The 57,671-nt window shown below is 43.8% G+C and carries 50 protein-coding genes and 1 pseudogene (2 of these 51 cut by a window edge); 22 read left to right on the top strand and 29 right to left on the bottom strand.

The genetic code is table 11. The features are described from left to right. Together M9196_RS03855 and M9196_RS03850 are read right to left on the bottom strand one after the other, a co-directional pair. Positions 1-1,500, bottom strand: the 5' portion of a protein-coding gene (locus M9196_RS03855) for a PAS domain-containing hybrid sensor histidine kinase/response regulator (RefSeq protein ID WP_250616205.1). 1,347 nt of this gene lie to the left of the window's left edge; 1,500 of the gene's 2,847 nt are visible here — the first part of the coding sequence; it begins with the start codon at positions 1,498-1,500; its stop codon lies off the left edge, out of view. Beyond that, positions 1,493-2,647 (bottom strand): cytochrome-c peroxidase, encoded by a 1,155-nt coding sequence (locus M9196_RS03850; protein ID WP_250616204.1) that lies wholly within the window; start codon positions 2,645-2,647, stop codon positions 1,493-1,495. Before M9196_RS03850 ends, M9196_RS03855 begins: the two co-directional genes overlap by 8 nt. Positions 2,648-2,824: 177 nt before the next feature. Between M9196_RS03850 and M9196_RS03845 the strand changes: the two genes are divergently transcribed. Both M9196_RS03845 and M9196_RS03840 read left to right on the top strand, forming a co-directional pair. Further along, on the top strand, positions 2,825-3,916 hold the full coding sequence (locus M9196_RS03845; RefSeq protein WP_250616203.1) for an efflux RND transporter periplasmic adaptor subunit: 1,092 nt from the start codon (positions 2,825-2,827) through the stop codon (positions 3,914-3,916). A gap of 28 nt (positions 3,917-3,944) precedes the next feature. After that, positions 3,945-6,989, top strand: coding sequence for an efflux RND transporter permease subunit (locus M9196_RS03840; protein ID WP_250616202.1), 3,045 nt, complete (start codon positions 3,945-3,947; stop codon positions 6,987-6,989). A 57-nt stretch (positions 6,990-7,046) separates the two neighbouring features. Here M9196_RS03840 and M9196_RS03835 read toward each other — a convergent pair whose 3' ends face one another. Then, positions 7,047-7,790, bottom strand: coding sequence for a dienelactone hydrolase family protein (locus M9196_RS03835; protein ID WP_250616201.1), 744 nt, complete (start codon positions 7,788-7,790; stop codon positions 7,047-7,049). A gap of 229 nt (positions 7,791-8,019) precedes the next feature. On the opposite strand from M9196_RS03835, the gene M9196_RS03830 reads away from it, so the two are divergent. Continuing rightward, positions 8,020-9,129, top strand: coding sequence for a BamA/TamA family outer membrane protein (locus M9196_RS03830; RefSeq protein ID WP_250616200.1), 1,110 nt, complete (start codon positions 8,020-8,022; stop codon positions 9,127-9,129). Positions 9,130-9,231: 102 nt separating this feature from the next. Here the strand turns inward: M9196_RS03830 and dcuC are convergent, their stop codons facing one another. Then, entirely contained in the window at positions 9,232-10,599 is a 1,368-nt protein-coding gene (gene dcuC / locus M9196_RS03825; RefSeq protein ID WP_250616199.1) for an anaerobic C4-dicarboxylate transporter DcuC, read from the bottom strand. Positions 10,600-10,934: 335 nt separating this feature from the next. Between dcuC and M9196_RS03820 the strand changes: the two genes are divergently transcribed. Beyond that, positions 10,935-11,834, top strand: coding sequence for a LysR family transcriptional regulator (locus M9196_RS03820; protein ID WP_250616198.1), 900 nt, complete (start codon positions 10,935-10,937; stop codon positions 11,832-11,834). Positions 11,835-11,963: 129 nt separating this feature from the next. Then, positions 11,964-12,743 (top strand): autoinducer binding domain-containing protein, encoded by a 780-nt coding sequence (locus tag M9196_RS03815; protein WP_250616197.1) that lies wholly within the window; start codon positions 11,964-11,966, stop codon positions 12,741-12,743. Here the strand turns inward: M9196_RS03815 and M9196_RS03810 are convergent. Continuing rightward, the gene (locus M9196_RS03810; protein ID WP_250616196.1) at positions 12,684-13,292 is read right to left on the bottom strand and encodes an acyl-homoserine-lactone synthase; all 609 of its coding nucleotides are present in this window, start codon (positions 13,290-13,292) and stop codon (positions 12,684-12,686) included. The genes M9196_RS03815 and M9196_RS03810 overlap by 60 nt on opposite strands. A gap of 402 nt (positions 13,293-13,694) precedes the next feature. On the opposite strand from M9196_RS03810, the gene M9196_RS03805 reads away from it, so the two are divergent. Together M9196_RS03805 and M9196_RS03800 are read left to right on the top strand one after the other, a co-directional pair. After that, complete coding sequence (locus M9196_RS03805; RefSeq protein ID WP_250616195.1) at positions 13,695-15,068, top strand: diguanylate cyclase; 1,374 nt, start codon at positions 13,695-13,697, stop codon at positions 15,066-15,068. Positions 15,069-15,264: 196 nt separating this feature from the next. Further along, entirely contained in the window at positions 15,265-16,158 is an 894-nt protein-coding gene (locus M9196_RS03800; RefSeq protein ID WP_250616194.1) for a LysR family transcriptional regulator, read from the top strand. A gap of 235 nt (positions 16,159-16,393) precedes the next feature. On the opposite strand, the gene M9196_RS03795 is transcribed toward M9196_RS03800, so the two are convergent. After that, complete coding sequence (locus M9196_RS03795) at positions 16,394-17,020, bottom strand: response regulator transcription factor (protein WP_250616193.1); 627 nt, start codon at positions 17,018-17,020, stop codon at positions 16,394-16,396. Between the two features lie 475 nt (positions 17,021-17,495). Between M9196_RS03795 and M9196_RS23470 the strand changes: the two genes are divergently transcribed. Continuing rightward, a complete protein-coding gene (locus tag M9196_RS23470) occupies positions 17,496-17,630 on the top strand; it encodes a hypothetical protein (RefSeq protein ID WP_284677074.1) in 135 nt (44 codons plus the stop codon). A gap of 179 nt (positions 17,631-17,809) precedes the next feature. Here the strand turns inward: M9196_RS23470 and M9196_RS03790 are convergent, their stop codons facing one another. The 5 genes from M9196_RS03790 to M9196_RS03770 form a co-directional block, all read right to left on the bottom strand. Next, complete coding sequence (locus M9196_RS03790; RefSeq protein WP_250616192.1) at positions 17,810-18,427, bottom strand: glutaredoxin domain-containing protein; 618 nt, start codon at positions 18,425-18,427, stop codon at positions 17,810-17,812. 110 nt (positions 18,428-18,537) lie between these two features. After that, entirely contained in the window at positions 18,538-19,416 is an 879-nt protein-coding gene (locus M9196_RS03785) for a DMT family transporter (protein WP_250616191.1), read from the bottom strand. 257 nt (positions 19,417-19,673) lie between these two features. Further along, positions 19,674-20,708 carry a porin gene (locus tag M9196_RS03780; RefSeq protein ID WP_250616190.1) on the bottom strand — a complete coding sequence of 345 codons (1,035 nt, stop codon included), beginning with the start codon at positions 20,706-20,708 and terminating at the stop codon, positions 19,674-19,676. Positions 20,709-20,998: 290 nt separating this feature from the next. Then, positions 20,999-22,036 (bottom strand): porin, encoded by a 1,038-nt coding sequence (locus M9196_RS03775; protein WP_250616189.1) that lies wholly within the window; start codon positions 22,034-22,036, stop codon positions 20,999-21,001. Positions 22,037-22,264: 228 nt separating this feature from the next. Further along, positions 22,265-23,332, bottom strand: coding sequence for a porin (locus tag M9196_RS03770; protein WP_250616188.1), 1,068 nt, complete (start codon positions 23,330-23,332; stop codon positions 22,265-22,267). Between the two features lie 710 nt (positions 23,333-24,042). Between M9196_RS03770 and M9196_RS03765 the strand changes: the two genes are divergently transcribed. Continuing rightward, positions 24,043-25,116 (top strand): porin, encoded by a 1,074-nt coding sequence (locus tag M9196_RS03765; protein ID WP_250616187.1) that lies wholly within the window; start codon positions 24,043-24,045, stop codon positions 25,114-25,116. Between the two features lie 412 nt (positions 25,117-25,528). Further along, positions 25,529-26,581 (top strand): porin, encoded by a 1,053-nt coding sequence (locus M9196_RS03760; RefSeq protein WP_250616186.1) that lies wholly within the window; start codon positions 25,529-25,531, stop codon positions 26,579-26,581. Between the two features lie 183 nt (positions 26,582-26,764). On the opposite strand, the gene M9196_RS03755 is transcribed toward M9196_RS03760, so the two are convergent. From M9196_RS03755 to M9196_RS03730, 6 genes are read right to left on the bottom strand one after another with little or no spacing between them, the layout of a single operon-like run. Further along, positions 26,765-28,423: a BatD family protein gene (locus M9196_RS03755; protein WP_250616185.1), complete on the bottom strand. Its 1,659-nt coding sequence runs from the start codon at positions 28,421-28,423 to the stop codon at positions 26,765-26,767. Next, positions 28,423-30,378 carry a VWA domain-containing protein gene (locus tag M9196_RS03750; RefSeq protein WP_250616184.1) on the bottom strand — a complete coding sequence of 652 codons (1,956 nt, stop codon included), beginning with the start codon at positions 30,376-30,378 and terminating at the stop codon, positions 28,423-28,425. Before M9196_RS03750 ends, M9196_RS03755 begins: the two co-directional genes overlap by 1 nt. Next, the gene (locus M9196_RS03745) at positions 30,371-31,336 is read right to left on the bottom strand and encodes a vWA domain-containing protein (RefSeq protein ID WP_250616183.1); all 966 of its coding nucleotides are present in this window, start codon (positions 31,334-31,336) and stop codon (positions 30,371-30,373) included. Before M9196_RS03745 ends, M9196_RS03750 begins: the two co-directional genes overlap by 8 nt. Before the next feature lie 2 nt (positions 31,337-31,338). After that, on the bottom strand, positions 31,339-31,941 hold the full coding sequence (locus M9196_RS03740; protein ID WP_250616182.1) for a DUF4381 domain-containing protein: 603 nt from the start codon (positions 31,939-31,941) through the stop codon (positions 31,339-31,341). After that, positions 31,938-32,948 carry a DUF58 domain-containing protein gene (locus M9196_RS03735; protein ID WP_250616181.1) on the bottom strand — a complete coding sequence of 337 codons (1,011 nt, stop codon included), beginning with the start codon at positions 32,946-32,948 and terminating at the stop codon, positions 31,938-31,940. Before M9196_RS03735 ends, M9196_RS03740 begins: the two co-directional genes overlap by 4 nt. A gap of 24 nt (positions 32,949-32,972) precedes the next feature. Then, on the bottom strand, positions 32,973-33,929 hold the full coding sequence (locus M9196_RS03730) for an AAA family ATPase (protein WP_250616180.1): 957 nt from the start codon (positions 33,927-33,929) through the stop codon (positions 32,973-32,975). Between the two features lie 705 nt (positions 33,930-34,634). Between M9196_RS03730 and M9196_RS03725 the strand changes: the two genes are divergently transcribed. The 3 genes from M9196_RS03725 to M9196_RS03715 all read left to right on the top strand — a co-directional run bounded on the left by M9196_RS03725 (position 34,635) and on the right by M9196_RS03715 (position 36,579). Continuing rightward, positions 34,635-34,835: a restriction endonuclease subunit S gene (locus M9196_RS03725; protein ID WP_250616179.1), complete on the top strand. Its 201-nt coding sequence runs from the start codon at positions 34,635-34,637 to the stop codon at positions 34,833-34,835. Positions 34,836-35,134: 299 nt separating this feature from the next. Next, on the top strand, positions 35,135-35,812 hold the full coding sequence (locus M9196_RS03720) for a LuxR C-terminal-related transcriptional regulator (RefSeq protein ID WP_250616178.1): 678 nt from the start codon (positions 35,135-35,137) through the stop codon (positions 35,810-35,812). Between the two features lie 182 nt (positions 35,813-35,994). Continuing rightward, entirely contained in the window at positions 35,995-36,579 is a 585-nt protein-coding gene (locus tag M9196_RS03715; RefSeq protein ID WP_250616177.1) for a DsbA family protein, read from the top strand. 428 nt (positions 36,580-37,007) lie between these two features. Here M9196_RS03715 and M9196_RS03710 read toward each other — a convergent pair whose 3' ends face one another. The 3 genes from M9196_RS03710 to M9196_RS03700 are packed head-to-tail and all read right to left on the bottom strand — an operon-like array spanning position 37,008 to position 38,768. After that, positions 37,008-37,844 carry a CsgG/HfaB family protein gene (locus tag M9196_RS03710; protein ID WP_250616176.1) on the bottom strand — a complete coding sequence of 279 codons (837 nt, stop codon included), beginning with the start codon at positions 37,842-37,844 and terminating at the stop codon, positions 37,008-37,010. Positions 37,845-37,861: 17 nt separating this feature from the next. After that, positions 37,862-38,272: a curli assembly protein CsgF gene (locus M9196_RS03705; protein ID WP_250616175.1), complete on the bottom strand. Its 411-nt coding sequence runs from the start codon at positions 38,270-38,272 to the stop codon at positions 37,862-37,864. Between the two features lie 10 nt (positions 38,273-38,282). Continuing rightward, positions 38,283-38,768 (bottom strand): curli production assembly/transport protein CsgE, encoded by a 486-nt coding sequence (locus M9196_RS03700; RefSeq protein WP_250616174.1) that lies wholly within the window; start codon positions 38,766-38,768, stop codon positions 38,283-38,285. A gap of 393 nt (positions 38,769-39,161) precedes the next feature. Here M9196_RS03700 and M9196_RS03695 point away from each other — a divergent pair, with 393 nt between their 5' ends. From M9196_RS03695 to M9196_RS03685, 3 genes are all read left to right on the top strand, one after another. Further along, a complete protein-coding gene (locus M9196_RS03695; protein WP_250616173.1) occupies positions 39,162-39,728 on the top strand; it encodes a curlin subunit CsgB in 567 nt (188 codons plus the stop codon). A gap of 89 nt (positions 39,729-39,817) precedes the next feature. Continuing rightward, positions 39,818-40,678, top strand: a complete 861-nt coding sequence (locus M9196_RS03690; RefSeq protein ID WP_250616172.1) for a hypothetical protein — start codon at positions 39,818-39,820, stop codon at positions 40,676-40,678. 18 nt (positions 40,679-40,696) lie between these two features. After that, positions 40,697-41,011: a hypothetical protein gene (locus tag M9196_RS03685; RefSeq protein WP_250616171.1), complete on the top strand. Its 315-nt coding sequence runs from the start codon at positions 40,697-40,699 to the stop codon at positions 41,009-41,011. A gap of 52 nt (positions 41,012-41,063) precedes the next feature. On the opposite strand, the gene malK is transcribed toward M9196_RS03685, so the two are convergent. Further along, positions 41,064-42,173, bottom strand: a complete 1,110-nt coding sequence (gene malK / locus M9196_RS03680; RefSeq protein ID WP_250616170.1) for a maltose/maltodextrin ABC transporter ATP-binding protein MalK — start codon at positions 42,171-42,173, stop codon at positions 41,064-41,066. Positions 42,174-42,884: 711 nt separating this feature from the next. Here malK and malE (M9196_RS03675) point away from each other — a divergent pair. The 4 genes from malE (M9196_RS03675) (at position 42,885) to M9196_RS03660 (ending at position 48,068) form a co-directional block, all read left to right on the top strand. Then, complete coding sequence (malE, locus tag M9196_RS03675) at positions 42,885-44,066, top strand: maltose/maltodextrin ABC transporter substrate-binding protein MalE (RefSeq protein WP_250616169.1); 1,182 nt, start codon at positions 42,885-42,887, stop codon at positions 44,064-44,066. Positions 44,067-44,181: 115 nt separating this feature from the next. Further along, positions 44,182-45,753, top strand: coding sequence for a maltose ABC transporter permease MalF (malF, locus tag M9196_RS03670; protein WP_250616168.1), 1,572 nt, complete (start codon positions 44,182-44,184; stop codon positions 45,751-45,753). An 11-nt stretch (positions 45,754-45,764) separates the two neighbouring features. Further along, entirely contained in the window at positions 45,765-46,655 is an 891-nt protein-coding gene (malG, locus tag M9196_RS03665; RefSeq protein ID WP_250616167.1) for a maltose ABC transporter permease MalG, read from the top strand. A gap of 486 nt (positions 46,656-47,141) precedes the next feature. Then, positions 47,142-48,068, top strand: coding sequence for a cation transporter (locus tag M9196_RS03660; RefSeq protein ID WP_250616166.1), 927 nt, complete (start codon positions 47,142-47,144; stop codon positions 48,066-48,068). Here M9196_RS03660 and M9196_RS03655 read toward each other — a convergent pair. Continuing rightward, complete coding sequence (locus tag M9196_RS03655) at positions 48,046-48,309, bottom strand: hypothetical protein (RefSeq protein ID WP_250616165.1); 264 nt, start codon at positions 48,307-48,309, stop codon at positions 48,046-48,048. The two genes, M9196_RS03660 and M9196_RS03655, sit on opposite strands and share 23 nt — an antisense overlap. A gap of 89 nt (positions 48,310-48,398) precedes the next feature. Beyond that, positions 48,399-49,313 (bottom strand): LysR family transcriptional regulator, encoded by a 915-nt coding sequence (locus tag M9196_RS03650; protein ID WP_250616164.1) that lies wholly within the window; start codon positions 49,311-49,313, stop codon positions 48,399-48,401. A 131-nt stretch (positions 49,314-49,444) separates the two neighbouring features. Between M9196_RS03650 and M9196_RS03645 the strand changes: the two genes are divergently transcribed. Beyond that, the gene (locus M9196_RS03645; protein WP_250616163.1) at positions 49,445-51,088 is read left to right on the top strand and encodes a glycoside hydrolase family 13 protein; all 1,644 of its coding nucleotides are present in this window, start codon (positions 49,445-49,447) and stop codon (positions 51,086-51,088) included. Positions 51,089-51,871: 783 nt separating this feature from the next. On the opposite strand, the pseudogene malE (M9196_RS23670) reads toward M9196_RS03645, so the two are convergent. The 4 genes and pseudogenes from malE (M9196_RS23670) to M9196_RS03630 all read right to left on the bottom strand — a co-directional run. Next, positions 51,872-51,994: pseudogene (malE, locus tag M9196_RS23670) on the bottom strand (maltose/maltodextrin ABC transporter substrate-binding protein MalE); the annotation flags it as partial. Positions 51,995-52,040: 46 nt separating this feature from the next. Then, positions 52,041-53,816 (bottom strand): alpha-amylase family glycosyl hydrolase, encoded by a 1,776-nt coding sequence (locus M9196_RS03640; RefSeq protein ID WP_250616162.1) that lies wholly within the window; start codon positions 53,814-53,816, stop codon positions 52,041-52,043. Between the two features lie 144 nt (positions 53,817-53,960). Further along, positions 53,961-54,446, bottom strand: coding sequence for an acyl-CoA thioesterase (locus M9196_RS03635; RefSeq protein ID WP_250616161.1), 486 nt, complete (start codon positions 54,444-54,446; stop codon positions 53,961-53,963). A gap of 249 nt (positions 54,447-54,695) precedes the next feature. After that, a complete protein-coding gene (locus tag M9196_RS03630) occupies positions 54,696-55,604 on the bottom strand; it encodes a DMT family transporter (RefSeq protein WP_250616160.1) in 909 nt (302 codons plus the stop codon). A gap of 99 nt (positions 55,605-55,703) precedes the next feature. Between M9196_RS03630 and M9196_RS03625 the strand changes: the two genes are divergently transcribed. Continuing rightward, the gene (locus tag M9196_RS03625) at positions 55,704-56,492 is read left to right on the top strand and encodes an AraC family transcriptional regulator (RefSeq protein WP_250616159.1); all 789 of its coding nucleotides are present in this window, start codon (positions 55,704-55,706) and stop codon (positions 56,490-56,492) included. 37 nt (positions 56,493-56,529) lie between these two features. Here M9196_RS03625 and M9196_RS03620 read toward each other — a convergent pair whose 3' ends face one another. Then, the gene (locus M9196_RS03620; RefSeq protein ID WP_250616158.1) at positions 56,530-57,255 is read right to left on the bottom strand and encodes a LytR/AlgR family response regulator transcription factor; all 726 of its coding nucleotides are present in this window, start codon (positions 57,253-57,255) and stop codon (positions 56,530-56,532) included. Between the two features lie 10 nt (positions 57,256-57,265). Next, positions 57,266-57,671 carry the final stretch of a sensor histidine kinase gene (locus tag M9196_RS03615; RefSeq protein ID WP_250616157.1) on the bottom strand. Its footprint extends 668 nt past the window's final position, so the window shows 406 of its 1,074 coding nt (coding positions 669-1,074); its start codon lies off the right edge, out of view — the gene reads right to left on this strand; its stop codon occupies positions 57,266-57,268.

Here is a 57,671-nt window from a genome sequence, read left to right as displayed (position 1 = left end):
TGGGTCACAGATGTCTTCGATTGAAAAGTCGAGAACTTCCAATTCAAGCTTACCTTCTTCAATCTTAGATATATCAAGAATGTCGTTAAGCAGTGAAAGTAAGTGGTTCCCTGATTCTAAAAGAATATGCAGCTGTTGACGATGTTGTACGTTAGTGATTGAGGATTCGAGAATTTGGGCCATGCCCATAATGCCATTAAGTGGGGTGCGCAGTTCATGGCTCATCGTGGCAAGAAATGTGGACTTGGCTTGATTAGACGCGTCAGCTTTTTCAACGGCCAATTCTAGACTTTGTAGTAATTTTTTCCGCTCACTACTGTCACGCTCTACGGCAATAAATTGTTCAATTTCATGCTGTGCATTGAGTATCGGGGTAATGACAATATCAATCCAATATGGTTGGCCGTCCTTATGGTAGTTCACAAGTTCTGATTTAACCGTGTTACCTTGCTTGAGCTCTTCAGATATACGGCTAACTTCGCTGTGTGCCGTCTCTTCGCCTTGCAAAACTGTACCAGGCTTTTTCCCCGCGATCTCATGAAATTGATAACCTGATATTCTTTCGAATGCCGCATTGACCCAAGTTGTTTTCCCTTCTTTGTCTGTGATGATGATAGCGTCACTCGCATGTTCAACCACCATAGCAAGGTGAGAGCGCTCTTTTTCTTTAGTCAGAAGGTCTGTATTCAGTTGTCGTTCGCGGTACTGCTGGATTTGTTGTTTTCGATACAAATAACACCCAACAAAGAACAGCAACAGCATGGAAGCAATAGTCATTTTGACTTGTGTTGATAATGTTTGCTCAAGCCAATAGCTATTTGTGGTATCCGTTAGTCGGTGAATCTCGCTATCGATTAGCGATTGTGTTTCTAATTTAATCGTGTTCTTGACCCTATCGTTAAGGATTAGGTATCCCTTTAAAGTCTGGAGCTCTCTGTATTGCGATGCTCCCTGTAGCTTGGGCATTTCCGCTCCTTCTGCCCCCAGTTTAGATGTTGAATCCAAATATTGAAAAATCGCGAGCTTGTCCTGATTCGAATAGGTATTCGTCTTGAGGGTCGTTTCTAGCGTTTTGATCGCATTAGTGGAATATTCCATGGATACTTTTGCACTAAGCAGTCGCTCTAGGCGCTGTGTGAAAGCGCGAAGGTCGTCTTTTATCTGGAGCGCGTAGTCCAATCCTTCCTTCGGGATCGGACTGAGAAAAGAAGGATAACTTTGGCTGTTATTTTTGATATTGTCATAGAGCCGTTCAGAGATGACTTCGAGTTCTACTAATTCGCTTGAAAAGACGTCGTAGCTATCGGTCGAGCTGTACTCGAAAGCATAGATTTCGTCGAGACGGTGAGTCATGCTTTGTGAAAGTGAGAGGTAAGATTTTTGGTATGATTCACTTATGTACATACTGACTGCATTGGTTATTAACCCCCCACAAGAAAGCGAAATGGCAAGTAAATACAGAAAGTCGACGCGTTGCTTTGTTAGTAGTCGGTTACTCATAGGATAGCTCTTTGAGATTAGGTGGTGCGGGGGCGGAGAGTGAATGTAAAAATGCGCTAATTTCTATTACGGTGGTTGCGTCTAGGTCTTGGCCGAGTTGGATATTTGCCATGGTAACGATGGCCTCTTCTAATGTAGTACTGCTGCCATCATGAAAGTATGGCGGTGTATCTGCGACGTTTCTAAGACTTGGCACGCGAAATACGTTTTTATCGCTCTCGATACCTGTCACGTTGTAGCGTCCTAAATCTTCGCTTTGATGTGTGTTTTCTCTTATGTTGCCGAATTTTTGAAACAAATTACCGCCAATGTTCACTCCTTGATGGCAGACGATACAACCCAGCGACTGAAATTTTTGCCAGCCTTTTTCCGCAGCTGGATCAATGGCGTGCCTGTTGCCTTTTAGATAAAGGTCAAATGGTGCATTTGGTGTAGTCAGTGCAGTCATAAAAGTGACGAGCGAGTGCTTAATGTTTTTTGTCGTTATGCCATCACGCCATACTTCGTTGAACTGTTGTCGGTAATGTTTGTTGGACTTGACGTAATGAGTAATGCTATCCCAGTTACTATCCATTTCGAGCGGGTTGTGCACGGGGCCATCCATTTGGTGCTCTAGACTAGCAGCACTGCCGTCCCAAAAAAAACGAGTATTATGAGAGATATTAAATACTGTCGGAGAATTCCTAGTGCCTGCTCCTTTTACACCCGTCGATACTTTGCTGTCCTCCGCTCCGTTAACGAATATATGATGACAAGACTCACAGCTGACTTTGCCGTTAGATGAAAGGTTAGGATCGAGAAAGAGTTGAAAACCAATTTTGGCGATTGGCTTTGTTTCAGCATTGAGTGGACTAGGTTCAATCGGGGAAATGAGAGGAATCGATGAAGAGACTTTGCTGCTAGTAAGTGAATGGTGCTCATGCTCTTCAAGCTGACTGATAGTGAAGGGCGAAGTAAAGCTGAGCAGTAGCCAAGCGGAAAACAGAAAAAGTAAGGTTATAGCGACGAGCCATTTGATGATGTAAGTGTTCATATAGCCCGCCATTGCATTGATGTTGTTTATTAGTATGGGATACGTATTCATCGATTCAATGCGATCTAAAAAAAAAACAAAAATAATGAACTTACCTTGAAACGTATGTCTCATAGAGGGCAGCTAGAAGCGATCCAGTTTTACTTAACAACCTAACCTTAAGGTTGAATTATTGTGTCCATTTTGTTGCTTTTTGCTTGGCTTAATGTACCTTGTACCTTTAAGTAGTTATTGATTTTGTTAGCCTATAATAGTTTTAACTTTTATAAATTTTTATGTTGGGTGGTTGTTATGAAAACTCATTTACGTGTTCTTACTCTGACGGCGCTATTTGGCGTGGTATTGACTGGGTGTAGCCCAGAGCCAGAGGAGAAAGTGGAAGCTCCTGTTGTACGTCCAGTAAAAACAATGGTTATTGGTTTAGAGAACCAAAGCATGATTCGTGAATTTCCTGCACGCGTTTTAGCGTCCGATCGTGCTGAAATGGCATTTAGGGTTTCCGGAAAGGTGGACAGTCTTCCAGCTAAAGAAGGTGATGACGTTAAAAAAGGCACGGTTCTCGCGACACTTGATGATACGAGATTTAAGTTAGCGGTTAGAGATGCAAAAGCGACGTTGCAGCGTTTACAAGCCGATTTTAAACGAGCGAAAGAACTCATTAAAGATAACTTTATTTCGAAAAAAGATTACGAACAAATTCGAGCGGATTTAACAAAAGCTCAAGCTGGCTATGATAACGCGAAAACTCAACTTAGCTACACGAAACTAGTTGCCCCATTCGATGGTTTCGTCGCCCAGCGTAGTATTCAAAACTTTGAAAATGTTGAAGCTAAACAGGTGGTGTTTTCTTTCCAAAATTTAAATACCCTTGAGTTGAAATTTGCCGTCCCAGAAAAACTGGTTAGACAAATTCGCGATGAGCAAGCTGAAAACCCTGTTGAAATCCCAGTCTTTGCATACTTTGACCGTGCTCGCGAAAAACCGTATCCAGTTGAAATCACTGAAGTGTCTTCAAAAGCAGATTCCGATACCCAGACGTTTGAGGTGACAGTGACGCTAGAAGCCCCTAGTGATCAGAATATTCTTCCAGGGATGACGGGTTATGTTACTGCGGATTTCTCAAACTTGAATGAAACGAAAGGTGCGGTTCAAGTACCAAGTACGGCTGTTGTAAGCGATAATTCTCATAATCCTACGGTATGGGTAGTCGGCGATGACAACACCGTTTCTCCTAAGAAAATTGAAGTATCAACAATGGAGGGTGATCGCATTACCGTATTGTCGGGTTTAGAAATGGGAGAGCGCATTGTGACGGTAGGTGTTCCATTCTTGAATGAAGGAATGGAAGTAAGCCTGATGCCAGAAATCGATCAAGCTCAATAACTGTCGACTCAGCGAGAAGAGATGTTTTATGAATTTAGGTGAGTATTCAGTAAAGAATAAAGTCAATAGCTGGTTATTGGTCCTGCTAATGACGGTCGGTGGTGTTCTTGCGTATTTTGAAATGGGAAAGTTGGAAGATCCGGCGTTTACCATTAAAGAAGCTAAGATCATCACCACCTATCCGGGCGCATCGCCAGAGGAAGTCTATGACGAAGTGACGTACCATATAGAAGATGCGGTGCGACTGTTGGGCCAGGTGAAGCGAATCAAGCGTTCAGTTACCCGCGAAGGGCTATCTGACATCACTATCGAGTTTAAAGATGAATACACGTCTGCAGAAATGCCGGGTATTTATGATGAGCTACGACGAAAAATCGCCGACAACAAACATAAGCTTCCTCCTGGAGCCGGTGAACCACAGATTATTGATGATTTTGCCGATGTTTATGGCGGATTTTTAGCGCTAAACGGTGAAGGCTACAGCTTTCGAGAGCTAAAAGATGTCGCGGAAAATCTTAAGAAGCAATTAGTGTTGGTTCCAGGGGTACGAAAAGTATCCATTGACGGTGATCAGCAAGAAGTGGTCTATGTACAAATGTCTCGCACCAAAATGGCGAAACTTGGCATTGACATGGCGACCATTGAAAATCTGTTGCAATCCCAAAACTTAGTGTCAGATTCAGGGCGTTTTCGTGTGGGTCCAGAGTTCATCCGAATCGAGCCTACAGGTAGCTTCAAGCATGTGAGTGAAATTGAAGATCTACTGATTGCGAGTGATGATAGAAAACTCATTCGTTTGGGTGATGTTGCAGAAGTCACCCGTGAGTATAAAGAAGAACCATCAAAACTTATTTACTTCAATGGAAAGCCCTCGCTTACAGTTGGTATTTCGATGCTGAGTGGTAAGAACGTGGTGGAAGTTGGTGGTTTAATCGCTGATAAAATCGAAAGTTTAGAGAATCAAATCCCTCTAGGCATGAACCTTGATATTATCTATAACCAACCTCAAGAAGTAGACGCATCTGTCGCTGGGTTTGTGACCAATACCGTAGAAGCTTTGATCATCGTTGTGGTGGTGTTATTGGCCTTTATGGGTCTGAGAGTTGGACTGATCATTGGTGCGGTTCTCGTGATCACGGTAGCCGGTACGCTGGCTATTATGCATCTTTATGGTATCGAGCTTCAGAGGATCTCGCTTGGCGCCTTGATCATAGCGCTCGGGATGCTGGTGGATAATGCCATCGTGGTTGCCGAAGGCATGATGATACGTATTAAACGTGGCGTGCCTGCAATGAAAGCAGCGGGTGAAGTTGTGGGTGCAAATGGCTGGGCGCTATTAGGCGGCACGGCGGTAGGTATCCTCGCGTTTGCTGCGATTGGTATGTCTCAGAGTAATACTGGTGAATTTACACGCTCACTTTTCTACGTTATTTTGATTTCACTGTCTCTAAGTTGGGTGACAGCGGTATCAACGACGCCGCTACTTTGTGCCCTGCTTCTTAAGAAAGAAGATCGTAAAGAGGGTGAAGAAGAGAAAGACCCGTACGCTGGTGCTGGTTTTGTCATTTATAAGAGTGTTCTTCAATTTGCGCTGAAACAACGAGCACTGACCATTAGCGTTATCCTTGCGATGTTCGTTGCATCGGTATGGGGCTTTGGTTTTGTAAAAAGTGCGTTTTTCCCGAATGCAAATACACCGATGTTCTTTGTCGATGTGTGGGAAGTAGAAGGGAGTGATATTCGCCAAACGCGTGATGACACCTTAAAAGTGGCGGAGTTTATCCGTGAACAAGAAGGTGTTGAATGGACCGCAACCTTCATTGGGGGAGGAGCATCGCGTTTCTCATTAGTTTATACGCCACAAGATACAACAAAAGCGTATGGTCAGGTTATCGTTCGTACTGAGAACCGTGAAATGATCGCTGCACTGCAAGCGGACATTGACAAGTTCATGACGGACAATATCGACAGCATAGAACCTAAAATTAAGAGTTTACGGATTGGTCCTGGACGAGACTCTAAAATTGAAGCTCGATTTGCTGGTCCTGATCCTGCTGTATTACGCGATCTGTCATCTCAAGCTGAAGCCATTATGCTTGCTGACCCAGAAGCAAAAGAAGTCCGTAATGACTGGAGACAACCTGTTAAGTTGATTAAGCCAATTTTCAATGAGCAGGTGGGTCGTCAGTTAGGTATTACACGTACTGAACTTGCGGCTTCGTTACGCGCAGCTAGTGAAGGCTCTCAAGTGGGTATTTATCGTGATGGCGTAAGGTTATTGCCTATTTACTTCCGCACGGACGCAAGCGAGCGCCAAAATGTAGCTCAATTGATGGATGCTCAGGTTTATAGTCCTGTATTAGAAAGAACGGTTCCAATTGCTCAGGTTGTTGTGGCATTTGAGACGGTTTGGGAAGATGCAATGATCCGTGGCCGCGATCGACTAACGACTATCATCGCGTCTGCGAACCCAACGGGTGAGCTCGCTGCACCGTTGTTTGACCGACTGAAGCCTCAGATTGAAGCGATCGAATTGCCACCTGGCTATTCAATGGACTGGGGCGGTGAGTATGAAGATTCTGCTGAAGCTCAAGGCGCGTTGTTTAGCGCAATACCAGTGTCTTTCATTATGATGATTATTGTCGTGGTACTACTGTTTGGTAAAGTGAAACAGCCATTGATCATTTGGATCACTGTACCGCTGGCGATTATTGGTATTACTGCGGGTCTGTTACTTCTTGATGGTGCGTTTGACTTCATGGCGTTATTGGGCGCACTGAGTCTAATCGGTCTATTGATTAAGAATGCGATAGTCCTGCTTGAAGAGATTGACATGCAAGCAGAAGAGAAGCCGGTATACGATGCCATTATCGACTCTTCGATTTCTCGGATGAGACCAGTAATGCTCGCGGCTTGTACGACGATACTTGGTATGATTCCACTACTTGGTGACGTATTCTTTGTCAATATGTCAATTACAGTGATGTTCGGTTTGGGCTTTGCGACTGTTCTAACGCTGGTATTTATCCCGGTAATGTATGCCATTTTGTTTAAGGCTAAAAACCCGGCTTAAATAGTTTGGTTTTTAAACAAAAAGTCAGACTCGTAAGAGTCTGACTTTTTTTTGTGATTATTTTCCTGTTTTAGTGACTAAAAACTCTGAAAACGCCATCCAAGATTTTTTATCTGCGTCCTCTCGATAATTTTTAGAACCAAAGACGGTGAAGGCGTGAGGCGCACCACTGTATGTGATCATTTCGTGAGAGACATTGCTTTCTTCTAGCTCGACTGCTAAATCAGCAAATTGGGACATAGGGATTGCGGCATCCGCGGTACCATGAAGAACCATGATTGGCGCTTTGGTTTGCGCGTAGCTTTGTCCTTTTGGAGTTTGTAGTCCACCGTGGAAGGTGACAAAGCCTCTCGCTGTCATCCCTGCTCTAGCGGACTCTAAAACGGCAGCACCACCAAAGCAATAGCCCATGACAACGGTGTTATCTAGGTTCCCGCCAAGCTTGCCTGCTTCAGCAAGCCCCGCATTCATAAGAGCCTGAAGTTTCGCTCTGTCTTTATACAGTTCACCAGTGTGTTGTTTTTTGTCTTCTACTTTAGTCGGTCTGACGTCTTGGCCAAAAAGATCAACCGCAAAGACGTTGTAACCCATGCTGTTGAGCATCTCTGCTCGTTCTTCTTCGTATTCAGTAAGTCCATCCCAATCATGCACTAGCAGCACAAGGGGAGCGGTATTGTCGATTTTGGCCCAATAACCTTCGTAGGCTTGCCCGTCAAGCTCGTAAATAATGTGTTCTCCCGCGAGTGATAGCGATGAAGTGAGTGTTGATGCGAGTGCCAATCCAATGAGCTTATTTTTCATTATTTTTCCTTATCATAGTAACGTTGCGCTTGTTAATTGAATCTTAGTACGAATATTTAACTCTGTGGTTCAATTGTTTTTGTAATAGAAAAAATTTACCTAATGAAAAGCTATTCAAAAGGGGGGAGACGGTTTTGTTACCTATAGACAGTAGGAGAATGGAAAGGACTACTTTTTTACTGATTTATTATGTATAACAAAGACAGAGTGCAATACATGGATGTAATAAATGGTTTGTAAATTACGTGGTACCTCAATATCAGTACTACTAGGCTTGTCATCATGCGCCTGGGCAGCGGAATATAAAGATCATGTTGATGATAAAAAAGACAAGGTTGAAAGTTCTCGTAAGGCAAGTGGTGAGAAGGAGGGGTTTATTGCTCTCCCAATTCCTATGTCAAATCCTACATTAGGGACGGGTGTGCAGTTACTTGGCTTGTATATGCATGCTAAAGATCCTGAAGCGAAAGCCCACAACGACACATCGGGCATTATAGGCATGTATACGTCGACAGAAAGCTGGCTTGTGGGCGCGTTTCATGATGGGGCGTTGAAAGATGATTCTATTCGATATACCGGGGGACTGTTCCACGGCAACTTGAATTTAAAATATTATGGTGACGGAAACGATCCCATCTTCGCTGACAACCCGCTAGAGTATGGCATGGTAATGAGTGCTGTCATGCTGCGTGCGTTATTCAAACTCGGGCAATCTAATTGGTACCTTGGACCGCAGTATAATTATATGCAGACGGAAATTAGTTTTGACCAGTTTAATGATTTTTGGCCGGAACCTGAAGATGTAAAATCTGGAGGGGTAGGAGCGGTACTGCACTTTGATACTCGGGATGACAATTATTATCCAACTACGGGCTGGTTTTCTCAGTTTAGCTATATGGACTATGGGAAACAGTGGGGAGGAGATGGTGATTATGCGATGAGTAAGTTGGCGGGCAGTAATTATACCAGTGTGCTAGAAAATGTAGTGATAGCGTCGAAAGTGACGATGGAGTTGAGTGGTGGAGACGTTCCATTCTATGAAAAGCCAACGTTGAAAATGAGGGGCTTTAATCATGGCCGTTATCGAAACGACAACATCTTACAAGGGCAGCTTGAAGGTCGCTGGATGTTTAAGCCTAGATTTGGACTAGTCGCTTTTGTTGGGTTAGGAAAAACGGCAGAATCACAGCAAGATATTTTGCGTCAAAGCACCATTGTGACTAAAGGATTAGGCTTTAGATGGCAACCAGTCGAGCAAAAGAAAATGAACATTCGAGTCGATTATGCAAAAGGGCCTGAAGAAAATACGGTTTACCTTTCGGTTGGTGAAGCATTCTAGACGTTTGTTACATTACAAGTGTTACATCACAAGTTATGCCATAAACAAAAAGGGAAGCTATTGCTTCCCTTTTTAGTATTCGTCGTAGTGTTTTCGGAATGATTATGCTGACATTGGTACCAAAACCATCGTACCGATAATCACGGTGACCAACCCGGCAATGACCGGTACAGAAGTACGTTTAACCACTTCAAATGGTGAGATATTACCCATCCCTGAGGTTGCAACGATAACCCCAGAAACCGGTGAAATAGTACGACCAAGGTTAGAAGCTTGTAGCATAGGAATGATTAAGAAAGCTGGGTTAAGACCCATTTTCGCAGCCAAAGAGGGAGCGAGTTCAACGAAGGCGTAAAATGGCGCATTACCAGAGCCTGTCGCAATCGCCGCGGCGACAGTCAGTCCAGTAAGAATAAGCATCAATGCAACGCCGCCAGCGCCAGCTGAGTCCGCAAGGTGAAGTAGGTTATCAATTGCGCCGATAGACATTAAACCTTGCGCAAACACACCAGCAGCCACCAACAACATCACTACGCCTTTAAATGCATCTGCCATCCCTTGGTAGCAAGACTCAAGATCTTCTAGCGTCTTTTTACCATTAAACCTTTGCGTGATGAAGTTAATCACCGCACCAATAAAGATAGATCCAACGACTATGGTGTAGATATCGAGAGATAAGCCCGGAATCGTGCGACCATTAAAAAGAAAAACGCCAATGATTGGTAAGAATGGAAGTAGGCAGTAGTACGCTGGTGCATCGACTTTCATCTCAGAGACGTCAACACGCTCCATGGGTGTGTTTTCTTTTTGATCTAAGTATTTATTCCAGAAGAATGCGGCGGCGGCCATGACAATGATAGCGCAAATAGACACTGGTAGTACTGTTTGCACCGCAAACACGTCGAGCGCTAACCCAGACTTCTCGGCGGCAATGACGACATCGCCAGACGTAGGAGAAAGGATAATAGCGGCAGGAGAGGCACACACTGCCACGGCAGCAGGACGAGAGATCCCCATTGCTGTCATCATTGGGAATAGCGTTGCCATAAGCAATACGCCAAGACCCGTCGCAGAGCTTACGGCGAGAGACATCAAGCAGGCTACGATATATGCCGCGACCAATAATACATAGGGTGATTTGATGAATGACAATGGTTTAGAAAACTGTTTAACCACTACGTTATTGGCGCCAATATGAGTCATGTAAGAGGCAAAACCACATAGCAGCATGATTTGCATACCAAGACCGCCTCCACGATATTGGAGCATATATTTTACGTATTCGAGAGAGTCCGTGACCATATTGCCCGTTGAAGCGATTTTGGACGGTAATACGGTGTGACCCAATATGCCAGTGAGTAAAAGCAATGCAATACCAGCGGTTAACAAAACACCTGCGGGTTTGTAGCCCTTAACGATGAAATAGCCGACCGCTATCGTCACTATTAAGCCAATCAGTAGTTCTAACATAATGGTCCTTTTATTCAGTTAAAATACGCAACAATTTATTTCTAAATGTGTCAGAAAATGTACAGGAAATTGATTTGTGGCACGACAATTACCTAGCGAAGCGATGATCTAAAACAATAAATTAGTTTGGATGAAAACTGCAGGTTTTTAACCTGTACTAATAGTGTTGAGTAGGTGTTAATTTCATATTAATCGCAACATGAAAAAGTTTAGCAATGGTCACGTTGGCTGGTTTTTGACCGCTTTTGGTAGGCCGTGTATGAAGTGTGATGTTTCAGTTGCAAATTTTGCTAATCACGACAAAATCACTTCATGCTCTCAAAGGAATCGTCGATATGTTGCACCCTTCTGTTAATTTGCTAGATGTCCGCGCGTTTGTTCTTGTGGCAAACTTAGGTAACTTCACTAAAGCGGCTGAAGCGCTAAAAGTATCGAGATCTCACGTATCGAGGCAAATCCAATCACTTGAGAAAGAGATGGGGGTGAGTTTGTTGATACGTACTACTCGTACGATGAAACTGACCCAAGCCGGCAAAGCTTTACTGGCAAGCTGTGACAGTGCATTACATAGTATTGATCAGGCAGTTCATGCCGCAATCGATGATATCGATACGGTTAAAGGACGTCTGAATATTAATTGCGTGGGCGGCTATATTGGTGAGGAGTTGGTCGCTCAGTATTTGTCAGAGTTCTCGTTACAGTATCCCGACGTATCTATTGAGTTAGATTTCTCTAGTCATCGTGTTGACCTACTTGAGGAAGAGTTTGATATTGCGATAAGAATGGGCGACCTACCCGACGCGAATTATGTTGCTAGGCACCTGATTGATATTGAAATGCTGACGTTGGCGAGTCCCAATTATTTGGCAAAATCGGCCGTTGTTGAGCATCCTAGAGATTTAAAGCGACACAACTGTTTAACTGGATCTGTGACCAAGTGGCAGTTTGTTCATCGTGATAGCGAAGAAAAGTTAGAAACGACAATCCATGGGCGCTTGAATTGTAAAAACGGAAGGGTGCTAGTGAACAGCGCGAAATTGGGATTAGGGATCATTCGAGTACCAGCAATGTATTGCCAGCCAGAAGTTGACTCTAAGCAACTCGTGCCTGTATTTGACAAGTGGGGAATCAAGCCAGTGCCGCTGTCATTAATCTATCATCGAGATCGATACCAACCTAAACGCATTAAAGAGTGCGTGGCCTTTTTAAAAACTCGTTTTGAGTCTGCTCTGTAAAGCGCATCTGATTGTATTTTCTTTGTATGCACGTTATCTTTGTTCAATTAGCCGCATATCTCGGTTTATATTGACTAGCTCTATCATTTTGACTAGTTCTATACTTTAACTTAGAGCAATTTAAATCACGTGTATTCACTAGATAAAATCAATCAAATCTTAAAGCGAAATCTAACAGAAACAGAGGAATTTAGTTTAGACAGTCTTAACAAAAAATTGTATGAAGTCACGGATGTACTAGATTTTGAACATTTTTTATTCGCAGTTTCTGTCCCAGTGACGTTAATGCGAGCGGAAAATGTTGTTCTAACTAATCAGCCTATCAATTGGCGAGAGTTTTATGAAAACCATGAGGTGATGTACTTCGACCAAGTGGTTTTGCATTGCCGGAATAGTACGGCACCCATTTTGTGGAATGATGTGAGTAAAAACGGACCACGCGAGAATAAAAATGTGGTGAAGTTAGCATCAGACTTCGGGTTAGGAGATGGGATAACCGTGCCGTTAAGAGCCAATTTTGGCTGTTTAGGTTTACTGAGTTTTTCTAATCGAAAAAATTCGGCTTTGTTGTCCAATGAATCGACTCTTCTGGCTACTTATGTTGGAAGTTTAGTTGCCGACTATATTAATGACGTTAGGCGCGTGGTTTGCCAGCAACAAACTGGGTTCGTTGAATCCAATCTAACGTTGCGAGAGCAAATCTGTTTAGCGTGGGTCGCAGAGGGTAAGAGTTCATGGGAAGTATCACAGATTATTGGCTGTTCTGAAAGAACCGTTAACTTTCATATTCAGAATGCGAGTGAAAAGCTCAATGCTTTCTCTCGCACTCAGGCAGTGTCAAAGGCGTTGTTAACTGGCTCGATCGAACCGATGTTGGTTTATCGTAGTGTTGGCAAACCAGTAGCGTAACGCATCATCCACAGGAACGCGCAGTGCAACGCTGCGTGTTGTGTCGAGTAGATGTACTTTTCCATCCCCAATTCGACAACTCGGAATGCCAATTTTTCTCATGATGCGCTCTATTCCGGTTGATGTGAGCGTGACGTATTCCGAATAGCCTTGTTCAATCGCATATTGGACCACAAGATAAAACAGCATCGATGTAAAGTTAATATGGCTAGCTTGTTTAGCTATTTCTCGATCGACGGCAAATCGAGTCAATTCTACAATTGATTTATCATTAAACACTTCCCCTTGCAGTAGATCCGGAAACGTATTGTTTAGCATGTAGACGCCGTTTGTCTGCAAAAGTCGCCAGCATGCTGCGACCTTATTACCATACTCGATGATGATGTATTTAGAGTCTGGACGGTCGTATTCGTCGATATCGAGTTGGCCTTGAGTTTCGATAGACCATTGTAATCGTTCAATAAATACGTCATAGCGCAGTCGGTGCATTTCCATTTTCTGCTTTTCGGTTAGTTCGGTATAAGTGCAGATAGTAATGATTGGTTCCATAGGATGTCCTCTTGGCTAATGAACCAACGAGGTTATCGGTCTAGGGACGTTTACATAACTGATAGATTGCTCAGCTTGTTTTTTTGAAAAGTAACATATGTCAACCTGTCATTTTCTGCAGTTTCTTAATTTGCTTATAAGTGTAAAACTACACATAGGCTCTGTAGACCTTTTAAAAACAACGTCAGAACATAGATTCAATGATTAAAATATAGTCACACTCGGCTAGGTGACTCTCGGTTTACAGAGCTTCTCTCTTTCTCCCCTTTTAAGCATCTCTTTTTAAACATTATTCACTATGTTTGAGTTGTTTGACTTCGCTGAAATCGAGATAATACTTAACTAACTGCTTTTGACCGTTGTCGGTCATTCGCTAGGACTTAAGTTAATTATCGGATGAGTATGCGCAGACTGAAAAAGAATCATACGGCAATTGTCTTGAAGGCGGTGTTGCTGTCTCTTGGCATCTATCTGCTTGTGCTGTACAAAGCAGCGGATAAACTTGTCGACAATGAAGTGGCGAAGTTTCATCTAGTAACGAAATCAATTTCGGATTATCAGTCAACAATCTACTTGCTCGGCGCATTGTTTGAAGCCGAAATCGCAGCCAAACAACATGACGAATTGCAAGGACCCTACCTGACGGTAGGTAAAGTCTACTCCGCCGACGAACATAGTGAACTCACAAGAAATGAACGCATTGTCAGTATCACCGCGAGAAATTTGTTTCTTCGTATGCCAGAGATCGTGAGTGTAGAGCAAATCCTTTACTATTACCGTTCGTATGAAGGTAAAAAGATCATGTCAACGCACTCGTTTGAGCAAAAGAGTGCGACTTATGAATCGGTTTTTTCTCGAAAAACGTGCATTGTCTCTTTAGCTTGTTCGAAGTTTGCCAGTGAGCGCGATTTAGAGGACAGACTCATTGTTTCCAACATTTATCTTGATGACATAACGCATCAGCCGATAATAACGATATCGAGTCCGGTCTATTTTCAAAACGTGATGATCGGGGATGTTAATGTTGATGTTTACCTAGATAAATTCCCATTTTTAGCCGACAAAGAGTACATACCCCAATCGAATGCGGAAGGGCGGCAAGTGTTCGTGGAAGATGTACGTTATCCGTTTCCCACTCACGCATACTCTGCCGATTACCTCGCTGATGAGGATTTATTGGTTACCTATCGAGTTCCATACAGTAAAATTGTCATTGATAATGGCTGGCTCCTTGTCGGGCTGCTTATTATATTTATCTACCTATTGAATAAACTAGAAGAGCTTCAGATTAAACGTGCGAAGCTATCGCTAGCGGAAGTCGCCATTCTTAAGGATGAGCTCACTAGCCTCTATAATCGAGCCATATTGAAAGATAGCGCCTTAAAGTACGCGATGGAAAAGAAGGGTATTACAGTCATCGCCGTGGATGGCGATAAAATTAAAGCCATCAATGATAATTATGGTCATCATGTTGGTGATGAAGCGATTATCCACATCGCGGAAAGTATGCGGCGATGTTTTAGAGAGAGCGATTATCTGATTCGTAGTGGGGGTGACGAGTTTATTGTCATTTTGCCTGGTTGCTCTTTGGCAGCGGCAGAAAAATTAGCAGAGCAACTTTGTTATGAAGCGGCATCTAAACCATTTGGATCGGATGGACTGACGTTGAATATAAGTGTTGGCGTTAGTGAGCTTCGAGAAGGCGAGTCACTACAAAATGTGTTGAAACGAGCGGATGCGCGACTTTACTTGGCGAAAGAAGGCAAATACTCATGACTAGTGAGCAAGGCGGGATGGGGCATTCGTTTAAACCATTGATCCATTTAAAACATTGATCTGTTTACACCGTTGATCCGTTTACACCATGGATTCGTCTAAATACCAGATTGGTTAAGTTAACCGTTTCATATAAATAACAGATCCATTTAAATAATGGATTCACTTAAATAATAGTAATCAGAGGATACGTTAATTGCATAAAGAACATGATTTTAACCTATTGAAAGTGTTGGTTATGATCTACCAATATCGAAGCTTAACAACGGTAGCCGCTCATCTGGGGAAAACCGAAAGCGCCATCAGTAAACATTTGTCTAAGCTAAGAGAGCAATTGAAAGATCCCCTGTTTGTGCGAACAACAGACGGCTTTGAACCCACACATTACTTAGAGAGAATTATTCCAGGTATCGAGCAAGGGTTGAAGTCTGTCGAGCAAGCTCTGTTACACGGTGAAGAATTTGATGCGGCAAACTATGAACAACCTATCAAGTTGGCGCTCTACAATGTCTCACTAGAGCATCTTGGCGACCCATTGTACCGCGAGATTCGACAGGTTTTCCCAAAAGCGATGATTGAGTTGAGCACCTGGAGAGACAGTACCTATCAAGATTTAGGTAGTGGGAAAGTCCATTTAGGCGTTCAGATATTTAACGAAGATTGCCCTAAGTCCATTTATCAAACCAACTTATTTCACATTGAAATGGGGGCCTTGGTTGGACGTCAAAGTAACATTCAAACGTGGCAGGACGTGTTTGAGCATCCGAGTATCTTTTTTGAAGTTAGGGGATGGAATGATATTCACCATCGGTTAATTAAGCTTATGGCACAGAATAATTTAAATCTAGATTATCAGTTGAAATTGGACAACCTGACGGCAACTTATAACATATTAAAGTCACACAATTATTCGGTGTTGTTAGCGAAACATCTGGTGTTAGACTCTGAATTTCGATTTATCCCATTTCCGGAAAACATACAGCCTCATACGCCTCTCGTTGCTTGCATGAAACAAAGCAATAGGCAAAGTCCGCTACACATGCTGCTGCATCAAATTGTAAAAAAGGTACTGATTACACCGAGCGATTAAAATTGTGACGCTATAAGCTAAGACGTGTTAACTAAGCGAGAAGTAACAATTAAGCGGGGAAGTAATAATTAAGCGGGTAGGTTATAACTAGACGGATAAGTAATAACTAACCATGACGCAACTAATCATGACGCTGAAGCTTAGGGTGCATCCGTGCACTATCGGCGTAGCTTAATTGCCTATGGTTAGCTTTCAAGGACATGGTTTTTAGCAGTAGAGCTCGTTAGCGGAGGTTTTAGCTAGCCAGACGTATTTCACATTCGACTACATCATGAGAGTTGACTAATTCTACAATAGAATTCGCTTCGTATTTATCTAAAATACGGGACTTGTAGGTGCTAATGGTCTTGGCACTTAAAGATAGAAACTCTGATATTTGTTTGTTGGTATAGCCTTTTTTCAAGTAGTTGAACACCACCGTTTCACGTTGTGATAAAACAATTTTTCTGTTGCGAACTTTATAGTCCGTTTTGAATAGATTGTATCCACGCATAACGCCACTAATCGCGTCGCGGATCAGTGCAGGATCTTCAGATTTGCTAATATATCCATTTACACCCAATTTATAGGCTGTCTCTGAGTAAATAGGGTAGCCGTAACTTGAAATAAAGATCGCTTTCCCGCGATACCCTGCCGCAAATGCTCGACGCATAAATTCAAACCCATCGGCCTCAGCTAGATTGACGTCGAGTACGATTAAGTCAATGCTTCCTCCTTTTACCAGATCTAAAGCAACCTGAATGTCAGAAATCTGATGAACTAAGTTGATATCGTCAATGCTTGAGACAATGCGTGAAATCGCTTCCCTTACTAAAGGAAAATTATCGATAACGAGGCAGTCTTTTGAGTGTGAGCGGAGCATTCGCATTACCTTGTTGAAAGTAAGAGGTTAAAAGAAAATCAAATTGGGTCCTTCACTCATAGTGCTGCATGACAGTTGCAGGATAATTCTGATGTCCATTACAAAAATTTGACCGTGGAAAGTATAAGTAACAATACGGTGAAAGTGTGGAATGGTCGAAATGCCAATATGGAATAGGATAAAAATTAAGATTAAATATTATATTTCAATACTTTAAACAAAGTCACATCATGCTTTTAATCGTGTTGATAACAAAGTTTGATTGACGATAATAATGAGTTTAGCGTAAGCAAACGAGAGAGAGAGTCAAAAATTCAAAGGAGAATACGTCAATAAATTGCGTCACTGGTCATTCAATATTTGCAAGGTAACAACCCTGATTACATTAAAAGTGTGATCTATGTCTTGTGTTTTTTCAAATTAGGTATAGAATCGCGCTGAATTGAAAACTATTGATAGATTAGTGAGAATAATCATGGGTTATGAATTAGGCGCTGTGTACGTAAGTCAACTTGCCGCCAAAAAAATGATTGATGACATGCTTTATGGCAAACCACAGCCAAAGAAAAAGTCATTTCTCAAGCGAATGATGAAAAAGCTAAGTAAGTAAAAAATCGGAATTACCATTAAAAAAGCTCGCATAACGCGAGCTTTTTTAATTATCCGTGAATAAGATTGCGATTATAAGCACGAGCCGATTGTTTATTCATACGTACGTTTACACATGCGTGCATTTATCCATACGTACGCTTAGTCATGCATATTTTTAGTCATACGTGACAGCGCAGGTTAAGACGCGGATTTTTCATTAAAATTTACCACATTGCTGTTGCTAGAGGCGATAGGTTGCTTTGCTAGCCATAGCTCTAATTGGTCAGCGCCACCAATGTACTCGCCGTCCATCCAAATTTGCGGCACAGTGACCGGTGTTTTCTCGCCGATATGAGCTTTGACTTCTGGGATCATTCGATACAATGCGGCACTGTCTTTAACGACATCGTGATACTGAAATTCAATTCCGGCGTCGTTGAGAAGTTGTTTTGCTTTGACACAGTAAGGGCAGGTTTCTTTACCAAAAACAATAGATCCGGTTAGTTCATCTTGCTTAGTCCATTCTTGGATTATGGATTGAACCAATACACCACGGTTTAATGCTTCCCCTTGGCTAATCACTTTGCCTTCGACCATGATAATAGGGGCATGCCAAGCGCCAACTTTTAGCGGTTCCCACCAGTTAGATAACCAATCTTTCACTTCCAATTCAACGGGCACACCGTCTAACTCGTGTGCGAATGTATCGTTAAGTATATCTTTAGTTAAGGTGCATTCACCGCAGGGAATGGAAACTTTAAATGGTCCCCAGCTCCCAGCCCAACGATATAGAGTTACTTTGATTGGCTTTGCCATGATTATCTGCCTCTTAACGGTATTTATATGAGTTCAAGAACGTTGTCCATATAAGTATAAGAACGCTCGTATCACCGAATAATTTCACATGACATGATTATTTTATGAACTTACTTTTTAGACTTTGTTTCCCAATGAGTAATAAATGCGATGGATGCAATAATAATAGCAGCGCCAACCCACAAACGCCCAGGCGGAACCCAACTAAATACTAGCCAACCAGCAAGAACGTTCATAGGCAGTTTAGCGTGGTCAAAAGGTTGAACGAATGAGGCGTCGGCAACGGAGTATGCTTTCACTATCGCCCATTGAGCGAATGCGGTTAGCGCCCCTGCACCAATAAGGTAAACCCAAATCAGTCCCGTAGATGGCAGTGACCACGTAGGCAGCGCTAACATGAAATTAAATGGGGTAATGAGCAGCAATAAATAGATCACCATGGTAGATGGTGCGTCATGTGCAGATAGTTTTTTGACCATTAAAGAATAACAAGCCCAGAAAAAAGCCGCCCCAACCGGAAGCAACGTCGCCCAGCTAAAGGAATCGGACCAAGGCTCTAAAATCACCAGAGCACCGATAAAACCGCATATTGTGGCAAACCAGCGAGCGTATCCCACTTGTTCTTTGAGTATTAGCCCGGAGCCTAATGTTGCAAAGAGCGGGGAGGTCATCAGCAACGCGATCCCTTGCCAAATAGGTACTGGGTAAGCCAGCGCCCACATCCATAATTGGATACCTATAACAGAAAGCAGAATACGGAAAAGGTGCGCGCCAAAATGTTGGGTGCGGAGCGAGCGAAACAGTCCAATATTGCGAAGGGTTGGGAGAATCACAATAAGTGCAATCGCATATTGAATGAGAGCGATCATGGTCGAAGACATGCCATGATTAATGCTAACAATTTGGGCAATATTGTTGACTAAAGCAAAAGCAGCGCCAGCGGATAGCATCCAAACGGCGCCTTGAAGAGGGTGATGTGGCTGACTCATAGTAGGTTTTCTTAGTTTTGGTTGGCTGATATTACTATGGAAACCGTAATTTACCAATTGCCTAACAGCAATACCGGGCTCTTTGTTAAACGAAGGGAGTACGCACAAAAATCGATATGGGTGTGATAAAGAAAATAGCAAGGGGTTGTAGATTAAGTTTAGGGCAACATTAAAGCAATGCAGGTCGCGTGCTCAACGCGACCTGCATTACTCAATTCGATTAATCCGTAACGGCCAAAGTAGACCAATCGCAGCCGTTAGAAATCGTAGCGAAGACCTAGGCGAACCGAGTTTTCTGCATCGACATCTTTCAGTTTTGCAGACTCACCCTTTTTAAGGTTGTTGAGCTTAAAGGCTAAGTAGGTACGAAGGTTGCTGTTAAACTTATACTGACCAGTCAGTTCATAAAAATTGGTTTTCTCTTTGCCGCTTGATGCGTCGGTGCTGTCTTTTTCTGTATTTTGGTAGGCAGCTAACACTGAAAATCCGTTACCGATTTTATAGGCTGCAGATAACTCTGCACCCTTGAAGTCTTTGCCATTTTTATCATCAAGTTCACCTTGAGTATAAGTACCACCAAGCTCAAGACCACCGATGGCATAGCTTAAGCCTGCAATGGTTTGCTTCGCGTTACCTTCATCAATACCGTTATTTTGGCCATTCCCATTCTGTGCGTAACCCAAACCAAGAGCTAGACCAAAAGGAAGGCGATATTTAGCTGCCACACCCGCGCCATCCGTGTTTTTGCCAGAACCTAAAATAGCGCTCGCTTCTACGGTAAGTGCGTCCATAAAGTCTGCAGAATACTTGACGACATTATTTACTTGCTCGTTACCAGCGTTAATGAATTCTTTTTGAATACCGGTATAGATCTGACCATTATCCGACATTTGAGAGATGATAACGCCAGCGGTATCTTGTTTACCTAATGAAACGGCACCAAACTGGGTATCGAGACCAGCAAACATGTAACGTTGCTTGAATTTATTCGCATCGCTACCATCGTCTTTGCCTCCAGAGCTTACTACGGCATGCTCAACTTCGTACTTACCAAAACCAGTAAGACTATCGTTGATTTTTGTTTGACCTTTGATGCTGAGTCGAGCACGGCTTTTGTTTTCCATGCTTCCATCGATGGTTTGACCATTGTCTTTACCGCCAAAATCACCACGAAATTCCATACGACCGCCAACGTCAAGCGATGTTCCGTCTTTGCTATAAACTTCTGCTGCGCCAACGAGACTAGACATCAATGTTGAAACTACTGCACCTGCTACAACTGTTTTTTTCATTTAAAACGTACCTTGGTTATCAAAAATGAGGCTTAACCCTCAAGAATGGAATCACGGTAGATGAGCTATATGAAGGAAATATGGCAGTTTTTTTAAGTTAATTTATTGATTATTCAGTTGTAAGTGACTTGTGAGCGGTATGTGGTTTTATGTGTTACCAAGTATTGTTAACGACTATTATTGTGGTGGTTACGCTTGGTTTGGTGAGTATTATTGAATGGAGGAATAAAAAAAGACCAGAGATAGCAGCTCTGGTCTTGAGTATTGAAAGATGGAAATAGTAGGGTGACTTAGAAGTCGTAACGCATACCTAGACGAACAGTGTCCTCTGCTGCGTTGCCATTATTACTCACCTCTTCAGCGCTGCGGTTGTCTAGTTTGTAAGACAAGTAAGTGCGTAAAGATTTATTGAAGTGGTATTGACCTGTTAGCTCATAGAAGTCGCTCTGCACGAATTTATCACCGTCGCTCGCCTCGAGTTCTTGTTTTTGATATGCCGCCATAATGCGGAAGCCGCCGTCAAATTTATAAGTTCCTGATAATTCGACACCAGAGAAATCAACGTTGTCATCTTGGTCAAATTTGTATGTACCTTGAGTGTATGTACCACCAACAGTTAGATTTGCAATTGAATAACTCAAACCACCGATAACTTGATCCGCAGAACCATCTTCGGTAATCGTATTTCCGGCTAGCTTAATTTCAGTGAAGTCATTCTGTGCATAACCAAGACCAAAATCTAGACCAAACGGCGCAGAGTAGATACCAGAGATACCGTAACCATTTTCATTTTTCTTTTCTGCGGCAATCACACTTGCGTTTAGAGAAAATACATCGGCGAAAACATTAGAGTAGGCAATCGCATTGTTTGCTTGCTCATCACCTGCGGCGATGAACGTTTTTTGAGCGCCAGTCCAAATTTGACCATCATCCGACATTTTAGAAATCTGTACGCCAGCTGTATCTTGCTTACCAAACGAAATGTCACCAAACTGAGTACCGATACCTGCGTACATGTAACGTTGTTTGATGCTTGTTGTTGCAGCATTATCACCTGAAGAATTAACACCTTGCTCTGCTTCATAAAAGCCAAAACCAGTTAGACTGTCAGAAATTTGAGTTTCAGCGCCAACATTGATACGAAAGCGAGAGCTGTTTTTCATCGTACCGTCAATTTCTTCACCTTTGTCGCCAACGAAATCACCACGGAACTCGGCACGACCGCCGATTTTAAGAGAAGTCCCGTCTGAATTGTAAACTTCAGCTGCAAGTGCTGAACCAGACATCATCACCGCCACTACTGCGCTTGCTAAAACTGCTTTTTTCATCTTACTTTTCCTATTAAGTATTTATAGACATCATGTCTTTTTGGAATGCAGGTAGGTTATGGGGGGGATATGACAGATAGATGTGAGTTATATTACACTTTGATTTAATTGGGTTTTTGAATGCTGAATGTGTAAGTGATTGTTTCTTCAGGTGTGCTTTTGTAAACAAAAAGGGCGAATTGCTCGCCCTTTACATTGGTAACATGACTTAATATCTAAACAGAGGGACTAGAAGTCGTAGCGTAAGCCCAGACGTAAAGAGTTGTCAGCATCCATATAAATAGGATTAGATGTTGTAGAGTTTGAGGTTACTGTTTGCTTGTCTTCTGCTTTCAAATTATTGAACTTGTACGTGATGTAGGTTCTAATTGACTTGTTGAAGTAATAAATGCCAGTTAACTCATAGTAGTCACTAACATTGAATTTCGCACTGCCGTCAGGGTCAATTTGGCCATTTTGGTAGCCAAGAACGGCTTCAAAATTATTCTCAAATCGATACTGCGCCACGAACTCAACACTGTTAAAGTCGTTATTGCCCGCGACTTTTTTAGACCCTTCGCCTTGTGTATAGGTTGCGGCTACGTATAGCCCTTCCCAGCGGTAATTAAGGCCACCAAGGAATTGCTTAGAGTCCTGAGCATTATTTCCTGGATTCTCGTTAGCGGCATAACCAAGACCTAAACCTAAGCCAAACGGCAGGGTGTACAATCCAGACAGTGCCCAACCATCTTCGTTTGCCGCATTCGAAGCAAGTAAACTGGCTTTCACAGACAGCGCGTCCATGAAGTAACCCGAATAGTTAATCGCATTATTGATTTGCTCATCACCAGCTTCGATAAAGGTTTTCTGAATCCCACTGTGTGTTGTCACGGTATCGGTCATTTGCGATATTTGTACGGTTGCCGCATCTTGCTTACCAAACGTCACATCTCCACCGTTAGTTGAAAGACCGGCATACATATAACGCTGTGTAAAAGCGTTATTCTGAGCATTTTGAGCACTGTTGGATCCCACGCCACTGCCGTTTACAACAGTTTGTTCAGCCTCATAGAATGCGATACCACTAAGACTATCAGTGATTTTAGTCTCGCCGCCGACGTTAATACGGACACGAGATTTGTTATCCATGGTTCCATCAAGTTCACTTCCTGAAGCTTGACCTTGAAAGTCACCACGAAACTCCGCACGCCCACCAATGCTTAGTGATGTTCCATCCGAATTATAAACCTCTGCCGCTAATGCTGAACCAGAGACGAGTGTTGTCGTAATCGCTGCTGCGATGGCTGCCATTTTCATAATTATATTCCTTTAATTTGTATCACCACTGCAATGTCGCCATTGCTATTTACCAATGCCTGCATACACATCAGTAACTAAAGCAAGAATAGAACGGCATTCGGAACTTTCCTTATCCTGAAGTGGAGAGTTCATTTTTTGTACTGATTTTGTGATCTATAGCTCATATATAGTGTGCTTCATTGGCATTTTTATAAACAAATTCATGTTTGGGGAGAGTGAATGGCTTATAAACAGGTAACTCGTGGAGAGGGAGAACGATGATTTTTACACCGTTGCAACCTAGCTTGTCTGTTATTTGTCCGCAAGGTTAAGCACAATCAAGAACGCTAAATGGTTGAAATCACGTGCAAGAAAATAGTCATAGAAAGATTAGAGAGCGTAAAGATAGGTGTTTGGAAAGGCGAATTTAGCTAAAAATGACTGAAATTCACGCTTATTTATGTTGTTTTACCTTTTTTATATTTATCTTAAGTTGTTGAAACTATAGCATTTACAAAAATAGAAAACAGTGTTTTTAATCTTTTACGTCTTTTTATGAAAGCTTTGGGAACTTTAGGGTTAGAGTGATTTCCGTCATGTTAATCCAGCGTTACAGCAAGCGGGTTACATGCATAGGTGTTATGTCTGTGTACGTAACAGCTTCATGTACGTTATGTCATTCATTATGTAGATGTATGGCGCACAAAACTTGAAATATGGAAATCCCAATGAACAAAAAATTTATCGCACTAGCAGTGGCAGCTGCAGCATTCGGTACTTCTGCACAAGCAGTTGAGCTTTATAACAAAGACGGTTCTACTTTCGCAGTAGGCGGTCACGTTTCTGTAGGCGTAATGGACGCTGAATCAGAAGCAGCTGGCGTAAACTCTGTTTCTCCGCGTATCAACTTTGAAGCGACTCAAGATCTAGGCAACGGCTTTACTGCTGATGCTAAAGGTGAGTGGGCGCTTAACATGCTTAACGGCGGCGACAACTCTTTCACTACTCGTCTTGGTTACATCGGTGTAAGCCATGAAGAGATGGGTCGTGTAGCAGTAGGTACTCAATGGGCACCTTACTACAATGCTGGTGGTGTTGCGGATCTTCCAATCGCTTTCGCGAATGACTTCCTATACGACAACCACGGCGCGCTAGGTACTGGCCGTGCTGACGCTATGCTTGCTTACTCAAATGCATTCGATTTTGCTAACGCTGGCGCATTCAACTTTGGTCTAGGTTGGCAAGGTGCCACTGACGTCCAAAATACATACAACAACGCAGATACTGCTAAGTATAACTTCGGTCAACGTGCACAAGTAGCTCTTGGCTATGATGTTGCTGGCTTTGGCGTTAACTACGCATACACTGGTGGTGATATCACATCTGCAACAGAGTCAGTTGATGATAAAGCAACATCTCACCTAGTTTCTGCTAAGTATGGTACTTACGGTAAAGGTATTTATGTAGCTGGTGTTTACGCAATGAACCAATACATGAATAGCTACGAAGGCTACCAAGTAGATGACACTAAAGCTTATGAAGCGATTCTAGCTTACGGTCTATCTAACAGCCTAAACCTATCGATCAACTACGAATCTGTTAAATATGACGGAGATCAAGGTGGTCAAGGTTACAATGGCGAAACTATCTACTCAACCACAGCAATCCAAGCTGAGTACGACGTAACATCTCGCATGCGTGCATACGCAGGCTACGAATTTGACCTAGAAGGTACAGGCAAGTTCAAAGAAGACAACACTCGTGACAACGTATGGATGGCAGGTGTTCGTTTCTTCCTATAAGGAAAAAATGACCATTTAGCTCCAACAGTTTGATGAAAGCCGCTCCTTGTGAGCGGCTTTTCTGTATCTGGCGTTTGCGTGCTGAATGTCAGTTATTGCAAGTGATTCACATAACGAATGAGAAAAAGGAAAGAAAACCTAGTAAAAGGTGGGTAGATCTCATGGTTTATAAATCTTTAGTTTTAAGTGGTTGTTTTAAAGGTAGTAAATGATGGTGTGTTGATCTTCTAAAATTTCAGTTTGTTTCACGACACATTCGGGAACTCTCAATTTAAAGTAATTCCATATTTCAAGTTCACGTTTTTAGTGTCTTTAACCCCGAATCGCCTGCCAGCGTTTCACGTTAAAGAAGCCCTTTAAACACCTATCGAGCGACATCGTTCGATAATAAGCCGTCAATATGGAAATCGTAATGAACAAAACACTATTAGCACTTGCAGTAACAGCTGCTGCAATCGGTACTCAAGCAAACGCACTAGAAGTGTACAACAAAGAAGGTACTCAAATGTCTATCGGTGGTCACGCGACTATCGGTCTAACGGGTGCTCACGCTGGTAAAGATGCACGTGTTGAAGAGAAATCGCCACGTATCAACATCGAAGTAATCCAAGATATTGGTCACGGCTTCAAGGCAGACTTCAAAGCGGAATGGGCGATGAACATGCTTGAAGGTGGCAAAGACACATTCAAAACTCGTCTAGGCTACATTGGTCTTGGTCACGAGACTTACGGCCGCATCGCGGCGGGTACACAGTGGTCTCCGTACTACATGGCGGCAGGTGTTGTTGATACGCCAATCGGTTGGTCAAACGATTTCCTATACGACAACCAAGGTATTTTTGGTACCGCTCGTGCGGACAAACTAGCGGCTTACTCAAACACAATTGATTTCGATACGGCTGGTGCACTAACTATCGGTGCTGGTTGGCAGGGTGCAAATTCAGTCGTTGATCCTAAAGACGCTAACAATACATGGATCAGCTCTACTAACCGTGCACAAGTTGTTGCTGGTTACACTATTGCAGGCTTTAACGCTAACTACGCATTTAACAGTGGCAACATCACTGAGCGTGGCGTAGCTAAACTTGCTGATTCTCACCTAGTATCTGGTAAGTACGGTAACTTCGGTTCTGGTCTATACGTTGCCGCTACACTAGCAAGCAACAAGAACATGAACTCGTTTGATAGCAAACTTATCAACGAAACTGAAGCATTCGATTCTATCCTTGCTTATGGTCTAGACATGGGTCTTAACCTAATTCTTAAGCACGAAGAGATGAAAGACACACAGAATGACGTTCGCGTTAAGTCTGGTACGTCTGTTCAAGCTGAATACACAATCTCTCCACGTCTACGTGCATACACTGGCTACAACTTCGACAACCAAGGCGAAACTGGCAGCACAGTTGATTACCGTAAGCGTAAAGACAACCAATTCATCATCGGTACTCGTTTCTACCTATAAGCGATATCCGATGCTAACAATGAGTTAGTCATTGCTGAAAGCGCCCTATTAAGGCGCTTTTTTTATACCGCGTGTTTCTAACCTGCGTTATAGCAGTGCGCGATTCATAGCCATTACCGTGAACGTTAGCCTCAACGAAATGGACTTAACGGAACACAGCACTCAGCAATGAGACTTAATGGCTTACAAGTGAGCCAGTTCAGAGCTTTTATCCGAAACGCGACAGCCTTCAATTAGCGCGAGCACTGCTTTGGTGTCGTCGTTGTTTGTGCAATTTGTGTTGTTCTCTTCGACCAATACGCTGCGGCTCATCTGCGTTAAATACGCTTGAATATTCTCGACGTCTTGCGCTAATAACCCCGGATTTTCTTTCACCCACAAATGAAACGCAGATTGCGCCTTGATGGCATTTTTATCTTTAATCGCTTGTATTAACTGTTGTTTATGAAGCAAGTTTGGTTCATGAAGCGAATCACGACTGTGGCTCGATAGGGAGCCAGAACCTAAAAGAGACGCTCGTTTGTGAGCGCGATACCACATCAATGTTGAAATTACCCACAGCACACCAAGTACACCACTTAGGTAAGGCCAAAATCCAGAATCTTGCACGACGGTAACGGTGGACGAAGGCGAACCGCCATTTAATTCTAAAGCGGCCGCTTCATCACTTTGCTCAACGTTAACTAAGAGACCCGTCAAAACGGATTGATCGGCTTGGTTTGTATCCGTATTCCACCAATTTATCGTCAGCTCAGGGAGGTGGTATTCTCCCGTTTTCTTGGCAATTAAGACTTGCTTAGTTGTCATGGTTACTGAGCCATCACTGTTTTCAACAAACGTCGGTTTTTCAGGGTAGACACGAAACCCATCGGGATTTTGTAGTGCTAAGTTAGGAAGCTGATTTGCCGTCAGACCCATTGCCTGTAAGGTAATGGTTCGGGTGAGCGCATCGCCAGTTGCCATGTCAGTGTGTGGCGTGGACACAAGACTACCATCTGCGCGTTGCCAAGATTGCGTCAGTGAAAGTGCAGACGTCGGTAACCAAACCCCTTGATAGTGCTCTGGAATCGGCTGTACTGTTAAGGCGAGTGTGGGTGCTTCAGGGTTAAGTGTTAGAATTTTGGTTGTTCCACTGCGGTTATTACCATAGAGCACGCCCCCGGAAAGTGTTGGCGCATGAAGCGTAAATGCCCCGGCATTCTGCGCCGTGACTCTGTACTGTTGGTCGATGATTAACACGTCCATACCGTCTAGCACCGCTTGATACTGCTTAGGCTCACCAACCGGCGCTAATGTTACGCCGTCAGCACGTGGCTGGACCATTTCTGGGTTTTGTAACAGGCGGGGATCCACTTTGACGATTATGCGCGTGTCGAGCAGGGTACTTTCTTTCGGAAACAGAGTTTGCTTGCCAATCTGTGTTCTGACTTCAATCATGTCATCGGTGGTTGGTGTTTGTTCGTCGATGGTGACGCTTAAGGTTATTGGTGAGGTTTTTACTCCGTCCACATCAAAACTAGGGATGGTGATTTTCCCAATTCGCTGCGGGGCGATGGCAATGGTCCAGACACTGCTGTCGGTGCGCGACCCGTTGAGAATGTTTACCGATGAACTGAAGTTGGGACGTCCGGTGTAAAAATCATCGCTCAGGTTGTCAAAGGAGACTTTGCTCCCGTCGAGTTTCTCGTCGGCGACGATGCGCAGTTGAATGACTTCGTCCTTACTCACTTTGGTTTTATTAACGCTAGCGGTAACGGTTAATGCCCAAGAGGGAAAGCTAATAAGTCCACACAAAGTGAGCATTAGGCTTAGGATCAAAGGATGCAATTTCATGTTTTTCATTACCAGTTTTTCCCTTGGGCAGTCGGTTGCTCTCTATCTCGAGCTTGCAATAACATTTGGGCTTGAATGAGGCGGCTCGGATCTCGCGCGGATTCTACTTGTTCGAGTTGACGCAATTCTGGATCCAGTGCCTCTAATTGGTCGCGTTGATCGAATGCATCACTGGATAGAGTATCGCTCTTAGCATCCGTTTCTTGGGGAGCTCCCCCTGCCTGATCTTCGGTCATTGTGTCTCGTTTCTTTGTTTGCTGTTGTTCATCACCAGGTTGTTGCCCTTGCGTACTACTTGGCTCGTTGGATTCGTTTGGCGCTTGTTTTGATGTTTGCTCTGACGCGGGATCTTGCTCGGTATTTTCTTTACTTTGCGCAGCGCTAGCTTGTGAAGCGTCAGTCTGTGAAGAGTCTGCTTGCGACATGGAATCGTGATCGTTTTGTGACCGTGAAGCATCGGTGTTGCTTTCTTCACTGTTGCCGTTGTTATTATTCTGTTCGGGTTGTCCGTGCTGATCTGAAGAATCAGACTTTTGTTGCTGTTGCTGTTGCTGTTGCTGTTGCTGTTGCTGTTGCTGTTGCTGTTGCTGTTGCTGTTGCTGTTGCTGTGCTTGTTTAACCGTCGCTAAGTCTTGCTGCGCTGCTAGGTTGTTTGGTTCACGTTCTAGTACGGTTTCATAGCGTGAGATGGCGTTATCAAAATCCCCATTTTGGGCGTAGGCATGCGCCAAATTGTGAATGCCTTCGGTCGTATCGAGTGATTGCCACGCTTTAATTGCACCAGGGTAGTCGCCCGCTTCATATTTGGCGGCGCCTTGCCATTGTGCATCGGTGAACTCGTTCGCCGCTTGCTCGAAGCGTTTGTCTTGAAAGGCCTCATACGCATTCTGGTCACTATTTTTAAACCAACCAATCATAGGGGACGCCTTTACAGGATAAGGGGTGGAAACGAATGCGATAAAGAACAGGGGCAGAGTGAAGATCAATCCTTTTCTAAACAAAGGTAGCATGAGTAACAAGACGACAGGCAGTAACCAAATCCCGTTGTTGACATGGGTGGTGACGGACTGGTTGGTGCTATCTTGCTGTGAGCCACTGTTAAACGAGGAACTGATTGGCGAGCGGACAAGTTGTTCAATATCGCTATTGTTGCTTTGGTAAGTGCTAAACTGACCGGCGTGAGTACTGGCGACTTGTTGTAGAGCTTGAAAGTCGGTCTTCGCCACCACCGTTGTCCCAGCTTGATTTTTTAGTAATGAGCCATCAGGAAGAGGGATAGGTGCGCCAGCTTTGGAGCCAAAAGCCAGTACTGACAGAGTCCAATGGCCATCGCGTAGTAACGCTTCAATATTGGATGTTTCTTTATCGCTGAGGTCATCAGCAAACAATATGATTTCCCCTCGTTTAGCCCCCCCTTGTTTCATCATGGTGATGGCTTGCTCTACCGCTAGATCAGCTCGAGCTCCCTGAATTGGCATAATGTCAGGTGAAAGATGCTGAATTAGGTTTTTTAATGTCGCTGAATCGGCAGTGAGCGGACTCAGGGTATAAGCGTCTCCCGCGTAAGCAATAAGACCTGTTTGCCCTTGTTTGAGCAGTGGTAATAGATCTTGAGCCTTATATTTTATTTGAGCAAGGCGACTGGGTTTAATGTCATTGGCATAAACCGATTGAGACATATCCAGCACCAATACTCGCGCATCGTCAGTGTGCGAGGCGGGTACCGCATGCTTTTGAAAGCTCGGTCCGGCGATGGCGGTGATGACGATGAAAATAAGCACAGAAATCGCAGGTAAACGTAATTGGTGCCCTGGTTTTACGCGAGTAAAGTGCGCGGCTAAATGAGGCGCCATCAAAGCATTGGAACGGCCATTGCGTTTTAACCAGCTTAGCAAGGCTACGCCGATGATCGCAGGGAGCAGCAACCATAAAGCCTGCGGATAAAGGAAAATAAAGTCAGACATCGTCTCTCCTAACGAAAAGTAGCGCGCTAAGTAACATCAAGGCGAGTGACGCTGGTAACCAAAACCATTCGGTTTGAGGTCGCCAACTTTGTGTCGCTTGAGTGATTGGTTGCAGTGCGTTAATCGTGTCATATATTTTGCTAAGATCTTGCGCATTTCTGGCTCGAAAATAGTCACCGCCAGTCATGGTCGCGATCTGAGTTAACGTTTCCTCGTCTAAATCTTCTGCAGTATTAATCGTTCGAGTCATGAAAAAGTCTTTCACCTGCATTTCACCAGCGCCTACACCAATGGTGTAGATCGTGGTCTGGTATTTCTTCGCAATTTCAGCCGCTTTTATCGGGTCGATAACGCCAGCGTTGTTGCTGCCGTCGCTGAGTAAGATCATCACTCGCTGTGGTGCATCCCCGTCGATAAATGTTTTTGTCGCAAGCCCAATTCCTTCGCCAATCGCGGTTTGTGTGCCAATCAACTTTAAAACGGTCTGATTCAGTTGTTGTTTGATGGTTTCTCTATCAAACGTGAGCGGTGTTTGCAGGTAGGCATGATCAGCAAAATAAACCAACCCGATACGATCTCCTTTACGCTTATCGACAAAGTCAGAGACGACGTGCTTCACCGCGGTTAGTCGGTCTATGTAATCCCCTTGAAACGCCATGTCTTCTTTACTCATTGAGTAAGAGAGATCAATAACCAGCATCATGTCTCTATGTTTAGGCTGTATCTCAATGGGTTCACCAAGCCAAACTGGACGAGCGCTGGCGATGATGAGCAGTAACCATGCACTGATTGCCAATAATTTCCCCACATTTCTCACACGATTTGCTTGCTCTGGAAGTGCAGTCAAATGCGGCAAAATGATGCGGGTGGAGGCGACATTTGGCGTCAGTATTTTATGAGCAAAGTAGGGCAGTGGGGTAAGAAAGAACATCCACCACCATTCAAATGACAGTGACATGTTTAGCCCCTATTCCAATTGCGGTACTTGCGTTTTGGCGGCAGTGCTTGTTGAATCCAGCGTTCACAATCCGCGACTAGCGTATGGTGTTCTATATCTTGATGCGAGACCGCTGGTATGGCATCGGCGTCCTCTTTATTTCTGGCTTGAGCATGATCTTTGACATTAGTAAGGGTTGCACCATTGAGCGTTTCAGAGCGATGAGAGCTATAAGCATGTTTCGAGCAGTAAAGTGCCTGATTCCACTGTGTTTGATTGGGAAAAAAGAGACTCTCTGCCAGTTGTGAATCTAAAAATTGATACCAACTTTGGCCATTTAATTTCGCAATATCTTGCCTAGGGTAGTAACTGAGCGCCGCTTGTCGAACGACTTCAATCGCGGAAGACGGCGTTAAGGTGTCCCGTTCTATCTTGAACAAATTAAGCGCGGCACGTTTGGCTCGTGTTTTTTGTTTGTTTCGTCGGTAGCAAAATAGTGCGCCTACGATAATGAAAGCGAGAACTAATCCCGAAATCCACCAACCCGGACCAAGGGGCCACCATGATGGGGCTGCCGGTAGGGTCAGTGAACTCAGTTCTAATGGATGCGATATGGTTGGGGTCATGATTGGCGTTCTAAAATTTGTTGAAGTAATGGCGCACCAGTGGAAATCTGCGATAAATGTATCCCAAATGATGCGAGTTCATATTGAATGCGGCTGTGATGGTCAAGGTACGCTTGTTTGATAGCAGCTCGCGTACGAGCGCTACTCATGTCGAGTGTCATGTCATTGATTTTGCCACGAACCCGTTGCAGCCCTTTGCTGTTGCACTCGGCGATATCGAGTGGATCGTAGAGTTGAATGGCGCGCACTCGATTGTGCTGAGAAAGGCGCTTAACCGTGTCAAAATCATGGGCTGTGGTGGTAGAAAAATCACTAATAAGTACGACTTCGCTGCCTTTTCGACAAAGATTACTCAGCGCATCAAATGCCTGGGTTTTGACGTCACTTTGCTCTTGCGGCGCAAAGGCGGGAGCCTGTTCAGCCTTTGCGCTCATATTGGGCTCAAGTTGGCGGTTGTGCGTAGACACGATGGTATTAAGAAGCTGGTATACCGCGCCTTTAGATGACGAAGGTCGTAACTCAATAAGCCGATCCTGAGTTCGTATTACTGCACCGACCCGGTCTTTATTCGCAACGGCTACCCAACATAAAAGGCTAGCCAAATGACACAGCTGCACAGACTTAAGTAACAGTTTAGTGCCACTAAATAGGCTCGGTGTTAAGTCAAGAAACAATACAACAGGTCGCTCTCGTTCTTCGGAAAACAGTTTGGTGTGCACTTTGCCCGTGCGCGCCGTGACCCGCCAGTCTATTTGCCTAACATCATCGCCGGCTTGATATTGCCTGACCTCAGAGAACGTCATGCCACGCCCTTTGTGGGGGCTTAAATGCGCCCCGTTAAGCTGCGACCACAAACTCTTTGCGGGTGGTTGCCACCGTTTGCCATGAGTTTGGTAAAAGGCGAGCTCGTCTACGGTTAAGCTAACACCGTTACAGGTAGGTAAGTTCCCCTGCTCAATCGCCTGTTGTAAGGGACTCACTTGATTTGATCGACGTTGAAAAAACATAACTGCCTACCGCCTAAATGTTCGTTACGCAGAAGCAACAGTGCTAAGAAGTTCGTCAACCACATCATTGCCAGTGATCCCTTCTGCTTGCGCGTGATAACTCAGCAGTAGTCGGTGGCGTAAAACAGGGTAGATCACTGCGTGGATATCTTCAGGGCTAACGAAGTCTCGTCCGGCCAACCAAGCATGGGCGCGGCTTGCTCTATCCAAAGCGATGGTGGCACGCGGACTCACCCCCATTTCTAGCCATTTCGCTAATTTGTCACTGTACTGAGTCGGTTGACGAGTCGCGATAATCAATCGAACGATATAGCGTTCAATGGTATCGGCCATATGTATGGAGAGCACTTGCTGTCGAGCGGCGAAGATTTCTGATTGTGAAATCGTTTGTTGGGGTGGCGTGTTGTGCCCTAGGGCTTCACCGCGATTAAGCTTTAAAATCGCCAACTCACTCTCTGCGTCAGGATAATCGACATCAAGATGCATCAAAAATCGGTCGAGTTGTGCTTCTGGTAGGGGATAGGTGCCTTCTTGCTCAATAGGGTTTTGCGTTGCCATGACAAGAAAAAGTTCAGGTAATGGGTAAGAGGTTTGCCCGACACTGATCTGCTTCTCAGCCATTGCCTCAAGCATCGCAGCTTGTACTTTTGCAGGTGCGCGGTTGACCTCATCAGCAAGCAGTAGCGAATGGAAAATTGGACCTGATTTAAACTCAAACTCGCCACTCTCAGGGCGATAGATATCGGTGCCAGTTAAGTCGGATGGCAATAAATCAGGGGTAAATTGGATTCGATGAAAGCTCCCCTCAATACAATCTGCTAGTGCCTTTGCCGCCCTTGTTTTAGCGAGTCCAGGAGGGCCTTCAACAAGAATATGTCCATCGGCAAGTAATGCGATTAATAACTGTTTGACCAGTGCTTCTTGACCGATAACCTGTGATTCTAAGTAATGTTGAAGCTGTTGAAAGGCTTGCTTAGGCATGGTTAGTTTCCTTGTTCAATCGGTATCGACTCAATACGTGCGATATACCTGAATATACGTGATATGCCTTAAACATGTATGCATACCCGCGTCGGGCGATGGTCGGTACTTTTAAATTTAATGGTCCGGTAAGGCTCGTTGTATTGGCTAAATCAACATCATGGCACCGTTTTACTGTTAGATTCTGCTGTTGTGTTGATCGCCAAAGTTATCGTGGCCTTTATTGCTATTATTTCCAGTATGCTCGCGTACTACAAAGTAAGCGTGGCTTGTTTGTCTGGTGAGCCTTAAGTAAGTAGTAGAGGCTCGATAAAGCCGAAAGTTCCATTTGTTATGTCATGAGACAGTAATACCTCGGTTTTTCAGCTTCATAACCAAAATGTCTCGTATCATTTTTCTCAATGTGCGCATTAGCACCGATAATGTAGGGGCTTCTTTATCATTGTTCAATCCCCTTGTTATGACACTTGCTATGGTATTGGACGATAGAGCGTAAACTGGCGAGATCGTAACCGCTATGTAGGGGCTTTAAAGAGGTTCACGTGGTTGCATCTTTCCATGTGCCTGCTTTCGGACAAAACGGGCGGCGTATCATTGTTTAGGACAAGAGATGATGCGGCGTTGCTAGCCTCGTAATCGTAAAACCAGTAAACTAGCCAGAATTTGACACATCTTATTTATGAAACTTAGTAAAGGTAATAGGCGATGAGTGATTTTGAGAAAGAACTAGAGGCAATGTCCACTCAGACAGAAGGTGAGCCAGAAGTCTCTCTTCCTTCAATTGAAGAGCAACGTGAAATTGCGCAAAAGCTCAAACAGTTAGAAGCGGAAGGCAAGTTGACTCCTGAAATTTTAGAGCAGTATTTCGGCAAATTTAGCGACAAGAACGCAGCGCCGTTACACTAATTACGCTTAGCAGTGTAACCCTTATTCACGCGGTGTCATTCACGACACCGCGGCTTTATCCTCTCTAATATGAATCTACGCGATTAAACGTTGTGCTTAAACGTTTATCACAAAAAGTGAACAAACTACTTAATAAGCGTATACAGTCTCACTCCTGAGACGCTATGGTTAACCAACTGATAATAATGTTATTATTGCTACTTCTTGGCTTAGTGTCTCATAGCCGACACTTGACGAATGTAAATTACAGGTTAACTTTAGAGTTAATTCTCGGAACCTATACAGACAGGGAGTGTGTTATGTCGACCGTAGACGTTAAGACCCGACAAGCGATTTTGTTGGCGGAAAATAATCTACAGTCAAGCTTACTTAAAGACTCAATTGAGCAGAAGGTTGATCTTCAGATCAAGCTTGTCTCTCCAGAGCGTTTAAGTAGTTGTAAGCTTAGCTTAAAGGAATACAGTTTTGATGTCGTTATTGTTGATCATCAAGCTATGACGGACAAACATATCGAGAGGTACCAAGATCTTCGGGAAAACCTGAGTGCTGAAGCACAAGAAGTGCTGATTAATACATCACCAGACCTTTCTCATGCCGATATGCTGAAATGGCAGCATTTGGTGGGGATATTCTATTCAACCGATAATCTTGACAAGCTGGTAACAGGCTTTGAGTGTATTTTGCGTGGTGAAATGTGGATGAGTCGAAAGTTAGTGTTTGAATACATTAAGTTTTATCGGGGCAGACAATGCGCAAAAACCAGCCCTTACTACTCAAAGCTAACCAAAAGAGAACAGCAAATTATCAAGTTGCTTGGCGATGGGGCATCTAACACACAAATTGCGGATTCACTGTTTGTCAGTGAGAATACGGTTAAGGCGCACCTACATAACACCTTTAAAAAAATAAAAGTGAAAAATCGTCTTCAGGCGTTACTGTGGGCAAAAAATAATATCGCATCGAATGAGTTTGTTTAACGGCATGTTTGATTAGGCTTCACTTTCTATATCAAGGCAGTGATGATAAATGACATAATTGTTCTTTTATCATCACTGCCTTTTGACCTTAGTTCATTTCCCTCCAATTCTATTCCCTTTACATTTTATTGATTAAGCTCGTTTGGTTATGGTAGCGACCTGTTTTTATCTGGAGTTTACCAATGAAATCAATCTTTATTTTAATGGCACTCATGCTGAGCCATTTTGCGTCTGTCGCGTCGCCATACCAAGCGGGACTGCACTACTTAACATTGTCTCAGCAGCCAACGATTGAGCCGCAAGTGATGCTCTTTCACTCTCCATTTTGTGGGCCTTGTGCTGTGGTGCATGATCCCCTTGTACAAATCGCTGACAAACACAATGCCGAGTTAAGAGAGATCGTTGTTGGCATGGGACCGCTTGGCAGAGATGTACAAGAAGCGTTCATCGTTGCAAAGGAGCAAGGTCTAGAAAATAGATTTATGGGAGCGCTGATACGTCGAATCCATTTTAGGAAAAATCAAGCCCCTGAGTATAGGCAAGACTTAGTGAGTGTTCTAAAAAAGTGTGGGGTAAACCAAGATAAGTTTATAGAACAATGCCAATCTATTAGTGTTCAAGTTGAGGACTTTAATCGATTAGTGCAACGTTATCGGATTAGGTCAACGCCGACAATCATCATCAATGGTAATAAGCAGGTGGTTCTACATCAGCTAAACAGTTTTGATGAACTGGAGCAGTTGATTGAAGAGCTTTTGGCTTCATGATGCTAGAGGGAGAGCGAGATCGGTTAGGATAGTTTGCTTCAATGATTGAAGTGTTAGTCCGCTTGCCGTTTCTTACTGGTATGCCACTGATTCATTAATCGTCGTAGTCATGATAATACCAATTCGGCGGTTTAATGGAGGCGATAGTCTGTGATTATATTTTTGCGAGGGTTGTAGACAATCGGCGCAATCGTGACAGCTCAAGTATCGAATGGTAGGAGTGACAGCGCGCCTGAAGTAAATAAAGAAAATAGGGCTACGGGTAATATCCATTTTCCGCATAGCCCTATTTTGTTAATGTATGTTCGAGGTAATAATCTTTTCAACGTTTGTTACTTATGAACAATTATTTATGCTGACTCTATTATTAATACTTCGTAATTTTATTGAGGCTACTTGCTAATGCAATAGTCTTCTTTTCTTCGTTATCACAGTATTTCAGTTGTGGCATTGGAGTACTTAGCAATAATTGGGTTATTGTTTGCTTCGGGGTCGTTTGATGACCACATCCCACGTTCCATTCCTTTAATGATGAGATGAATGACGGCAGCATCAATAGCCGACATAATGGCAATGTTAACGGGTTCGTTATTACTGTATCCCATCTCAACTTCTAGCAGCTCTTTGTAATCAATGAAGCGGAAAGCGCCGAGACCCACTTCGTGAGAAGAGATAGTTTTAGACGTCGTAATACTTAATAATACCTGACCACTTCTCACATCAACGGCACGAAGGTTTACCGTTACTTGGTCGGTTCGATATTGTCCTGATGCACCGACACCAAGGTACTTAGCGCCTAAGCCACCAGTCCGAATATTGGAATCGTAGGCAACAATTCCCCCTTCAATAACCACATTAGCGGAATTCAAAGAAGATAAGTCTGCGCCGTGGTTGGAAATGACTTTATCTTTTTTCTGAGCGGCACGGATGATCTTACGTTCGGTTAGAAGGTTTTGTAACCCTTCACGTTCTAAAGGAATGAACCATTGAGAATCCAACAAGGATGTTGTGAGCAAAGACGTCCCTCCCTGCGGTACAGCAGTAGAGAAATTACTGTTAGGCTGAGGCTTATATTGTCCGGTTTGATCTCTAAAATCGTAAACAGACACGAGAATTTTTCCCGCTGGTTTTGGCAGTGCAATTAAATCCGTATAGGTAGCGCCGCGTGGCATGAGTTTCGGCTCTGCAGATGTTTCTGGTATGTCGAGAGATGTCGCGCAGCCTCCAAGCAGTAAAGCGAGGCTTAAATAAAGTAGACCTTTCATAATACGTTCCTTGTAAATTACAGGTCGGGGTTAAGACCGGAAACACTAATTTCAGTAGATTCTCCGGTTGCCTTATCAACAATTTGTACAGTAAGTAATCCGTTAGTGTCTAACACGTTAAGAAAGAAATCGTCGGTCTCTAACTGTCCGGTATTACCGTTGCCTATATCGGCGAGTAACTGACTGATCAACCTGGACTCCAAGCTCGATGCTAGGCGTTCAAGTGGCGACTCTTCTTCAAAATCAAACGAACTGGAATTTGGATCCTGATAGTCATTAATTGCGTTGGCATGATTAATTAAAATCGTACTGTTTAATGGGTTCCCGCCGAAACTAGGGTTTACTGGGGTATAAACTAATTCACTTGCTAACGCAAAGGGTGAAGCTAATGCGAAGACTAAAATTGTTCTGGGTGATAAATTTGCCATCCTTGCCGCCTTAAAATTCATCATGTTCGAGATCGAAAGTATCCATATAGAGACGCTCAGCTTGCCAACGTATTATGTAGTTACCTACGACCTGTATAGCATCGCCCGCTCTATCCTTCGCTAATCGTCGACCTGGTGATAGAGCGGTCCGGTAAATAGCTTTACGAGAGTGATAAACTTCGATAATGCTACCTGAGAGCGCTGTAGGGATTTCCTTAATAGTGAGATTTTCTTTAAGGTTTGGATATCTGTCGTTAAGTTGTTGAGAAAAGAAAAAATAAAAATCTTCTCCTAACCGAGTTATAGTCCTATCGACAATCACCCCATCAACTTCGCTAAAATCGTTGAATGGTGCCTTAAGTTTATCTCCTTGCTGGCTTTCTAGTCTTTTCCCATTTTCTAACGGTTCGCCGTTCTCCAACTTGCTGTGCGCCTTAGTGACAACAATAGAGGAGAGAAGCAAAATAACTTTCAATGTAAACAGTCGTGTTTTCATGGTGTGTCCCATTCAAAAATCCGTTTAAAAAATGAGAAAGTACGTTTTGAAATTACTCTAAAGGCTAACTCAGTTCTTGAGGTTTAAACATAAACTTCAGGTGTAGTTGAGCAACAATATATTTCATACTTTGGTCAACGTATTAACGGTGACAATACACCAATATTCTGATTATTTATTTGAGTAAATCAATTTTAGTTTAGGGTTAGATTCCCAGTGAAAATATAAGATTATCCCAGTGTGACAAGGGAGGGCGATTTTACGTTCGTGTCAAATGAGTGATTATGGAGAGCTCACATGAAAGTGATAGGGAGCACGACAAGTTTTCGACTGAGTAGGCTAGCAAAGGCATTTTTCGTTTGTACAGGGCTTCTAGCTAGTTCAGCACCTATAATGGCTAATTCGTTATTTTTTGCTCCAAACGGAGGGGTCGAATCTACCGGTGATTTTCTTCACGGAGTGGGTCAAGACGTGATTAACGACTATAACGATTTGGAATTTGGAAATAACGATATAGATAACTATTCAGAAGTGAATATAACTAATGCGACAGACTCTCTTGTCATTGTCTCTCAGGTCAAAGCAGGATTTGGGCGAGGTAATAAGTCGAGTGTCAACCAAACCGGTGTAAGTAATACAGCCATTGTTGGTCAAATAGGGAGCGGAAATGTTGCTTATATAAGTCAAGACGGAGATGGCAATGCAGCTGGTATCGGACAGCTGGGCATGCATGGCGAGGCTTTAATTAACCAAGATGGTAACAACAACTTGGCTGTAATAGGGCAAGCAAACATGATTTATCCATCAAGTAAACTCAGCGTTAACCAAGAGAATGACAATAACATTGCATTTGTTGCTGGTTCCGGTGGGGCTGATTTAGGTATTTCGCAAGATGGAGGAGATGCAGCCATTATAAATGCATCGGGAGCGATGAGAATTTATATAAACCAGACTAACTAGATAAATTAGGTTGGAGTGGTTTAGTAAATGGCTTCTTTTTATAGAAGTCTTAATCGACATGGAAACATAAAAGGAACAAGGAAATTGATATGAAATTATTAGCATTATCGGTAGGTTTAGCACTAGTATCTACGGCTGCTTTTTCAGCAGGGCCCCCAACAGGAAAAGAGATTAGTTTTAACGGCTATGGTCTTTTGTCAGCTGCTGACAAAGACAATAAAAGTGTGATCAAACAAGCTAATGATCAGGGTACCGTAGTTAAGGTAACTCAAGGTCAATTGGGTGTTTTCGATGGTAACCGTTCTGCGGTTGATATCCGTTTACAAAGCCCTGGTAACAACAATAACGTCAATATTAATCAATCCGGAAATAGAAGCTACAACGACTCATTGGTCAAGATTGCGGGTAAAACGGGTGGAGCTGACGTAGACATTGACCAACAAGGTCACGCTAACGATTCTGTTGTATACATGGCGAATGATGAAGATAATTCTAAAGTTGATGTGATGCAGAACGGAATTGACCACTGGTCGCGCGTCAAATCGACAGGTAAGAGCAAATCAAACCGCACATTTGTTAGCCAAACTGGTATTCAAAATGATTCTGAAGTCAGTTTTGATGATGGGTCGTCTTCAAATCTAGTTAGAGTAACCCAGATGGGGGCGGACCATGACTCAGATGTTATATTGGGTGCTGGTTCTTCTGACAATAGAATCTTTGTAGATCAAGGCAAGAACACAACCCGTTACAACAATGAATCGATGATTGATCTGTACGCTAGTAATGAAAATAGAATCAGAGTTAATCAGCGTGGCAACAACAACTGGTCAAATGTTGATTTAGACAATGCTACTAACAACACCATCAGTGTTACGCAAAGCTGGGGTGATGTGTCGAATGTAGTTCAGTCAAACTCAATGAATACCACTGTAACCGTGTTGCAGAACTAATACGGGATGATGATTACATTGGAACTAAAGACGGCACTAGTTGCCGTCTTTTTGACCTCACTAAGTGCGTTTGTGTTAAGTGATACAAGAGAACCTTTTTTTTGTACCGTTGGCAATACATCAATAGAGGTTGGCTTTGGGGAAACAAGCAATCAAGTAGCTATTAAAATCGAAACTGTTACTCAGTCTGAGTTTTATGTTGAGCAGTCCTCTGGTAGCGCGATTTTTGTTTTTGATGAAACAAGCTTTCCACTCAATATAATAGAAAAAACCGGGCAGACATGGTTCGTTGAAAAAAATTGTCATATAACAAAGCTCCCCCAGTCTAAATAAAAAAGGAGGAGCTCTACAAGCAAAGGTGTTCGATAGTCTCTCTTAGAGCGGCTTATAGACCCGCTTCTTTATACAAACGGCGACACGCACGGCCATCACTATGGAATAAGTGACAACGGTGAGCTGGAATACCGATGGCGAATTTATCCCCGGCTTCAACAGACAACGTATCCGGCTGACGGAAAATTACGTCGGCATCCGCGCTTTCAAGGTTAAGATACACTTGAGTTTCGTTGCCAAGTTTTTCAACGATCATCACTTCACCTTCCACTTTTGCATCAGCGTCGTCGGCGCGCAATAGATGCTCTGGACGAATACCTAAAGACATGCGATCGCCTTTGTTTACGGTGGTACCATCGACTGGGATCCAGAACGAATCGCCATCAGAAAGCTGAACCTTTACTTGCTCAGCTTCCACATCTTCTATGGAAACACTCATAAAATTCATTTTTGGTGAACCAATGAAACCGGCAACAAAACGGTTTTCAGGGTAGTGGTACAGTTCTAATGGCTTACCCACTTGAGAGACCCAACCTGCATCCAATACCACAATTTTGTCGGCCATTGTCATCGCTTCTACCTGATCATGTGTGACATAAATCATGGTACAACCAAGTTGGCGTTGTAGCTTAGTGATTTGCGCACGCATATTGACACGAAGTGCAGCATCTAAGTTGGATAGTGGTTCGTCGAGTAGGAATAGGTTCGGTTGAGACACCAAAGTTCGACCGATTGCGACACGTTGACGTTGCCCACCAGAAAGTGCTTTAGGTTGACGCTCTAAAAGGTGACCTAGTTGAAGGATTTCAGCAGCGTGCTCGACACGACGATCAATCTCTGCTTTGTTAGCTTTCGCCAGCTTAAGACCGAAAGACATGTTGTCATACAGATTTAGGTGAGGGTACAGTGCATAAGATTGGAATACCATACCAACCCCACGCTTTGACGGTTCAACGTCATTCATGCGTTCGTCACCAATATACAAATCACCGGACGTGATGTCTTCCAAACCTGCAATGCAACGTAATAGCGTTGATTTACCACAACCTGACGGCCCAACAAAAACAACAAATTCACCTTCGTTGATTTCTAGGTCGATGTTCTTGGAGATCAGTACGTCACCGTACGCTTTACTAACATTTTTTAACGTGACACTCGCCATGTAGCTCGTCCTCGATTCATTTTTATTACTTTCTGCTGGTCATTATAGAGATAATTTGACCGCTGATAATAGGAAATTGGTCATGAGTTCGGTATTGGCGTGTAATATGAAAAATAGAACGCTTCTATTCTCACCAATACTCCTAGATGGAAAGAAAAAGGGGTGGCGCTGTACGATAAGCGCCACCCTCAAAGCCAAAACATCATTCGTATCCCCCGACACAGAATTGAAGCGTCCCCCGTAAACAAAATAGCTACTTGTGCTTCAATGTGTGACTACGTAATGACTCCGGCGATGTAAAACCAGCGCTCTAACCTATGAATGAGCCTGCTGGAAGGGTTCTTGCCATCCACTCTTGGATGTCTGCAGTTTCCTTGAATCATGTAATCTAGACATCCTCCCGATAAAAATAATTATAGGGGGAGTAGTAGGGGAGTAGGGGGCTAGGGAGGAGATTCGCCTGATGAGATCCAGCTCAAAAAAATCGTCGTTGTAATAGTGAAACGGGTCGCAAAAGAAGATTGTTTTGTGATGTTGATCTATAGTCGTGGTCGATTGAGATCACGGAAACCGTCGCTACTTGATAGGGCGTAGAGATTAGGAGGATGAGACCTTGCTGTATTTTTCGGATGATACTTATCGAAATTAAGGAAATCCTCTGGACGACCCTCTGGATCACCCTACTGTCAAAACAATAAAAAGGATATACACATGAAAAAAGCCCTTAGTACTGTAGCGCTAGGCACACTGGTTGCTCTTGGTTCTTTTGGTGCAAATGCTGCTATCGAAGAAGGACAACTCACTATTTGGATTAATGGTGACAAAGGCTATAACGGACTTGCAGAAGTAGGTAAGAAGTTCGAAGAAGATACAGGTATTAAAGTTACTGTCGCTCATCCGGATGGTCTAGAGAGTCGTTTTCCACAAGTTGCTGCGACCGGTGATGGTCCAGACATTATCTTTTGGGCTCACGACCGTTTCGGTGAATACGCGGATGCAGGTCTTCTAGCAGAAGTTAAACCTTCTAAAGAAACAAAAGAAGGTATTGTCGATTTCGCTTGGGATGCGGTTCAATATGATGGCAAAACGATTGGTTACCCAATTGCAGTAGAATCGCTATCTCTTATTTACAACAAAGATTTAGTGCCTAACCCGCCAAAAACATGGGAAGAAGTTGAAGCGCTAAATACTAAGCTGGCTAAAGAAGGCAAGTCAGCGATTATGTGGAACTTAAAAGAACCGTACTTCACATGGCCACTTATGGCAGCAGATGGCGGCTATGCATTTAAGTACACAGGTACGGGCTATGACGTTAAAGACGCGGGTATTGCACAAGACGGTGTTAAAGATGCACTGACTTTCGTTAAATCACTGGTTGAAAAAGGCGTGATTTCGGCGGATATGGATTATTCAGTATCTGAGGCTGCATTTAACCAAGGTCAGACTGCGATGACGATTAATGGTCCTTGGTCTTGGGCTAACGTTGAAAAATCAGGCATCAACTATGGTGTTGCCACACTGCCTAAATTCAACGGTCAAGCATCAAAACCTTTCGTTGGTGTATTAACGGCTGGTATCAGCACAGCGTCACCTAACCGTGACCTTGCAGTAGAGTTCCTAGAAAACTACCTACTAACAAACGACGGTTTGCGTGAAGTGAACAACGATAAGCCATTAGGTGCGGTTGCGTTGACTTCTTTCCAAAAAGAACTCGACTCAGATGCGCGCATTGCGGCAACAATGGATAACGCAATGAACGGCGAGATCATGCCAAACGTGCCACAAATGAGCGCATTCTGGGCATCGGCTAAAAACACTATCATTAACGTGGTTGATGGTCGCCAAACGGTGAATGAAGCCGTTGAAGACGCTGAAAAGCAAATGACGAAGTAACGTAATTAGCGAAACTATTGTTAATTAGTTACTCGTAAATTAGTACGACCCTTTTAAGGAGGGGGTAACCCCTCCTTCATTCTATTTTTTTGATTTATCGCTAGCAGGTCCTTTTATGCAGTCAGTTCAAGGTACAGATGCCATGTCAGCGCCAGCCAATGATACACCGAGCAGTAAAAAAGTATTCCTTAAATGGGGAGCTCTAGGCTCGATCGGTATCCTTAATGGCTACGCTACTATTCTCATGTATTCGCGCGGAGAGCTTGCTTTTGCATTGCTTACTGTCATTCTCACCGCTCTGGCACTTTACATCTTTGGCAGTAAGAAAACATACGCACATCGTTATATCTACCCAGGTATAGCGGGCATGATTTTGTTCATTATTTTCCCTTTAGCGTATACCGTAGGACTCGCTTTCACGAACTATAGTGCTAAAAACCAACTTTCATTAGAACGAACACAAAGCGTATTAACGCAGCGCACCTTTCAAAGTGGTGATAGCTACTCTTTCGACCTGCACAAGACCGAGAACGGACATGTAATTTATGTCAAAGATGGCGAGCAACTATTAGAGACGCCTGAAATTGATATGTCTAACCCGGCCGCAGAGTATGACCTGAAACTTTCCGAAGGAAAAACAGGTGACAAAGAGGCCATTAAAGCAATTATTCAAAGCCGCGCCATACTCAGCACCTTGGATTTGAATATGCCAAGTGGTGAAGATATTCGTATGAGCGGACTACGTAAGTTTGCCTCTGTTCAGCCGCTGTATTCGCATATTGAAGGCTCTACGGATCTTTTGAATAACAAAACAGGCGAGATTTTTAGAACCAACATGGACGTCGGTTTCTATCAACCCATTGATGCTAATGGTGAATTTACAGGCAGCACCGTATCGCCTGGTTTTGTTGTCGGTATTGGTACTCATAACTTCGAGCGAGTCTGGAAAGACGATGGCATCAAAGAACCTTTCATCAGTATCTTTATTTGGACACTTGTCTTCTCAGCAGTGAGTGTAGCCCTAACGGTTCTTATCGGTCTTGTACTAGCAAGCGTGGTCCAGTGGGAAGCGCTACGCGGCCGTGCTATTTATCGCGTACTGTTGATTCTTCCGTATGCGGTACCAGCATTTATCTCGATTCTTATCTTTAAGGGTTTGTTCAACCAAAGCTTTGGTGAAGTGAACATGCTACTTGAAGGTCTATTTGGCATTAGCCCGAACTGGTTCTCTGACCCAATGCTTGCTAAGGCCATGATACTGATTGTTAACACGTGGCTAGGTTTCCCTTACATGATGATCCTATGTATGGGTATGCTTAAAGCGATTCCTGATGATCTTTACGAGGCGTCCGCTATCGATGGCTCAAACTTCATCTCGAACTTTACTACGATCACAATACCACTGATGATTAAACCGCTAACGCCTCTACTGATTGCGGCCTTCGCGTTTAACTTCAACAACTTCGTACTGATTGCCCTTCTAACGAATGGTGGTCCTAACATGATTGGTACTTCTGAGCCAGCGGGTTACACCGACCTATTGGTTAACTACACGTACCGTATCGCGTTTGAAGGTTCTGGTGGTCAAGACTTCGGTCTAGCGAGTGCAATTGCGACACTCATCTTCCTACTAGTAGGTGCACTAGCACTACTTAACTTACGCGTAACGAAAGTAGCTCAAGACTAAGGAGTCCTAAAATGGCAATGGTACAAGGTAAGTCATTAAAATACCGCGTTTGGGCAACACACATCGCTATGTGGGCTTTCCTATCGCTGATTATTTTCCCGCTACTGATGATTATCGCTATCTCATTCCGTGAAGGTAACTTCGCAACAGGTAGCCTAATCCCAGAAAACCCATCGTTGGAGCACTGGAAACTAGCACTAGGCTTCTCGGTAACGAACGCAGATGGCTCGGTAACGCCACCTCCGTTCCCAGTACTAACGTGGTTGTGGAACTCAATTAAAGTTGCTGGCATCTCATCAATCTTAATTGTGTGTCTATCAACAACCTCTGCATACGCATTTGCTCGTATGCGCTTCAAAGGTAAGACTACCATCCTGAAAGCGATGATGATTTTCCAGATGTTCCCTGCAGTACTAGCACTGGTTGCGATTTACGCGTTGTTCGACAAGCTAGGTCAGTACATACCGTTCCTAGGCTTGAACACACACGGCGGTCTGATTTTCTCTTACTTGGGTGGTATTGCGCTTCACGTTTGGACAATCAAAGGCTACTTCGAAACGATTGATGGTTCTCTAGAAGAAGCTGCCGCACTTGACGGCGCGACACCGTGGCAAGCATTCCGCTTAGTTCTTCTGCCACTGTCCGTGCCAATTCTAGCGGTGGTATTTATTCTGTCGTTCATCATGGTTGTTGGTGAAGTACCGGTAGCATCACTACTACTTTCTGATGTAAACTCGTACACACTAGCGGTAGGTATGCAGCAGTACTTGTATCCTCAGAACTATCTGTGGGGTGATTTTGCAGCAGCAGCAGTATTGTCAGCATTACCTATCACAATCGTATTCTTGCTTGCACAGCGCTGGTTGGTAGGGGGACTTACTTCCGGTGGTGTTAAAGGATAATAACGATAAAGGGTGGTCGTAAGACCACCTCTTTTGCTTTGCTTAACGTCACATTGGTTTGGCCGCCGACTAGTTAAGTGAGCACTCTGGTGTTACGCGTAGCTGGCTGTTACCAGGATTCCTTACTATCACTATTAACAGTTTTTGTAACCAATGCCTGAGCTTGCTCAGGCATTTTTCTATCTAACGCTTCTTTCCCCTGAAAGTCTTCACTTTGACTCCCGTACCCTTCCATTCTCTTATCATCTAACTCACTCATTGAAAGGTGAATACGAACGCTGTCTATCGGCTGTGACGACTGACGATGTCGTGACCTATTGTTATTATTAATAATTGTTGTAGAGAAAAGCAGCAAATAGGTTGGGGTGTGATAGGAAGTTGTAAATTCGTGTGTTATAAGTTTGGATAGTACTTAATCTTTGTTAATCCTATATAATCTAGCAATATAAAGGATAAATAGCGTTTATCTGTGAAAGGGAATACCAGATGATTAAAATTGATGAATCCAAGGCGTTAATCGGCTCCGCCATAGGGGCGGGCGTGTTGGCGTTATGGGGAGGCGTGATGGCATTGATCTCGGGATCGAGTGCCATTTTATTAGACGCTTCTTTTAACTTACTGTCGGCGGTAGTTTCCTTTGCTTCGCTGCGTATCGCGCAACTTGCTCAGTCGGGTACTTCTCGACATTACCCTATTGGCTACTACGCTTTTGAACCGCTTATTGTGGTGATAAAGGGCATCACTATTTTAATTTTGATCGCATTCGCTGTAGGTAGCAATATACCGGTTTTATTAGCAGGAGGGCGAGAACCCGCCATTGCATTGATGGCTATTTACGTATTCCCGGCAGTGGCGATTTGTGCGTTTATGTATTGGGTGTGTCACGTCGGATATAATCAATCTCGGTCAGATATATTAAAAGCAGAAAAGAACGCATGGTTCATTAATGGGGTCATATCCGGGGCAATTGGCGTGGCGTTGATATTGGTCTTGCTACTTCAAGGCACAGCACTGGGTTTTGTTGATCGTTATATCGATCAAATTTTGGTCGTGATGTTTAGCTTGGCATTTATCGGCGACCCGATTAAGTTGATTAAAAATGGTATGCGCGAACTCACGCTTGCCACACCACCGATAGAGCATACTAAACCCATTTATCGTGGTTTGCGTGGCCTTGCGCAAGAGTATGACATCGAGCTCGTCGATATTTTTATCACTAAGCTCGGTCGGAAAACGTGGGTGAGTATTTATGTTGACCCGAAAAGAGAATCGATGACCTTTAAAAGCTATGAGCGATTTGTTGAAGATGTGAAGCAAAAAATCGATAAACCTTATGCGACGACGGAAGTGGATGTGATCCTTAAGCGTTCTCCATCATCGTCAACGATGACTAAAGATTCAGCTCTCGGCTAGAAGGGGCACACCCGACGTATTGGAGCAAGACGTATAGACTTTCTTGCTCTAATGCGACTTTTTGGAATAAATCGGCAAATACACCATCACCACCAAAACAGGTTTGGATATAGTGGTTGATTTCGTCGCGATGGTAGCCTTCCACATACATTGTTCTTACCCATTGATATTCAACGGCCTTCAAGTCATTGAGCGTGGTTTCACTTAGGGTAATTTCATTTAGGGTCAAGGCAATCTCCATAGCATTAGCGCATTAAAACTATGGCGATTACATCAAACTTTAATGAAAGAAAAATGACAGATTAAGTGCCCTGACCAAGTTCTGACAATTTAACGCACGCTTTTAGCAAGTTGCCTTAAACTTGAGCAGAAACTCGTCACACTGACCTTCGGTTCTCCCATCTTAGTGTAAATACCAATATTCCCCACCTTACTGCGATCAGTGCTTATTTGAATGAGTCCTTGAGATGTTAGCCATTCATTAGCATGGTGACTGTAGGGCATGACGGCTGGGGTTATTTTTAACATATCAATACTCGCGGCAACAGAATCAATGTCGTAAACAATACGTTCTTCTAGAGCACGGTCATGAGGTAAGCCGTGAGCCAGTATCGATTGATGCCGAGGGTGACTTGGTGTCACGCGAAGCAGGGGGTACTGGTGAACATTCTCGATACGGGATTCAGGATGCGTAACGCCAGTTTGCACGAGAGGATGCTGAGCGCCCACATAGATCGATTCATAATCTTGAAACAACGGCTCGAATGATACACGACAGTGTTCGGAAAGTTCTAATACTTCATGACCTACAAATAAATCTATATCACCTTGAACGAGGTGATTGAGTAAGGTCAGGTTATTACCAAACTCCAAATGAAAAGAACTGGCGGGGTTTTGTTGTTGATAGTCAATAACCGCTGGCTTAACAATATTGTCCCACCATACTTCACCAGTCCCTATCTTGATTTTACCAAATTGACGTTGCTGCATATCATTGAACTGATGCTTGAGTGCAAAGTACTGTTCTTGTTGTTCTTGAGCATAGGCTCGAAACTTGGTGCCATAAGCGGTTAGTTCAACCCCCTTTGATAGCCGATTGAAAAGCGGTGCTCCCAATTCTGATTCGAGTTTTTTTATTGCAGAGGTCAGGGAGGGCTGGCTCAAGTAGAGCTCATCGGAGGCTCGTTTGATGTTGCCATGCTTTGCCACTGCTAAAAAGTACTTAATGGATTTATTGAGCGCCATTGGGTTACCTATGGGGATAAAATAGATTGTGATATACGTAAAATCTATATGATTATACGTAGATTCTATTTTCTTTCCCAGCGTTCTCTAATTACAGTAAAGGTCGATTAAGCAATTATTAAGGGCTAGTGATGGAACAAAAGTGGTGGCATAACTCGGTGGTGTATCAAATTTACCCGAGAAGCTTTTGTGACTCCAATGGTGACGGTATTGGTGACCTAAATGGTATTCGGTCAAAGCTGGACTATTTGGCTGAGTTAGGTATTGATGTTATTTGGCTCTCACCTGTTTATCAGTCTCCTATGGACGATAATGGTTACGACATTTCAAACTATCAAGCGATCGCGCCAGAGTTTGGCAGCATGGAAGATATGGAAGCGCTGCTAAGCGAGGCGAAAGCGCTGGGTATCAAAATCGTGATGGATCTCGTTGTTAATCATACTTCAGATGAACATGAATGGTTTAAACAAGCCTGTCAGTCCAAAGATTCCCCTTATCGTGACTACTACGTGTGGCGTGATGCAAAAGAAGATGGCAGCGCACCGAGTGACATGGGATCGATTTTTGGTGGCAGTGCTTGGCAATGGCATGAGGAAACGCAGCAGTATTACTTGCATATATTTTCCAAAAAACAGCCCGATCTAAACTGGGAGAATCCGCAAGTCCATCAAGAAGTTCATACCATGATGAACGGGTGGATTGACAAAGGAATTGGCGGTTTTCGTCTTGATGTTATTGATTTGATTGGTAAGGAAATCGATAAAGGAATCACCGGTAATGGACCACGCCTGCACCCGCTGTTACGCGCCATGAATCACGCGACATTTGGCAGTCACGATTTACTCACAGTGGGAGAAACTTGGGACGCGACACCAGAGATAGCTAAACTATATAGCGATCAGCAACGTGAGGAACTCTCGATGGTGTTCCAATTTGAGCATATCACGCTGACTTGGAATCAAGGCGATAAATGGTCGCCGTTGCCCCTAGATCTTCCAGCGTTCAAGCAAGTACTCACTAAGTGGCAATTAGAGCTGGGGGATACGGGTTGGAATTCTCTTTTTTGGAACAACCATGATTTGCCGCGAGCCGTCTCGAAATACGGTCATGATGGTGAGTATCGAGTAAAATCAGCACAAATGCTTGCGACGGTACTTCACTGCCTCAAAGGCACGCCATATATTTATCAGGGCGAGGAGATTGGCATGACGAACGTCAAGTTCGATCGCCTTGAGCAATATAAAGACATTGAGTCTTTGAACTTCTATAAAGTGAAAACCGACGCAGGAGTGTCTCACCAAGAGATGATGACAGCGTTGGGCGAGAACAGTCGAGACAATGCGCGAACGCCAATGCAGTGGAGCGCTGAACCACAAGCGGGGTTCACAACAGGCACGCCATGGATTGAGGTTAACTCGAACTATCGTGACATTAATGTTGAGTCTGATCGATGCAGCGAAGCGTCAATTTTTCAACATTACCAAACACTGATTAAGATGCGTCGCGACCACGAGGTGTTCGTGTATGGCGATTTCATTCCTTTGTTTGCCGATAACCAGTATGTGTTTGCGTATTTACGTCAAGATAATGATCAGACCGTGCTGGTGGTAGCGAATTTCTCTGCTGAATCAGTGATGTTAGATTTGTCTTCTGAGCCACAGCTCCAAGGATTGGTCCCAGGAGCGCTACTTAGTCATAATCACACGGTTTCCCTAACTACGCTGGGAACGTTGACATTGAACGCTTATGACTGTTTTGCTATAGCGTTGGATTAACGAACCCTATTCGTTTCGATGCGACTAGTCCCGATAGCACTAGTACTGACAGCAGTAGCCCCGATAGTACTCACGCCAATAATCTAAGCCACAAAAAGAAAAGGAGTCATGTTAGACATGACTCCTTTTTATTGCGATTCCAAGTCGACTAAGGATAAGCGCTTGTTGACCTCAGAATGTAATTTTGTCCGCTAATATGGATAATCGCTATCAGTTTCTATTTCGCTTTCTGATTCGAACTCATGAAGGTTAGGGGCGTATGAGCAATCACCTATTTGATGCCTGGGGCAAATTGCCTCTGCATCTCGCGTGATCATTGGTGTGCTACACATTGGGCAAGTACGATCCATATTGGGCCTCTCATATTCCGTTAATCCATCCATTTAGGGCGTATTGTTCACAGAGTTCAGCTAACCGTGAACGTTTGCTTTCGTCCCGTTTGAGATCATCCAGCACTGTTTGAACAACGCTTAAATTTATAGGAAAGATCACCGTAAAGAGCAAATAACAGAGTGTAAGCAAGTACGACACTGTGATCGGTTGTGTATAAATACAATCTCTCGCGGGCTCACCATCGCATTATTGTTATGGCATGCGCTAAATGACATCATATTGTCATTATCGTCATTTCTTAATGAGATTGCAGAATGAAAAGGAAAGTAAGTTTTCATTTTAAGTTTTTGTTTATATTGAAAATATAGTGTGTTTTGAGTAGTTGTTGAGTAACCAACCGTCAACGAAAGACGGCGGGTCTTGGCATAGTCCATTTCAGGATCAACAATGCCCAGTTTCAGCGTAGCCACCAAAGCGGTCGTGTTGAAATCGTGATTCTAAGGACTGAGGAAACGGCGCGCTCACTTTCATGTCAGTGTTATCTTCAAATTGTCGCCCCAGCTCAGCGAGCCCATTGTCGCCCGCTGCCAATCCAGATGAGCCGTTCACCTTATAGTGGCTATATTTTCAGTAGGTATGAAGAGAGCGGTTTTAGCGTGAGATTGATGGTAGCGGCTTGCTCAGTGACAACGAGTTCAACGTTAGGCGTGTCATTCAGTAAATCATTCAACGGATAGTGACCCGCTTGTAGCGGTAACTTATCAATAGCGTGCTTGCTCAGCTGGATGCATTGTGTGCTTTCTTTGTCATGACTAAAGTTCATGAGGCAGATAATCGTGTCAGATTGATATTGACGCAAATAGCCATAGAGTTGACCTGCAAGGTCTCCATGGCGATCATCTTGTTCAATTTCTAATGAGGTCGTGCTTCCTTGAAAGGCTTTATGTTGTAGTACCACATTCATAAGGCGTTGATAATAAGAACGAAGTTTGATTTCATGTTCTGTTGATGATCCGCCATCAAAAGCGCCTCCATTCATCCAACGTTGATGTGCGGGCACCCCAATGTAGTCGAAAATTGAGGTACGTGAAGGCTGCCCAAATCCTGCATTTTCTGCCCCAGCTTCCCCGACTTCTTGGCCGAAATACAGCATAGTAGGCGCGTGACTGATGGTGGCAGAGAGCGTCATCGCGGGAATGGCAATTCGCGGGTCGCCAACAAACTCAGGAGAAGCGATACGCTGCTCGTCATGGTTATCAAGGAAGTGCAACATATGAGGCTGAATATCTTGTAGTTTGTCTTGAATACGTGAAATATCTTGGGTGTGCGCCTTGCCCTGCATGATGCCCTTTAACGTATCATATAGGTCTACTTTGTCGTAAAGTGCATCCATTTTGCCTAATTGAATATAGTCACGGTAAAGGTGCGGTTGGTAGACTTCGGCAACTAAAAAAGCGTCCGTTTTTTTGGCTTTGATGGAAGCGTTCATGTAGCTCCAAAACTCAACGGGCACCATTTCCGCCATGTCATATCGGAACCCATCCACGCCTTGTGATAACCAATATAACGCGATATCTCGGAATTTTACCCAAGAGTCCGGAACCACCTTGTCACTCCAAAAATCCAGATGCTCGTTACAATCCTTATGTCGATAGGCCTCAGGTAGAGCCTCGAAGTCGCGTGTTCCATCGGGTTTCACGCCGTAATTGATCTTGACCGTTTCGTACCAATCATCGGCATTCGGTTTGGCAAGGCGTGATCCGTTGCCTGTCCATTTTGCGGGATACTCTGTAAATGGCGTGGCCATGCGAGGGTCTTCTGCACCACCAAGCGGACGTAATGATTCTGGCAGATCAGGTAACTGGAATATTTGGTTGGGGAGGTAGTAAAAGTTGTTGTCTCTTCGATAGTCCACCGTGTCATCATCGTTTGCACCAAAATCTGTGATGCCCGGTGGGTTGTTTAACCCGTGATAGTGTCGAGCGACATGGTTGGGGACAATATCGATGATGACTTTCAGTCCTGCTTGATGTGTACGCTGGATCAATGCTTTGAATTCTTGATTGCGTTGTGCAGGATCATCGGCGAGGTCGGGGTTGACGGAGAAGTAATCTTTCACAGCATAAGGGGAGCCAGCTCGCCCTTTTACAATGCAAGGGTGGTCATTGCTAATACCAAATTCGGTATAGTCATTAATCAACGCGTGATGAGGTATACCCGTGTACCACACATGGGTCATTCCGAGTTCTCGGATCGAGGTTAATGCCGTTGGTGTAATGTCGCTGAATTTACCAACGCCGTTGTCGTCAATCGTCCCCCAAGGTTGGTTTAAGGTGGTTTTATTGCCAAACAAGCGAGTAAATATCTGGTAAAGGTGAATATTATTATTGTTCATTTTAGCGTCTATCTCTATAACGTTGATATAGTAAAAAGCTATAAGTCAAAGATAGTGTACTTGAAGGGGTTTAGCGCTCACTCCCCCTTTTTAGGGGGAGCGAGGGCGTAGAAAGAAAGCGACATTGTGATGTGTGTTGGGTACTTACTTTAGGTACTTCACATGTGCTTCCATCTCGTCACCAATTTGTTTGCGCATGTTCATCAATTTGATGGCTGAATCTCGAAGTTCAATGTCTTCTTGGGTCTCTGGCACCCACTCTCGGACTGTGGTCGGTTTACCTTGTTCGTCAACGGCAACCATGATGACAATACAGTGCGTAGTAAGTCGATTCTCTAGCTCTTTTGGGTCGCTGGCTTGCACATCGATTGCAATATGCATCGATGATGTACCCGTATAAATAACCCGCGCCGTGACTTCGACAAGGTTACCCACGTGAATAGGCGCTACAAATCGAATGCCTCCAGCATAAGCCGTAATACAGTATTTACCACTCCACGCTGCCGAGCACGCATAGGCTGCCAAATCGATCCATTTCATTACGGCGCCGCCGTGTACTTTTCCGCCAAAGTTGACGTCTCCAGGCTCAGCAAGAAAGCGCAGAGTAATCTCTCGTTTGCCACTACTCATTATAAAATCCTTGTTATTAATGGGCAAAATCCGAGTATGACAAATTTGTTAACAACAAGCTATCGAGATATGAGTCGAATATCTAAACGAATAAGCATGACATATTCTTTGAACTGAGATTGCGAATGAGTGGCCATTCGGATCGTGGCGGATGCTAAATAATAGAAACGTACCATACGAAAAAACCAACACCGAGGTGTTGGTTTCTATGCGCGATAAACGCGAGCGTCTCGTATCACCGAGACAACTTCACGGCTTATTGACGGTCAGTTTGCTGTCGACAATAGTGGTAACCGGTTTGCGGCGTTTTATTTGCGATAAAATGACCCCTGAAATCACCATTAACCCACCAATAAGATGAAACTCTGTAATGGTCTCACCGAGTAAAGAGGCGGCGAGGGCGACGGCAATTACGGGCAGTAAATTCATAAACATAGCACTGTTTTCCGCGCCAATTAAATCAATGGCTTTCACCCAGCATAACGGTGCAATTAATGAGGCAAATAATCCAGCATAAGCAATGAGAGGCAACGATGCCTGAGTTGGCATAATTTGCTCACTGCTTAACAATAGTGGCAACAACAGGATAACGGCGAAAACGGCTTGGGTGTATATCAACATCAAGCTGGATAGGTTCATTTTCCATCGCTTAAGTAACACGCAGTACGTCGCGTAAATGACCGCCGCCATGGCCATTAAACCATCGCCTTGTGTAATCCCCTGATTGATGAAGAACGCCAGATCGCCTTGGCCAAGCATAAAGGCTAGGCCCGCGAGAGAAATGACGCCACCGACAACACTCAGCATTGAAACTCGCTTGTGCAGCAGCGGTACAGAGATAAACACACTAATCAGTGGCACTAATGAGGTAATGAGTGCCATATTGGATGCGGTTGTGGTTAATGCCGCGTAGTAGCCAAGTGATTGGTTGAGGACCATGCCCAGTAGTGCTAAGAATGCCAGCTTACCGCTATTTTTGCGGATTTCAGGCCAGTAACGTTTCACTTTAGGCAGGCAAAATGGCGTCATAATGAGTACCGCAAGAAACCAGCGATAAAAGCTCATGGCACTCGGTTCAATGGTCTCTGCAGCCAGTTTATTTATAATGGCATTCCCGCCCCAAATCAGTACGGTAATAAAAGGAAGCAAATAAACCACTGTGAACCTCGTCGCATTATGTGTGTTGGGGTATAGTGTGACAGGTCGTTATAAATATAAATATCTCTACTTGGACATTAATCGCGATAGGAAGACAACTTGAAAAAAAATAACAGAAATTTGCATCCTTCATTGTCTATCGAGAAAATGCCGTCGGACGTTTTTATGAATTTTGACGCGTTTTTATCGAACACAGAAACGCGAGTGCATTGTCATCCTTGGGGGCAAGTTCAGCTTATTAGTGGCGGAATTTTAGAAATGGAAGCACAAGGCACACGATTCCTTGCTCCTCCTCATTTGGCTATTTGGGTACCCGCTGGGGTGATGCATTGCAGTTATAACCGTCGACCATTGGAATACTGTTCATTGAATATCGCCCATGAGCTGACGGCTACTTTTCCACAAAAAACCAGTTTAATTAAGGTGACGCCTATTGTTTCGGCGATCATCGAAGACTTTCGTCACCGCGACGTCAATATTGGCGATTCTGAAAAAGATCGTCGCTTAGTTCAGGTGCTACTTGATCAGCTGAGTGAGCAAGAAGAGCAACACCATTTCTTGCCAAGTAGTAATCATAAGTATTTAGCGCCAATTTTAAGCGCCATTGAAGAAGACCCAACCAACGATATTTCTCTTAATGATTGGGCAGGGCGCGTGCACACCACCGAACGAACGCTCGCTCGCTATTGCCAAAGCGAATTAGGGATGAGCTTTACGGAGTGGCGGTTACGGGTTCGCTATTTATACTCAATGGATTTATTACGAAGTGGTCAATCGGTAAAAGAAGTTGCATTTACCTTGGGTTACAACCAAGCAAGTCCGTTTATTAGTATGTTTAAAAAGTACGCAGGCCAAACGCCTGAGCAATATAAGAGCAAACTGCTGTGAGTGCGTGTTTATCAATACGGAACAATGAAAGGCGCCGTTATTTGACTAAATACGAATTGACCAGCGCCACTTTGGCCCTCGCTATAGGGATAGCCTGTTCCGTATTACTCAAAGATACTAAGGTATTTCTGGCTTCACGATGTACCTGAGTGATGAGACTTAAGTTCACTATATAACTGCGATGTACCCGTAAAAAATGCTCTGCCCCTAACTCATTTTCAAAGTTGGTCATGGTCTCTTCTGTCACTATGGTTTGCAGTTGAAATTTTCGTTGTCCCGATGTCGTTAGGTTGACCTGTTGGTAGCGGCCGATGCTCTCTATATAGCTGATATCGCTCTGGGTGAGTCGATAGGTTGTTTTGCCATCACTCACTAAAACTTCAGACTCAACTGAAGGAGATGCCAAAGGGGGAAGGGCTTTGATTTTTTCAAGGCAGCGCTCAAGTCTGGTTTGGCGAACGGGTTTTAGTAGGTAATCCACGACCTTGGTTTCAAATGCGCTTAGCGCGTGCTCTGAATAGGCGGTCACATACACCAAGTGATAAGGGATATGCTCGGTAGCCTTTGCCACCATAAAGCCATCTAAACCAGGCATTTCAATGTCCATAAAAACAACGTTCGGTATCTGTTGGCATATCGCTTCAATGCCTTTTTCTGGATCGTTGTAGCTACCAATAACGTCAATCTCTTCAAACGCCGCAAGGCTACGTTTTAAAGCTTGAGTCGCTGCGGGCTCATCATCAATTAATAAGACTCGGTACACAGGCTTATCCTTAAAAATCATGGCGGACGGTGATTTGCGCACAGCTGGTACCATCGGCAAAATTCATTGAAAAACGGGCGTCGTCGTATTCTAAATTCAAGGTCTCGCTAATATTGCGATGACCACTGCCAGCTTTGAACTGAGGCGTGGTAGTCTCCGGCCAACTGTTACAAACGCAGATGCAAAGCTCTCCCTCGGTGTAGCGGGTTTTGATATCGAGGTGAATGCGGTTAATGGTCTTGCTAAGTGCATGCTTTATGACATTTTCGACTAAAGGCATGATGAGCATTGGCGGGATGTGTAGTGCTTTACTCTTCTCACTTATATCCATGGAGAAATGCAATCGCTCGGTAAAGCGCGCTTTTTGAATGGCCAGATAATGCTCGATCAGTTCCACCTCATCACTGAGCAAAATT

The sequence above is a fragment of the Vibrio methylphosphonaticus genome (assembly GCF_023634655.1).
GTDB lineage: Bacteria > Pseudomonadota > Gammaproteobacteria > Enterobacterales > Vibrionaceae > Vibrio > Vibrio methylphosphonaticus.
The sequence above is the reverse complement of the archived record's forward strand: the minus strand, read 5'-3'. Positions and strand labels throughout refer to the sequence as shown.

Coding starts and splice junctions, on each gene's coding strand:
- M9196_RS03850 (WP_250616204.1), bottom strand. CDS start 2,647: ATGAGACATACGTTTCAAGGTAAGTTCATTATTTTTGTTTTTTTTTTA.
- M9196_RS03845 (WP_250616203.1), top strand. CDS start 2,825: ATGAAAACTCATTTACGTGTTCTTACTCTGACGGCGCTATTTGGCGTG.
- M9196_RS03840 (WP_250616202.1), top strand. CDS start 3,945: ATGAATTTAGGTGAGTATTCAGTAAAGAATAAAGTCAATAGCTGGTTA.
- M9196_RS03835 (WP_250616201.1), bottom strand. CDS start 7,790: ATGAAAAATAAGCTCATTGGATTGGCACTCGCATCAACACTCACTTCA.
- M9196_RS03830 (WP_250616200.1), top strand. CDS start 8,020: ATGGTTTGTAAATTACGTGGTACCTCAATATCAGTACTACTAGGCTTG.
- dcuC (WP_250616199.1), bottom strand. CDS start 10,599: ATGTTAGAACTACTGATTGGCTTAATAGTGACGATAGCGGTCGGCTAT.
- M9196_RS03820 (WP_250616198.1), top strand. CDS start 10,935: ATGTTGCACCCTTCTGTTAATTTGCTAGATGTCCGCGCGTTTGTTCTT.
- M9196_RS03810 (WP_250616196.1), bottom strand. CDS start 13,292: ATGGAACCAATCATTACTATCTGCACTTATACCGAACTAACCGAAAAG.
- M9196_RS03805 (WP_250616195.1), top strand. CDS start 13,695: ATGCGCAGACTGAAAAAGAATCATACGGCAATTGTCTTGAAGGCGGTG.
- M9196_RS03795 (WP_250616193.1), bottom strand. CDS start 17,020: ATGCTCCGCTCACACTCAAAAGACTGCCTCGTTATCGATAATTTTCCT.
- M9196_RS23470 (WP_284677074.1), top strand. CDS start 17,496: ATGGGTTATGAATTAGGCGCTGTGTACGTAAGTCAACTTGCCGCCAAA.
- M9196_RS03790 (WP_250616192.1), bottom strand. CDS start 18,427: ATGGCAAAGCCAATCAAAGTAACTCTATATCGTTGGGCTGGGAGCTGG.
- M9196_RS03785 (WP_250616191.1), bottom strand. CDS start 19,416: ATGAGTCAGCCACATCACCCTCTTCAAGGCGCCGTTTGGATGCTATCC.
- M9196_RS03780 (WP_250616190.1), bottom strand. CDS start 20,708: ATGAAAAAAACAGTTGTAGCAGGTGCAGTAGTTTCAACATTGATGTCT.
- M9196_RS03775 (WP_250616189.1), bottom strand. CDS start 22,036: ATGAAAAAAGCAGTTTTAGCAAGCGCAGTAGTGGCGGTGATGATGTCT.
- M9196_RS03770 (WP_250616188.1), bottom strand. CDS start 23,332: ATGAAAATGGCAGCCATCGCAGCAGCGATTACGACAACACTCGTCTCT.
- M9196_RS03765 (WP_250616187.1), top strand. CDS start 24,043: ATGAACAAAAAATTTATCGCACTAGCAGTGGCAGCTGCAGCATTCGGT.
- M9196_RS03760 (WP_250616186.1), top strand. CDS start 25,529: ATGAACAAAACACTATTAGCACTTGCAGTAACAGCTGCTGCAATCGGT.
- M9196_RS03755 (WP_250616185.1), bottom strand. CDS start 28,423: ATGAAAAACATGAAATTGCATCCTTTGATCCTAAGCCTAATGCTCACT.
- M9196_RS03750 (WP_250616184.1), bottom strand. CDS start 30,378: ATGTCTGACTTTATTTTCCTTTATCCGCAGGCTTTATGGTTGCTGCTC.
- M9196_RS03745 (WP_250616183.1), bottom strand. CDS start 31,336: ATGTCACTGTCATTTGAATGGTGGTGGATGTTCTTTCTTACCCCACTG.
- M9196_RS03740 (WP_250616182.1), bottom strand. CDS start 31,941: ATGACCCCAACCATATCGCATCCATTAGAACTGAGTTCACTGACCCTA.
- M9196_RS03735 (WP_250616181.1), bottom strand. CDS start 32,948: ATGTTTTTTCAACGTCGATCAAATCAAGTGAGTCCCTTACAACAGGCG.
- M9196_RS03730 (WP_250616180.1), bottom strand. CDS start 33,929: ATGCCTAAGCAAGCCTTTCAACAGCTTCAACATTACTTAGAATCACAG.
- M9196_RS03725 (WP_250616179.1), top strand. CDS start 34,635: ATGAGTGATTTTGAGAAAGAACTAGAGGCAATGTCCACTCAGACAGAA.
- M9196_RS03720 (WP_250616178.1), top strand. CDS start 35,135: ATGTCGACCGTAGACGTTAAGACCCGACAAGCGATTTTGTTGGCGGAA.
- M9196_RS03715 (WP_250616177.1), top strand. CDS start 35,995: ATGAAATCAATCTTTATTTTAATGGCACTCATGCTGAGCCATTTTGCG.
- M9196_RS03710 (WP_250616176.1), bottom strand. CDS start 37,844: ATGAAAGGTCTACTTTATTTAAGCCTCGCTTTACTGCTTGGAGGCTGC.
- M9196_RS03705 (WP_250616175.1), bottom strand. CDS start 38,272: ATGGCAAATTTATCACCCAGAACAATTTTAGTCTTCGCATTAGCTTCA.
- M9196_RS03700 (WP_250616174.1), bottom strand. CDS start 38,768: ATGAAAACACGACTGTTTACATTGAAAGTTATTTTGCTTCTCTCCTCT.
- M9196_RS03695 (WP_250616173.1), top strand. CDS start 39,162: ATGGCTAATTCGTTATTTTTTGCTCCAAACGGAGGGGTCGAATCTACC.
- M9196_RS03690 (WP_250616172.1), top strand. CDS start 39,818: ATGAAATTATTAGCATTATCGGTAGGTTTAGCACTAGTATCTACGGCT.
- malK (WP_250616170.1), bottom strand. CDS start 42,173: ATGGCGAGTGTCACGTTAAAAAATGTTAGTAAAGCGTACGGTGACGTA.
- malE (WP_250616169.1), top strand. CDS start 42,885: ATGAAAAAAGCCCTTAGTACTGTAGCGCTAGGCACACTGGTTGCTCTT.
- malF (WP_250616168.1), top strand. CDS start 44,182: ATGCAGTCAGTTCAAGGTACAGATGCCATGTCAGCGCCAGCCAATGAT.
- malG (WP_250616167.1), top strand. CDS start 45,765: ATGGCAATGGTACAAGGTAAGTCATTAAAATACCGCGTTTGGGCAACA.
- M9196_RS03660 (WP_250616166.1), top strand. CDS start 47,142: ATGATTAAAATTGATGAATCCAAGGCGTTAATCGGCTCCGCCATAGGG.
- M9196_RS03655 (WP_250616165.1), bottom strand. CDS start 48,309: ATGGAGATTGCCTTGACCCTAAATGAAATTACCCTAAGTGAAACCACG.
- M9196_RS03650 (WP_250616164.1), bottom strand. CDS start 49,313: ATGGCGCTCAATAAATCCATTAAGTACTTTTTAGCAGTGGCAAAGCAT.
- M9196_RS03645 (WP_250616163.1), top strand. CDS start 49,445: ATGGAACAAAAGTGGTGGCATAACTCGGTGGTGTATCAAATTTACCCG.
- M9196_RS03640 (WP_250616162.1), bottom strand. CDS start 53,816: ATGAACAATAATAATATTCACCTTTACCAGATATTTACTCGCTTGTTT.
- M9196_RS03635 (WP_250616161.1), bottom strand. CDS start 54,446: ATGAGTAGTGGCAAACGAGAGATTACTCTGCGCTTTCTTGCTGAGCCT.